At 65.5% G+C, this 56,799-nt stretch carries 55 protein-coding genes and 1 pseudogene (2 of these 56 running past the window's edge); 27 read left to right on the plus strand and 29 right to left on the minus strand.

Annotation, left to right across the window (positions count from 1 at the left end; genetic code table 11):
* Positions 1–531 carry the start of a nickel/cobalt efflux transporter gene (locus ACVMB0_RS04160; RefSeq protein WP_461345392.1) on the minus strand. Its footprint begins 555 nt before the window's first position, so 531 of the gene's 1,086 nt are visible here — the first part of the coding sequence; the start codon lies at positions 529–531; its stop codon lies off the left edge, out of view.
* Between the two features lie 22 nt (positions 532–553).
* Positions 554–832: a metal/formaldehyde-sensitive transcriptional repressor gene (locus ACVMB0_RS04165; RefSeq protein ID WP_461345393.1), complete on the minus strand. Its 279-nt coding sequence runs from the start codon at positions 830–832 to the stop codon at positions 554–556.
* 254 nt (positions 833–1,086) lie between these two features.
* On the opposite strand from ACVMB0_RS04165, the gene ACVMB0_RS04170 reads away from it, so the two are divergent.
* From ACVMB0_RS04170 to ACVMB0_RS04200, 7 genes are all read left to right on the plus strand, one after another.
* On the plus strand, positions 1,087–1,905 hold the full coding sequence (locus ACVMB0_RS04170) for a chromate resistance protein ChrB domain-containing protein (RefSeq protein ID WP_461345394.1): 819 nt from the start codon (positions 1,087–1,089) through the stop codon (positions 1,903–1,905).
* The gene (gene chrA, locus ACVMB0_RS04175; RefSeq protein ID WP_461345395.1) at positions 1,902–3,293 is read left to right on the plus strand and encodes a chromate efflux transporter; all 1,392 of its coding nucleotides are present in this window, start codon (positions 1,902–1,904) and stop codon (positions 3,291–3,293) included. The genes ACVMB0_RS04170 and chrA overlap by 4 nt, the downstream gene beginning before the upstream one ends.
* 57 nt (positions 3,294–3,350) lie before the next feature.
* Positions 3,351–3,584, plus strand: a complete 234-nt coding sequence (locus ACVMB0_RS04180; protein ID WP_461345396.1) for a hypothetical protein — start codon at positions 3,351–3,353, stop codon at positions 3,582–3,584.
* 50 nt (positions 3,585–3,634) lie between these two features.
* On the plus strand, positions 3,635–3,967 hold the full coding sequence (locus ACVMB0_RS04185) for a hypothetical protein (protein ID WP_456797143.1): 333 nt from the start codon (positions 3,635–3,637) through the stop codon (positions 3,965–3,967).
* A 45-nt stretch (positions 3,968–4,012) separates the two neighbouring features.
* Positions 4,013–4,957, plus strand: a complete 945-nt coding sequence (locus tag ACVMB0_RS04190; protein WP_461345397.1) for a DUF1259 domain-containing protein — start codon at positions 4,013–4,015, stop codon at positions 4,955–4,957.
* Between the two features lie 88 nt (positions 4,958–5,045).
* Complete coding sequence (locus ACVMB0_RS04195; RefSeq protein ID WP_461345398.1) at positions 5,046–6,020, plus strand: magnesium transporter CorA family protein; 975 nt, start codon at positions 5,046–5,048, stop codon at positions 6,018–6,020.
* A 123-nt stretch (positions 6,021–6,143) separates the two neighbouring features.
* Positions 6,144–6,860 carry a dihydrofolate reductase family protein gene (locus ACVMB0_RS04200; protein ID WP_461345399.1) on the plus strand — a complete coding sequence of 239 codons (717 nt, stop codon included), beginning with the start codon at positions 6,144–6,146 and terminating at the stop codon, positions 6,858–6,860.
* Positions 6,861–6,959: 99 nt separating this feature from the next.
* Here the strand turns inward: ACVMB0_RS04200 and ACVMB0_RS04205 are convergent, their stop codons facing one another.
* A complete protein-coding gene (locus tag ACVMB0_RS04205) occupies positions 6,960–7,856 on the minus strand; it encodes an outer membrane protein (RefSeq protein WP_461345400.1) in 897 nt (298 codons plus the stop codon).
* A 96-nt stretch (positions 7,857–7,952) separates the two neighbouring features.
* Positions 7,953–8,687 carry a TetR/AcrR family transcriptional regulator gene (locus tag ACVMB0_RS04210; protein WP_461345401.1) on the minus strand — a complete coding sequence of 245 codons (735 nt, stop codon included), beginning with the start codon at positions 8,685–8,687 and terminating at the stop codon, positions 7,953–7,955.
* 222 nt (positions 8,688–8,909) lie between these two features.
* Between ACVMB0_RS04210 and ACVMB0_RS04215 the strand changes: the two genes are divergently transcribed.
* The 3 genes from ACVMB0_RS04215 to ACVMB0_RS04225 are packed head-to-tail and all read left to right on the plus strand — an operon-like array spanning position 8,910 to position 12,032.
* A complete protein-coding gene (locus tag ACVMB0_RS04215) occupies positions 8,910–10,130 on the plus strand; it encodes an HlyD family secretion protein (protein ID WP_461349587.1) in 1,221 nt (406 codons plus the stop codon).
* Positions 10,131–10,145: 15 nt separating this feature from the next.
* Positions 10,146–11,759, plus strand: a complete 1,614-nt coding sequence (locus ACVMB0_RS04220) for a DHA2 family efflux MFS transporter permease subunit (RefSeq protein ID WP_461345402.1) — start codon at positions 10,146–10,148, stop codon at positions 11,757–11,759.
* A 9-nt stretch (positions 11,760–11,768) separates the two neighbouring features.
* Positions 11,769–12,032 carry a hypothetical protein gene (locus ACVMB0_RS04225; protein ID WP_461345403.1) on the plus strand — a complete coding sequence of 88 codons (264 nt, stop codon included), beginning with the start codon at positions 11,769–11,771 and terminating at the stop codon, positions 12,030–12,032.
* 166 nt (positions 12,033–12,198) lie between these two features.
* Here the strand turns inward: ACVMB0_RS04225 and ACVMB0_RS04230 are convergent, their stop codons facing one another.
* The 9 genes from ACVMB0_RS04230 to coxB all read right to left on the minus strand — a co-directional run bounded on the left by ACVMB0_RS04230 (position 12,199) and on the right by coxB (position 19,194).
* Positions 12,199–12,450, minus strand: a complete 252-nt coding sequence (locus tag ACVMB0_RS04230; RefSeq protein ID WP_461349588.1) for a type II toxin-antitoxin system Phd/YefM family antitoxin — start codon at positions 12,448–12,450, stop codon at positions 12,199–12,201.
* 70 nt (positions 12,451–12,520) lie between these two features.
* Complete coding sequence (locus tag ACVMB0_RS04235) at positions 12,521–13,342, minus strand: SURF1 family protein (RefSeq protein ID WP_461345404.1); 822 nt, start codon at positions 13,340–13,342, stop codon at positions 12,521–12,523.
* The gene (locus tag ACVMB0_RS04240; RefSeq protein ID WP_461345405.1) at positions 13,339–13,725 is read right to left on the minus strand and encodes a DUF983 domain-containing protein; all 387 of its coding nucleotides are present in this window, start codon (positions 13,723–13,725) and stop codon (positions 13,339–13,341) included. The genes ACVMB0_RS04235 and ACVMB0_RS04240 overlap by 4 nt, the downstream gene beginning before the upstream one ends.
* Positions 13,726–13,788: 63 nt before the next feature.
* Positions 13,789–14,685 carry a cytochrome c oxidase subunit 3 gene (locus tag ACVMB0_RS04245; protein WP_456752022.1) on the minus strand — a complete coding sequence of 299 codons (897 nt, stop codon included), beginning with the start codon at positions 14,683–14,685 and terminating at the stop codon, positions 13,789–13,791.
* Positions 14,686–14,792: 107 nt separating this feature from the next.
* Entirely contained in the window at positions 14,793–15,422 is a 630-nt protein-coding gene (locus ACVMB0_RS04250) for a cytochrome c oxidase assembly protein (protein WP_461345406.1), read from the minus strand.
* A 5-nt stretch (positions 15,423–15,427) separates the two neighbouring features.
* Positions 15,428–15,592 (minus strand): CoxF protein, encoded by a 165-nt coding sequence (locus tag ACVMB0_RS04255; RefSeq protein WP_212012421.1) that lies wholly within the window; start codon positions 15,590–15,592, stop codon positions 15,428–15,430.
* 38 nt (positions 15,593–15,630) lie between these two features.
* Positions 15,631–16,569, minus strand: a complete 939-nt coding sequence (locus ACVMB0_RS04260) for a heme o synthase (protein WP_461345407.1) — start codon at positions 16,567–16,569, stop codon at positions 15,631–15,633.
* Between the two features lie 65 nt (positions 16,570–16,634).
* Complete coding sequence (gene ctaD / locus ACVMB0_RS04265) at positions 16,635–18,263, minus strand: cytochrome c oxidase subunit I (RefSeq protein ID WP_456752020.1); 1,629 nt, start codon at positions 18,261–18,263, stop codon at positions 16,635–16,637.
* 91 nt (positions 18,264–18,354) lie between these two features.
* The gene (coxB, locus tag ACVMB0_RS04270; RefSeq protein ID WP_456752019.1) at positions 18,355–19,194 is read right to left on the minus strand and encodes a cytochrome c oxidase subunit II; all 840 of its coding nucleotides are present in this window, start codon (positions 19,192–19,194) and stop codon (positions 18,355–18,357) included.
* A gap of 624 nt (positions 19,195–19,818) precedes the next feature.
* Here coxB and ACVMB0_RS04275 point away from each other — a divergent pair.
* Positions 19,819–20,328 (plus strand): invasion associated locus B family protein, encoded by a 510-nt coding sequence (locus tag ACVMB0_RS04275; protein ID WP_461349589.1) that lies wholly within the window; start codon positions 19,819–19,821, stop codon positions 20,326–20,328.
* Positions 20,329–20,468: 140 nt separating this feature from the next.
* On the opposite strand, the gene ACVMB0_RS04280 is transcribed toward ACVMB0_RS04275, so the two are convergent.
* Genes ACVMB0_RS04280 through ACVMB0_RS04290 form a run of 3 tightly spaced genes read right to left on the minus strand, consistent with a single transcriptional unit; the run spans position 20,469 to position 21,986 of the window.
* A complete protein-coding gene (locus tag ACVMB0_RS04280) occupies positions 20,469–21,056 on the minus strand; it encodes a TlpA family protein disulfide reductase (protein ID WP_461345408.1) in 588 nt (195 codons plus the stop codon).
* A gap of 32 nt (positions 21,057–21,088) precedes the next feature.
* Positions 21,089–21,583: a DsrE family protein gene (locus ACVMB0_RS04285; protein ID WP_461345409.1), complete on the minus strand. Its 495-nt coding sequence runs from the start codon at positions 21,581–21,583 to the stop codon at positions 21,089–21,091.
* Positions 21,584–21,593: 10 nt separating this feature from the next.
* Complete coding sequence (locus ACVMB0_RS04290) at positions 21,594–21,986, minus strand: DoxX family protein (protein ID WP_461345410.1); 393 nt, start codon at positions 21,984–21,986, stop codon at positions 21,594–21,596.
* Positions 21,987–22,112: 126 nt separating this feature from the next.
* On the opposite strand from ACVMB0_RS04290, the gene ACVMB0_RS04295 reads away from it, so the two are divergent.
* From ACVMB0_RS04295 to ACVMB0_RS04315, 5 genes and pseudogenes are all read left to right on the plus strand, one after another.
* The gene (locus ACVMB0_RS04295) at positions 22,113–22,568 is read left to right on the plus strand and encodes a winged helix-turn-helix transcriptional regulator (protein ID WP_461345411.1); all 456 of its coding nucleotides are present in this window, start codon (positions 22,113–22,115) and stop codon (positions 22,566–22,568) included.
* 270 nt (positions 22,569–22,838) lie between these two features.
* A pseudogene (tldD, locus tag ACVMB0_RS04300) lies at positions 22,839–24,268 on the plus strand (metalloprotease TldD).
* A complete protein-coding gene (gene lepB / locus ACVMB0_RS04305; protein ID WP_461345412.1) occupies positions 24,268–25,038 on the plus strand; it encodes a signal peptidase I in 771 nt (256 codons plus the stop codon). The pseudogene tldD and the gene lepB overlap by 1 nt, the downstream one beginning before the upstream one ends.
* Positions 25,039–25,153: 115 nt before the next feature.
* On the plus strand, positions 25,154–25,495 hold the full coding sequence (locus ACVMB0_RS04310) for an MmcQ/YjbR family DNA-binding protein (RefSeq protein ID WP_456752012.1): 342 nt from the start codon (positions 25,154–25,156) through the stop codon (positions 25,493–25,495).
* A gap of 90 nt (positions 25,496–25,585) precedes the next feature.
* Complete coding sequence (locus ACVMB0_RS04315) at positions 25,586–26,152, plus strand: nucleotidyltransferase family protein (protein ID WP_461345413.1); 567 nt, start codon at positions 25,586–25,588, stop codon at positions 26,150–26,152.
* A gap of 108 nt (positions 26,153–26,260) precedes the next feature.
* Here the strand turns inward: ACVMB0_RS04315 and ACVMB0_RS04320 are convergent, their stop codons facing one another.
* The 3 genes from ACVMB0_RS04320 to ACVMB0_RS04330 all read right to left on the minus strand — a co-directional run bounded on the left by ACVMB0_RS04320 (position 26,261) and on the right by ACVMB0_RS04330 (position 28,934).
* On the minus strand, positions 26,261–26,815 hold the full coding sequence (locus ACVMB0_RS04320; RefSeq protein WP_461345414.1) for a PAN domain-containing protein: 555 nt from the start codon (positions 26,813–26,815) through the stop codon (positions 26,261–26,263).
* Positions 26,816–26,957: 142 nt separating this feature from the next.
* Complete coding sequence (locus ACVMB0_RS04325; RefSeq protein ID WP_456752009.1) at positions 26,958–28,328, minus strand: glutamate--cysteine ligase; 1,371 nt, start codon at positions 28,326–28,328, stop codon at positions 26,958–26,960.
* 93 nt (positions 28,329–28,421) lie between these two features.
* Positions 28,422–28,934 carry a MarR family winged helix-turn-helix transcriptional regulator gene (locus ACVMB0_RS04330; RefSeq protein WP_456752008.1) on the minus strand — a complete coding sequence of 171 codons (513 nt, stop codon included), beginning with the start codon at positions 28,932–28,934 and terminating at the stop codon, positions 28,422–28,424.
* Between the two features lie 130 nt (positions 28,935–29,064).
* Here ACVMB0_RS04330 and gstA point away from each other — a divergent pair, with 130 nt between their 5' ends.
* Positions 29,065–29,682 carry a glutathione transferase GstA gene (gene gstA / locus ACVMB0_RS04335; protein ID WP_461345415.1) on the plus strand — a complete coding sequence of 206 codons (618 nt, stop codon included), beginning with the start codon at positions 29,065–29,067 and terminating at the stop codon, positions 29,680–29,682.
* A gap of 485 nt (positions 29,683–30,167) precedes the next feature.
* Here gstA and ACVMB0_RS04340 read toward each other — a convergent pair whose 3' ends face one another.
* Positions 30,168–30,383, minus strand: a complete 216-nt coding sequence (locus ACVMB0_RS04340; RefSeq protein WP_461345416.1) for a hypothetical protein — start codon at positions 30,381–30,383, stop codon at positions 30,168–30,170.
* A 34-nt stretch (positions 30,384–30,417) separates the two neighbouring features.
* Between ACVMB0_RS04340 and ACVMB0_RS04345 the strand changes: the two genes are divergently transcribed.
* The 4 genes from ACVMB0_RS04345 (at position 30,418) to ACVMB0_RS04360 (ending at position 35,095) form a co-directional block, all read left to right on the plus strand.
* Entirely contained in the window at positions 30,418–31,446 is a 1,029-nt protein-coding gene (locus ACVMB0_RS04345; RefSeq protein ID WP_461345417.1) for a hypothetical protein, read from the plus strand.
* 99 nt (positions 31,447–31,545) lie between these two features.
* Entirely contained in the window at positions 31,546–33,330 is a 1,785-nt protein-coding gene (locus tag ACVMB0_RS04350; protein ID WP_461345418.1) for a type I secretion system permease/ATPase, read from the plus strand.
* A complete protein-coding gene (locus ACVMB0_RS04355; protein ID WP_461345419.1) occupies positions 33,323–34,615 on the plus strand; it encodes an HlyD family type I secretion periplasmic adaptor subunit in 1,293 nt (430 codons plus the stop codon). Before ACVMB0_RS04350 ends, ACVMB0_RS04355 begins: the two co-directional genes overlap by 8 nt.
* 171 nt (positions 34,616–34,786) lie before the next feature.
* Entirely contained in the window at positions 34,787–35,095 is a 309-nt protein-coding gene (locus ACVMB0_RS04360) for a hypothetical protein (RefSeq protein WP_461345420.1), read from the plus strand.
* A 514-nt stretch (positions 35,096–35,609) separates the two neighbouring features.
* Here ACVMB0_RS04360 and ACVMB0_RS04365 read toward each other — a convergent pair.
* The 4 genes from ACVMB0_RS04365 to ACVMB0_RS04380 all read right to left on the minus strand — a co-directional run bounded on the left by ACVMB0_RS04365 (position 35,610) and on the right by ACVMB0_RS04380 (position 41,602).
* Complete coding sequence (locus ACVMB0_RS04365; protein WP_461345421.1) at positions 35,610–37,823, minus strand: FAD-dependent oxidoreductase; 2,214 nt, start codon at positions 37,821–37,823, stop codon at positions 35,610–35,612.
* Between the two features lie 19 nt (positions 37,824–37,842).
* Positions 37,843–39,051, minus strand: a complete 1,209-nt coding sequence (locus tag ACVMB0_RS04370; protein WP_461345422.1) for an acetyl-CoA C-acetyltransferase — start codon at positions 39,049–39,051, stop codon at positions 37,843–37,845.
* A 137-nt stretch (positions 39,052–39,188) separates the two neighbouring features.
* Positions 39,189–40,976, minus strand: a complete 1,788-nt coding sequence (locus tag ACVMB0_RS04375) for an acyl-CoA dehydrogenase C-terminal domain-containing protein (protein ID WP_461345423.1) — start codon at positions 40,974–40,976, stop codon at positions 39,189–39,191.
* Between the two features lie 218 nt (positions 40,977–41,194).
* On the minus strand, positions 41,195–41,602 hold the full coding sequence (locus ACVMB0_RS04380; RefSeq protein WP_461345424.1) for a nuclear transport factor 2 family protein: 408 nt from the start codon (positions 41,600–41,602) through the stop codon (positions 41,195–41,197).
* 160 nt (positions 41,603–41,762) lie between these two features.
* Between ACVMB0_RS04380 and ACVMB0_RS04385 the strand changes: the two genes are divergently transcribed.
* The 5 genes from ACVMB0_RS04385 to ACVMB0_RS04405 all read left to right on the plus strand — a co-directional run bounded on the left by ACVMB0_RS04385 (position 41,763) and on the right by ACVMB0_RS04405 (position 49,317).
* Positions 41,763–42,353, plus strand: a complete 591-nt coding sequence (locus ACVMB0_RS04385) for a PadR family transcriptional regulator (protein ID WP_456751998.1) — start codon at positions 41,763–41,765, stop codon at positions 42,351–42,353.
* A gap of 276 nt (positions 42,354–42,629) precedes the next feature.
* Positions 42,630–46,175 (plus strand): hypothetical protein, encoded by a 3,546-nt coding sequence (locus ACVMB0_RS04390; RefSeq protein WP_461345425.1) that lies wholly within the window; start codon positions 42,630–42,632, stop codon positions 46,173–46,175.
* 314 nt (positions 46,176–46,489) lie between these two features.
* Positions 46,490–47,341, plus strand: coding sequence for a COG3904 family protein (locus ACVMB0_RS04395; protein WP_461345426.1), 852 nt, complete (start codon positions 46,490–46,492; stop codon positions 47,339–47,341).
* A gap of 267 nt (positions 47,342–47,608) precedes the next feature.
* The gene (locus ACVMB0_RS04400) at positions 47,609–48,538 is read left to right on the plus strand and encodes a sulfite exporter TauE/SafE family protein (protein WP_456751995.1); all 930 of its coding nucleotides are present in this window, start codon (positions 47,609–47,611) and stop codon (positions 48,536–48,538) included.
* On the plus strand, positions 48,535–49,317 hold the full coding sequence (locus ACVMB0_RS04405; protein WP_461345427.1) for a TIGR02186 family protein: 783 nt from the start codon (positions 48,535–48,537) through the stop codon (positions 49,315–49,317). Before ACVMB0_RS04400 ends, ACVMB0_RS04405 begins: the two co-directional genes overlap by 4 nt.
* 89 nt (positions 49,318–49,406) lie before the next feature.
* On the opposite strand, the gene ACVMB0_RS04410 is transcribed toward ACVMB0_RS04405, so the two are convergent.
* Positions 49,407–50,735, minus strand: coding sequence for an NRAMP family divalent metal transporter (locus tag ACVMB0_RS04410; RefSeq protein WP_461345428.1), 1,329 nt, complete (start codon positions 50,733–50,735; stop codon positions 49,407–49,409).
* An 89-nt stretch (positions 50,736–50,824) separates the two neighbouring features.
* Complete coding sequence (locus ACVMB0_RS04415) at positions 50,825–51,748, minus strand: DMT family transporter (protein WP_456751992.1); 924 nt, start codon at positions 51,746–51,748, stop codon at positions 50,825–50,827.
* Positions 51,749–51,844: 96 nt separating this feature from the next.
* Between ACVMB0_RS04415 and ACVMB0_RS04420 the strand changes: the two genes are divergently transcribed.
* Complete coding sequence (locus tag ACVMB0_RS04420; RefSeq protein WP_456751991.1) at positions 51,845–52,708, plus strand: LysR family transcriptional regulator; 864 nt, start codon at positions 51,845–51,847, stop codon at positions 52,706–52,708.
* A 119-nt stretch (positions 52,709–52,827) separates the two neighbouring features.
* On the opposite strand, the gene pdeM is transcribed toward ACVMB0_RS04420, so the two are convergent.
* The 3 genes from pdeM to ACVMB0_RS04435 form a co-directional block, all read right to left on the minus strand.
* Positions 52,828–53,499 carry a ligase-associated DNA damage response endonuclease PdeM gene (gene pdeM, locus ACVMB0_RS04425; protein WP_461345429.1) on the minus strand — a complete coding sequence of 224 codons (672 nt, stop codon included), beginning with the start codon at positions 53,497–53,499 and terminating at the stop codon, positions 52,828–52,830.
* A gap of 63 nt (positions 53,500–53,562) precedes the next feature.
* Entirely contained in the window at positions 53,563–56,331 is a 2,769-nt protein-coding gene (locus ACVMB0_RS04430; RefSeq protein WP_461345430.1) for a ligase-associated DNA damage response DEXH box helicase, read from the minus strand.
* Between the two features lie 194 nt (positions 56,332–56,525).
* A protein-coding gene (locus ACVMB0_RS04435; protein ID WP_456751988.1) for an ABC transporter substrate-binding protein crosses the window boundary here: on the minus strand, positions 56,526–56,799 show its end. Its footprint extends 953 nt past the window's final position; the window shows 274 of its 1,227 coding nt (coding positions 954–1,227); its start codon lies off the right edge, out of view; its stop codon occupies positions 56,526–56,528.

Below are 56,799 nucleotides of genomic sequence, written 5' to 3' on the forward strand. Positions count from 1 at the left end.
GATCGTCATGACACTGACCTCGCCGGCCGCCGGCAGCGTGCCGGCCTTGCTGCGCAGCCGCCAGCGCGGCGGCACGCCGTCCTCGAAGACCTCGAGCGACAGCGACTGTCCGGCCAGGGTCAATTGACGGGTTTCGTCGTGATGGTGGTGATGATCGTGTTCATGGTCATGATCGTGTTCGGCAGTCTGCTCGCGCCAGGTGCGCCAGGCCATCCAGGCGGCGATCGCGATGATGATCGCAGCCGACACCAGTTGCAGCCAGGCTTCGCTGCGCTCGCCGGACCATTGCTGGCCGAAATGCAACCCGGCGAGCGCGACGATCCAGACGATCGCCGTATGCGAGATCGTCGCCGCCAGGCCGAGCAGCACCGCCTGCACCACCGTGCCGCGGATCGCGATGATGAAGGCCGCCATCATCGTCTTGGAGTGGCCGGGCTCAAGCCCGTGCAGCGCGCCGAGCAGGATCGCGCTGGGGATGAACAGCCATGCATGCGCGCTGCTTTGCTGCAGCAGCTGGGACAGATCGGCCATTTGCTTCACTTCAGGCTGGGCGTCACTTCAGATAGGTACGAACCACGTCGATCAGGTCGGCAGCGCCCTGCGCCTTCTCGGGATCCTTTTCCAGGGCAGGGTCCACCACGTGATGGCGGATGTGATCTTCGAGCAATTCCGCGGTGAGCCCGTTGATGGCGCCGCGTACCGAGGCCACCAGCATCAATACGTCGGCACAGCCGATCTCGGACTCCAGCGCCCGCTCGATGGCCTCGAGCTGCCCCTTGATGCGGCGAACCCGGCCGACGAGCTTGGACTTGTGCTTGATCGTGTGCGACATCAAAATAATATAGGGGGGTACCCTATATTAGTCAACATTGTTGTCGACCGACGCGGCGGCATGCGTGACGCAGCAGCAGATATTTGAGCGCCGACATGTTCCTGTCGCAAACGGTGAAATCTTGGTGATGCGTTGATCCAGCAGAGCTGGTTGACAGCAACCGGCATTGGTCTTCTATTGATGGCACGGGGATGTGCGATCTCCCCGCGAGGCGACATGCCCAAGAATCGCGTCCTGTTCACCAAGGGCGCAGCATGTCATCTTACACATCAATCTCATCCGAAAAATTGTCTCGTCTCATCGGCACCACCAGGGCACCGGTGCTCGTCGACGTTCGCCTCGATGAGGATTTCGCCGCCGACCCGCGCCTGATCCCGGGCGCCATTCGGCGCTCCCATCTCGACGTCCAGGATTGGGCGTCCGGCCTCAGTGGCCAATCCGTTGTCGTCGTCTGCCAGAAGGGGCAGAAGCTTGCCGAAGGCACCGCTGCCTGGCTCCGCTGCGGCAACATTGCTGCCGAGATTCTCGAGGGCGGCCATCTCGGCTGGCGACAGGCGGAACTCCCAACCGTTCCCGCCAACAGGATTCCGAAACGCGACGGGCGCGGCCGTACCGTCTGGGTGACGCGGTCGCGGCCGAAGATCGATCGCATCGCCTGTCCATGGCTGATCCGCCGCTTTGTCGATCCGGCGGCCGTGTTCCTGTTCGTCACATCAGCGGAAGTCGAGGCCGTCGCCGAACGATTCGAGGCCACGCCGTTCGACATCGAGAACGTGTTCTGGAGCCATCGCGGCGAGCGTTGCACCTTCGACGTGATGGTCGAGGAGTTCGGCCTGTCGACGCCGGCGCTGGAGCGGCTCGCGACAATGGTGCGGGCCGCCGACACTGCGCGGCTTGATCTCTCGCCGGAGGCGCCCGGCCTGCTCGCGGCCTCGCTCGGCTTGTCGCGCATGTTCGACGACGACCTCGAACAGTTGAGCGCCGGCATGCTGCTCTACGACGCGTTCTATCGCTGGTGCCGCGACGCGACCAGGGAGACGCACAATTGGCCGACCAGCAAGGTGAAGCCATGACGGACGTCGCAACGACACCGAAGGCGCACGGACAAGAGCACGCGCACGGCATCTCGTTCAACGACGCGCTGCTGGTCTGGATGCGGGTCGCTATCCTGAGCTTTGGCGGACCGGCAGGCCAGATCGCGGTGATGCATCGCATCTTGGTCGAGGAGAAGAACTGGATATCGGAGGGGCGTTTCCTGCACGCCCTCAACTACTGCATGCTGCTGCCGGGGCCGGAGGCGCAGCAGCTGGCGACCTATATCGGCTGGCTGCTGCATCGGACGCTCGGCGGCATCGTTTCCGGCGGGCTGTTCATCCTGCCCGGCATCTTCGCCATCATGGGCCTCAGCTATATCTATGCGGCCTATGGCAATGTCGGGTTTGTCGAGGCGCTGTTCTTCGGCCTGAAGGCCGCCGTGCTTGCCATCGTCATCCAGGCGGTGGTGCGGGTCGGCAAACGCGCGCTGCGCAACCGGGTGATGATCGCGCTCGCGGCGATCGCCTTTGTCGCGATCTTTTTCTTCGCCGTGCCGTTTCCGCTGATCATCGGCACCGCGGCCCTCACCGGGCTAATCGGCGCACGGCTGGGCCGGCCGGAATTTGCGGCCATCGAACATGGCGGCAAGAGCTCGGCTGCCATCGACAGCATGCTCGGCGAGGCGGTGCCGGATCATGTCCGACCCAACGCATCGCGCACGCTGCGGGTCGGCGCCGTCTGGCTCGCGCTCTGGCTGGTTCCGGTGTTCGCCCTGCTGATCGTCCTGGGACCGGGCGACGTGTTCACGCAGATCGCGATCTTCTTCAGCAAGATGGCGATGGTGACGTTCGGCGGCGCCTATGCCGTGCTCGCCTATGTCGCGCAACAGGCCGCGGAATACTATCACTGGGTCAGCCCGCGCGAGATGCTTGATGGCCTCGGCATGGCCGAGACCACGCCCGGCCCGCTGATCATGGTGGTCCAGTTCGTGGGCTTCATGGCCGCGTTCCGCGAGGCAAGCGGGCTGTCGCCGATGCTGGCTGCCACGCTTGGCGGACTGCTCGCGACGTGGGTGACGTTCACGCCGTGCTTCCTGTGGATATTCGTCGGCGCGCCCTACATCGAGGCGCTGCGCGGCAACAAGGCGCTCGCGGGCGCGTTGTCGGCGATCACCGCCGCCGTGGTCGGCGTGATCCTCAATCTGTCGATCTGGTTCGCGCTGCATACGCTGTTTCGGCAAACCGTCCCGGTGCACGAATTCGGCCTATCGTTCGACGCGCCGGTGCCGGCGAGCATCGACTGGCCGGCGCTTGCGCTGGCGGCGGCGGCGGCGATCGCGATCTTCCGCTTCAATGTGGGGATGCTCAGCGTCCTTGCCGCGTCCTGCGTCACGGGCGTGCTGCTGCGGCTGGCAGACATCATCTGAGCCGGGCAGCGCGCGTCACAAGCACCTGGGGAGTACAACACAACCAGGAGACCAGACATGCAGAAGCAGAAGCTCTCTCACCTGATCCTTGCGCTCGCGATCGCGGGCACCGTCATGCCCGCACACGCCCTGACCCAGGACGAGCTGGTCGCGAAACTCCAGGCCGCCGGCTACGCCAATGTCAGCGACGTCAGGTCGACGGCCGAAGGCATGACGGCGAAAGCGATGAAGAACGGCAAGCCCGTGCGGCTGGTGATCGACAGCAGCGGCCAGGTCAAAGAGCAGAACTAGACCCCACCTCCGCGCGGCACACATCAAGACCCAAGCAATGGAGTGAAATCATGAGGACAACAACTGCGGTCCTGTGCCTCGCCGTCCTCTGGACAGGTGCAGCGCTTGCGGCACCAGCCGACGACAGTGAGCAACAGCAAGCGGCCGTCGCATTGCAGTCGGCGATGATGCTTCCGTCGGCAACCGAGACGCTGCGAGGCATCGTCGACAGCGTCGACGAACGCAACGACACGCTGCTGATTCGCGTGTCTACGGACAAGACCGAAACGTTCAAGGTTCAGGACGGCCTGATCTTCAATGCCGTCCGCTTCGGCGATCCCGTCGAGATCTCGGTGCAGACCATCGCGGGATTCCGAACCATCGTCGGGCTCTCGAAAGAATAGAGCCGCAGCCTGAAGCATCAAATGCAAATTCAAGGGAGTAATCCAATGCGAAGCACAATCTCGGCGCTGCTCGGCGTCAGCGCCTGCGTCTTTGCCTCCAGCGGAAGCGCGCAAAAGATTGACTGGCAGATATTCACCGAGCCGTTCGTCTCCTCGGCGCATGCCCAAAGCATCGACTGGCAGAAGGTCGATGACACCCTGGGCAGGAAGCCGGCCGTCTCGGGCGACGTTCATCGCTACGGTTTTCCGCGAACCGACCTCACGGTGACGCTCAACGGTGTCACCATCAAGCCGGCTCTGGCGCTCGGCGGATGGGTCGCGTTCAAGCCCATGCATGACGGCGTCATGGCGATGGGTGATTTGGTGCTGCTCGAATCCGAGATCAATCCAGTGATGCTGAAGATGATCGGCAACGGCCTGCAGATCACGGCCGTGCACAATCATCTGCTCGGCGCGAGCCCCGCCACCTTCTACATGCATGTCGCCGGCCACGGCGATCCGGTGAAAATCGCCGGCGCGATCCGGGATGCGCTCGCCGAAAGCAAGACGCCGCTCACGGCCGCGGCGCCGGCAACACCGCCACCGGCCATCGATCTCGATACCGCGCAGCTCGACCAGATCATCGGCGCCAAGGGCCAGGCCAATGGCGGCGTCTATCAGTTCAACGTGGCCCGGCGCGATCCGGTCACCGAAGGAGGCATGCCGTTGGCGCCGGTCGGCCCGATGGGCGTTGCGATCGCCATCAACTTCCAGCCGACCGGCGGCAGCAAGGCGGCGATCACCGGCGATTTCGTGCTGACCAACGACGAGGTGAACCCGGTGATCACAGCGCTGCGAACCCACGGCATCGAGGTCACCGCACTGCACAGCCACATGCTGGATGAACAGCCGCGCCTGTTCTTTATGCATTTCTGGGCCAATGACGACGCCATCAAGCTTGCCAAGGGCCTGCGCGCCGCGCTCGACAAGACGGCAAGCACCAGGAGCTGAAGGCAGGCAGGTCCCGGCTCATGCATGGAACCGGCTTGCGACCCTCGTTATTGTCGTGGCCGCAAGTCCCCATGCATGGAGCCGGTAAGTGCTGAAACTGTACAGGTCGGTGAGCTCTGATTGGCAGGGCATCGGCGCCGAATTGCCGCCCGACATCATCTGGATCGATCTGCTCGATCCCACCGCGGATGAAAAGCAGTTCGTCGAGCGCATGCTCGACATTCGCGTCCCCACCGAGGAATCATTGGGCCAGATCGAGGCGTCCAGCCGTCTTGTGACCGATCATGACCGGCTCTATCTGAGCTCGCCGGCGGTGCGGCTCGACCAGAACAACGAGGCCGAGATCACCAATATCGGCTTCGTGATCGGCCCCAAGGTGCTGGTCACGGTTCGCTTTGCGCCGCTCGCCACCTTCGACGAGGTGATAAAGCGGATCGACACCGACAAAAGCCTGCAGAACGGCATGTGCGTGTTCACCGCGCTGCTCGAGGCCATGATCGATCGCGGCGCCGACGTGCTGGAGCAGCTTGGCGCGAAGACCGACCGACTGTCGCGCGCCGTGTTCAAGGGCGGACTGGTGCGGAGCAAGCGGCCGGTGCGCTCCAGCCACCGGCTGCGCGAGGCATTGGAAAATATCGGCGCGCTGGCCGATCGCCTGGCCAAGGCGCGCGACGTGCTGCTCGGGGTCGGCCGGATCGCGAGTTTCGCCGACGATGTCGGCAACGAATGGATCACCGCGGCATCGAAGCGGCGGCTCGAGGCGGTCTCCAAGGATGTGGCGTCGCTGGGTGACTACGAGACCAGGCTGTCGGACAAGATCCAGCTGTTGCTGGACGCTGTGCTCGGCTTCATCAACATCCAGCAGAACGACCTGTTCAAGATCCTGACCATCGTCTCCGTGGTCGGCGTTCCCCCGACCATCCTGGTCGGGGTCTGGGGCATGAATTTCAAGGTGATGCCGGAGCTCGGCTGGACCTTCGGTTATCCGCTGGCCTGCGCCGCGATCATCGCCAGCGGCATCCTGCCGGTGCTCTGGTTCAAGCGGCGCGGCTGGTTCGACTAGTGGACAAGCGAAGTTGAAACACCGCTGCACTATCGGCGTTGAGAAGGCGCCTGCGGCGCTCTAGATCAGGACGTCCTCTGCCCGCGCCCGCGGCGCTGTCATCCCCAACGAAGAGTTCTGCCTATGCGACCCCACATCATCTGCCACATGGGCACGTCGATCGACGGGCGGCTTCATCCCAGCCGCTTCACCAAGGCCGCCGCCGGCGTCCCGGCCGACGTGCTGCGCTCGCACTACGAGCGGGTCCATGACGGCTTCAATGCCGACGGCTGGATCATCGGCCGCGTCACCATGAACGAGATGGCCAAGGGATCGGAGCGGCACATCGCCAACCCGCCGAAGCTGCCGCGCGGGCCACATCTTGCCAACCGCGCCGGCCGCAAGCTTGCCATCGGCATCGATCCGTCGGGCCGGGTGCATTTCGGCAAGGACAATGTCGGCGGCGACCATGCGGTCGCGGTGCTCGGCGAGCAGGTTTCCGACGCGCATCTGGCCGAGCTGCGCGAGGACGGCGCGTCCTACATCTTTGCCGGCCCGAGGGGCGACGACCTGCCGGGCGCGATGGCGCAATGTGCCGCGCTGTTCGGCGCCAAGACGCTGCTGCTCGAAGGCGGCGGCGGCATCAATGGCGCCTTCCTGAAGCACGGGCTGATCGACGAATTCAGCACGCTGATTCATCCGGCGGTCGACGGCGTCGCCGGATCGCAATGCATCGTCGACTATCACGGCCCAGACGGCGACCGGCCGGGCGCCGGGCAGTCACTGCGGCTGACGCATTGCGAGACGCTGGAAGGCGGCATGGTCTGGCTGCGTCACGCCGTGGAGCGCGCGCCGGGCTGAACGCTGCTCGGAGAGCGATGTGAAGCGCGCGACCAACCAGGTCTGTCATGCGCGGCTTGATGCCGGGCATGACGGGACGGCGCTTCACTTAAGTCGGTGTCAGAACTTGTAGCTCAACGCCGCGCGGGCGACGCTGAACTTGTTCTCGCGGCTGGCGTTGTAGCGGATCTGGCTCTGCACCGGATCGGTGCCCTGGAACGTCGCCGTGGTACCGCTTGTGCCGAGATCGACGTATAGATATTCGCCGCGCAGCGTCCAGTTGTTGGTGAAGGCATATTCGGCGCCGCCGCCGGCGGTCCAGCCAACGCGAACGTCGGAATTGTCACCGAGCCAAAGCCGCGAGAGGCCGTTGGAAAATGCCTCCGAATTAGCGATGTTGGTCTTCACCTCACCGAAGGCAAGACCGCCCGTCGCGTAGATCAACAGGCGCTCGGTCGGCACAAAACCGATGCGGCCCCGCACGGTGCCGAACCAGTCGACCTTGCTGGTGTTTTGAAAATTGAAGCTTCCCGTCACGCCGTTAGCGAAAGTGGCGGTGGTGCTGCCATTCCGGGAAGACTTCAGGTCGACATAGTTGAAATCGGCTTCGACGCCGAGGACGACCCTGTCGATCTGATAATTGTATCCAACCAGTCCACCAGCGGTCACGCCCGCCTGGTTGCCGTTCGTAACAGGAATACGGACGATGTTCGCCGGTGGGATGATCGACGCGACATTGCTGCTCGTCGTGATATTCCCGTCGTTGTACCAGGCGCCGCCGGCGTTGACGCCGGCGTAGAGGCCGGACCAGTTGAACGCGGGAGCCACCAAAGGCGGTGCCTTAGTCCAGCCGCGCTCCGACAGGTCAGCGGCGGATGCCGCACTTGCAAACCCCACAAATGAAATCAGGCCAGCCCCGACAATTGCAAAACCACGCATTCCCATTCCCATTTCCTTGCACCAGGCGAACTCGCCTAACTTAAGGTTGTGGCACGGACCTGAGGCGTGCGACAGCATGTCTCATTCGAATTAGGTTCTTTTCTGGGCTCTGTGGCCAGGTTGCAACAACCCTTGCGCGCAACCCAATGCGCAAACTTGCCTAAAGCAATTGGATCAATCGGTCCCGAACCGGTATCCGCTTCTGCATCCGGCAACGAAGAACGCGACGCCGCGCGCGACATGCTCGTCGATTTCGGGGTCGAGTGCTTTCAGGTCGACTTCGTACAGAGCCCGCATCAGCATCGGCACCGCGATGATGTCGAGGAACAGGCGCGCCGTGGTCGGCAGCTGCTCCGGCGCGAAGGCCGGCAACTTGCCGAGCTCGTCGGATTGCGTCAGGTCGCGCAGCAGGTGAATTCCGAGCTCGGTGGCGAGCGCGCGCGCCCTGCGATTGACGGTGGCGGCGAGATCCGGGAAGCGATGCGCCTCGGCGATAGCAAGCCGCATCAGGCCGATCCGGTCGGCGTCGAGCCCCCAATGCAGCAGGGTCGAGGCGACGCTGGTGAGGCGCTCCTCCACCGTCACGCCAAGCGGCGCGTCCGCCTTGAACTCCGCGATACGTGACAGGATGTCCCGCGTCACCACCTCGGTGAACAGCGCCCGCTTGTCCTGGAAGCGCGCATAGATCGTGCGCTTGCCGGAGCGCGCGACGTCCGCGATCTCATCGATGCTGGCGCCTTCGAAGCCACGCTGCAGGAAGACCCTGCGCGCCGCATCGAGGATACGCGCATCGACCTCGCCGGCGAGCTCCTTCGGCGGCCGGCCAGCACGGACCTCGACCGGCCTCGCCTTCCTCGCCGCCACTTTCGTGTTGGGCGCCCGCGGCATCTTCAGTGTGCTGGTGGTCATCGCCTTGACCCGGGTTCCATGAGCCGGTTCGGCCGGCAACATCAGGCAATATAGGCCCATCACATCTAGTTGTAAATAGAACGGCACAGTTCCGTTTCCATTGACGTTGCACTGCAGCGGGACTAAATGCCGCACAGAACGGAACGGTATCGTTCCCTTTTGCGAAGGCCGTGCAGACCTCGCTCAACTGCAGGAGCAGCCATCATGTTCGAAGACACTGTGTTGGAGCGCGACCAACAGGGGCACCAAGGTATCGAGGGCGCACCCTCCCGCGATCCCGACAGTTCAGAGTTGACCGCGCGGGCTCCCGCGCAGGAGCGGCCGGTGGCGAAGGAGCCCGCCCCGCCGGCAACGATCCCGCCGGAGGCCGCGCCGAAGAAGCGCGGCTTGCTGCGCCGCCGTCCGGTCGTCTCCGCAATCGGCGCCGTGCTGCTCGCCGCCACGTTCGGCGGCGGCTATCTCTACATGGACTACACCGAGCATTTCGAATCCACCGATGATGCTTTCATCGCGGCGCGGCAGTCCGCGCTGGCGCCGAAGATCTCCGGCTACATCACCGCGGTTCCAGTCACCGACAACCAGCACGTCGCGGCCAGCGACGTGATCGCCCGGCTCGACGACCGTGACTATCGCGTGGCGCTGGCGCAGGCCGAGGCGCAGGTCGCCGCCGCGCAGGCCAGCATCGAGAATGTCGATGCGCAGCTCGACGTGCAGCAGGCGCAGATCGCGGCCAACCAGGCCCAGGTGGATCAGGCGCAGGCGGCGCTGACCTTCGCGCAGCAGCAGGCGACGCGCTATCAGCATCTGGAGCAGACCGGCTACGGCACGGTGCAGAATTCCGAGCAGTACACCTCGCAACTGCATCAGCAGCAGGCGTCCCTCTTGAGCGCGCAGGCGACACTCAACCTCGCGCAGCGCCAGGTGGAATCGCTGAAGGCGCAGCGCAAGAGCGCGGTCGCCAACCTCACCCAGGCCGAGGCGCAGCGCGACCAGGCCAAGCTCAATCTGTCCTACACCACGGTGACCGCGGCGCAGCCGGGCCGCGTCGTCAATTTATCGGCGGCCGTTGGCCAGTTCGCGCAGGCCGGCACAAACCTGACGATGTTCGTGCCCGACCGGACCTGGGTCACCGCGAACTTCAAGGAGATCCAGCTCGACAAGATGCGCCCGGGCGAGAACGTGACGCTGAAGATCGACGCCTATCCCGGCCGCACCATCCAGGGCCATGTCGAGAGCGTGCAGCCGGGCTCCGGTACCGCGTTCTCGCTGCTGCCGGCGCAGAACGCCACCGGCAATTACGTCAAGATCGTGCAGCGCGTGCCGGTCAAGATCGTGATGGACAACCCGCCGACCGATGTCGCGCTTGGCCCCGGCATGTCCGTGGTGCCGACCGTGCGGATCAATTCATCGCCGTCGCTGCTCGAGCGGCTTGGCAAGCTCTGATTCCAGGAGGCTGTCATGAGTGCAGCAGCAATCGATGCCAAAAGCCTCCCTGTTCCGAACGTCACGGTCAATCCCTGGCTGATCGCCATCGTGGTCGCGCTCGCGAGCTTCATGGAGGTGCTCGACACCACCATCGCCAACGTCGCGCTGCCCTATATCGCCGGCGGCATGGGCGTCAGCGAGGACGAAGCCTCCTGGGTGGTCACCTCCTATCTGGTGTCCAATGCCATCATCCTGACCGCCTCCAGCTTTCTCGCCAAGATGCTGGGGCGGAAGACGTTCTTCCTGATCTGCCTCGGCATCTTCACGGTCAGTTCGATCCTGTGCGGCTTCGCGCCCAATCTGAACGCGCTGCTGCTGTTCCGGATCCTGCAAGGTCTCGGCGGCGGCGGCATGGTGCCGGTGGCGCAGTCGATCCTGGCGGACGCGTTCCCGCCGGCCAAGCGCGGACAGGCGTTTGCGGTGTTTGGCATCGCCGTGGTGGTGGCGCCGGTGGTCGGCCCGACGCTCGGCGGCTGGCTCTCCGACAATCTGTCCTGGCACTGGTGCTTTCTGATCAACGCACCGGTCGGCCTATTCGCGACTGTCGCGATCGCCATGGTGCTGCAGGAGCCGGCGACCGCGAAAGCCAACACTGCGAAGGCCGACAGCGAGCCGCAGCGGGACAACGGCTTCGACGTCATCGGCTTCGCGCTGGTGGCGACCTTCCTCGGCGCACTCGAGGTGACGCTTGACCGCGGCCTGGAGGACGACTGGTTCGGATCGTCCTTCATCATCACGTCGGCGGCGATCTGCGCCACCGCTTTCGTGCTGATGATCCCGTGGGAGATGACCCGCCGCAATCCGATGATCGATTTGCGGATGGTCGCCAGCCGGCAGTTCGGTGCCTGCTTCCTGGTGATGCTGGCGACCGGCGCCATCCTGCTCGCGACCACCCAGTTCCTGCCGCAGCTGGTGCAGCAGGATTTCGGCTATACCGCGACCTGGGCCGGCCTCGTGCTCTCGCCCGGCGGCGTGGTCACCATGCTGATGATGTTCGCGGTCGGCCGGCTCGCCTCCAGGGTGCAGCCGAAATATCTGATCATCGCCGGCGCGCTGGTGATCGCGGCCTCGATGTACAGCATGACCAATGTGTACGGCGATCTCGGATTCTGGTTCATGGCGCGCTCGCGCATGCTGATCGGCGTCGGCCTGCCGCTGATCTTCATTCCGATCATGACGGCGTCCTATGACGGCATTCCCGCCGGAAAGACCGACCAGGCCTCCGCCCTGATCAACGCGGCGCGCAACACCGGCGGTTCGATCGGCGTCTCGCTCGTCTCCAACGTGCTGACGCACCGCGAGCAATTCCACCAGAGCCGGCTGGTCGAGCAGGTGATGCCGTCGAGCCCGCAATACCAGGACACGCTGCAGCAGGTCACCGACTACTTCGTCGCCCAGGGCAATGCGCTGGCGCAGGCACATCAACAGGCGATCCAGTGGATCGGCCAACAGGTGCAGACCCAAGCCTCGTTCCTGTCCTACATGGACGCGTTCTGGGTGCTGATGCTGATCGCGCTGTCGGCGATCCCGCTGGCGCTGACCCTGCGCAAGGTCAAGCTTGGCGGCCCGGTCCACACCGGCCACTGAGCCGCGCCCGTGATCAGCGCGCGTTGCAAGGCGCGCGCTTCAGAGCTGGCGATTGACGCCCCGGATGCCGACGCGACGTGCAATGAACTGCTTCATCAACGGCAGAAAGAACGCCTTGCTGAATCGACCCAACGGCGGCGCTCGTTCGAGATAGAACGATTAATCGACAATATCCTGATTGTACTCATCAAGGATAATCCAGAGACGCAGCGTCGCGTCGAGCCCTGCACGACGCTTCTCGATCTCGGGTATCTCCACCGCGAAGCGATCTGACTGGTGATTGGAAACAGCACCAGCACGTCGCCGCCCTTTGCGCGGGCGATCCTCGCGCCGACTGCCGTTGGGCGAGATTTGCGGCCCTCGGTCTCGCCACGTTCAGCCTCGCGGACCCACAAATAGGGAAATCGAATCATGCTGCCGGTGCGAAGATCGTCGACACTCACGTCTCGTCGCCGTCTTGCTCATAGGCACGGACCGCTTCCTTGAGGCCGTCAAACACGTCATCCGGCATGGTCTCGAGCCGACCGGCTTGCCGCGTGTCGGCGCGGGTAAGGAGGCGGCGGTAGTCCTCAAGGCTGAGCAGGACCAGGCGCGGCTTGTTCCGTTGAGTAATGGTCGCCGGCCGCCGCAGAGCTTCAGCGATAATGTCCCCTGATTTCCGCGAGAGATCGCTGGTTGAATACTCTGTCAGGGCTAGGCTCCGTAATTGCTGTAAAATACAGCAATTACGAAATTTCTGCGAGAAGGCGATCGAGCCCGTTCTAAGCGGCCCTGCGCCGCTGGCCGCGCCACCACAGGCCGAAGGCGACCGTGACCGCCGCGGCCAGCGAGAACCATGTGATGGCGTATTGCATATGGTCGTCCTTGAGCCGCACCTTGAGCGGCCCGGGCTTCGGCGTGCCGCTGTCCGGCACCGGCGCCTCGAGGTCGATATAGAACGGCGCAACCTCCCCCCAACCGAGCGCTTGCGCCATCGCGCGATGATCGCGCACGAACCACAGCCGCTTCGCCGGATCTTCCTTCGGCGTCAGCCGGCCCGGCGGCTCGGGAAAGCGGATGTCGCCGGTGAGCTCGACAGGCATGCCCGTGACGAGGCGCCCGGTGACGCGATCCTCGAAGGCGCGGTCCTGCATCGTGTTCTGGACGAAGCCGGCGTTGACCACGACGGTCTCGCCGCTGGCGAGCTTGGCCGGCAGGAATGCCCAGGTGCCGGGGCCACTGACATCGTCGCGCACTGCGGAGCCGGAGCTGAACACCATCGCGTCGGGCAGCTTCGCATAGGTCGCGGTCAGGGTGACGCGGCGGAATTCGTCCCTTGCCGAGGTCAGCGTGGGCCATGCCGAGGGCGGTGGCAACGCGTCGGTCGGCGCGGCCAGCCGTGCATCGAGTGCGGCGATCAGCGCATGCTTCTCGACCCGGCGCTGCAATTGCCAAACGCCGAGGGCAATAAATACTGCGATCAGGATCAGCGTGAAAATGCCGAAGCCTGCCGCGCTCGGCCGAGGTGAACCTTTTGACGCGTTGTCCTGGCGCGAACCGGTGCCTGCTTCGCCGGGAAACGCCTTGTTCGTGGTCTCGTTCATTTCGGGTCGCGCTCGATCAACTGGCCCTCCGCGGCCTTGTGGTGGAATTGCAGCGCGATCAGCAGCGCCTTCATCGAGCGCAGCGGCAGGATCGTGGTCATCACGATCAACGGCAGCCACAGCGCCGCATGCACCCAGAACGGCGGCTGGTACTTCACCTCGACGATCAGCGCCGCCGCGACCACGATGGCGCCCGCCAGCATGATGATGAAGACCGCCGGTCCGTCACCGGCATCGATGAAGGCGAAGTCGAGGCCGCAGGCCTGGCAGCGCGGCGCCAGCGTCAGGAAGCCGGAATAGAGCTTGCCCTTGCCGCAGCGCGGGCAGCGGCAGGCAATGCCGCGTATCGCGCTCTCGGTCACAGTGGGTGGGGTGTCGGTCATCGGCTCTCTTCAAAAGCAGAGGGGGCGGCCCATCGGCCGCCCCCTCTTAGCACGTCAGAGAGATTAGTGAGCGCCGTGTGCCATCGTCTCGGCGCCGTGGCCCCAGACGTAGATGCAGATGAACAGGAACAGCCAGACCACGTCGACGAAGTGCCAGTACCAGGCGGCGAACTCGAAACCGAGGTGCTGCTTCGGCGTGAAATGGCCGGCATAGGCGCGGATCAGGCAGACCAGCAGGAAGATGGTGCCGACCAGCACGTGGAAGCCGTGGAACCCGGTCGCCATGAAGAAGGTCGCGCCATAGACGTTGCCGCCGAACGAGAAGGTCGCATGGGCGTACTCATAGGCCTGCACGCAGGTGAAGCAGGCGCCGAGAATCACGGTCAGGATCAAGCCCTGCTTGAGGCCCTGGCGATCGTTCTCGAGCAGCGCATGGTGCGCCCAAGTGACCGTGGTGCCCGAGGTCAGGAGCAGCAGCGTGTTGAGTAGCGGCAAATGCCAGGGATCGAAGGTCTCGATGCCCTTCGGCGGCCAGGTGCCGGGCACCGAGCATGCACCCATCGCCGTGCCGGGGCCGCAGCCGAACACCGCGTCGCGCGTGGCGTGCACCGCGTCGGCCGGGAACAGCGCCGAGTTGAAGAAGGCCCAGAACCAGGCGACGAAGAACATCACTTCGGAGGCAATGAACAGGATCATGCCGTAGCGGTGGCTGATTTGCACCACGCGGGTATGGTCGCCCTTGTACTGGGCTTCCTTGATCACGTCGCTCCACCAGCTCGCCATGGTGTAGAGCACGCCGATGGTGCCGATGCCGAACACGATCGGCGCGGCGGAGTACATGTGATGCATCCAGCCGATCGCGCCGAACGCCATGATGAAGGCCGAGATCGAGCCGACCACGGGCCACGGGCTCGGGTCGACGAGATGATAGTCGTGATGCTTGACTTGCGCCTCAGCCATTGCCGTCTCTCCATTCGCGTGCCGCTAGGCACGTCTTAATCTTAAAATTCCAATCTCATCAGCACGATCTTTTCGGAAAACCGGTCCCCACTTTTCCGGATCATGCTCTAGCCGCCCTTGCGCTGCTCCGCCTCGCCGGCTGCCACGGGCTTCGGCGTGGCGTCGCGCACGGGGAAGAAGGTGTAGGACAAAGTGATCGTCTTCAGCGTGTCGTTCTCGCTGTCCTTGGCCAGCGCCGGATCGACATAGAACACCACGGCCATCTCGCGCTTCTCGCCCGGGGCCATGGTCTGTTCAGTGAAGCAGAAGCAGTTGATCTTCTGGAAATAGGCGCCGACCGTCAGCGGCGCGACGTTGTAGGCGGCCTGGCCGGTGGTGGTGCGTGCCGACTGGTTGGTCACCGTGTAATAGACCGTGACCACCTGGCCGATCTTGACGTCGATCGTGGTCTGCTCGGCCTCGAACTTCCAGGGCAGGCCCGGCGCGACGTTGGAATCGAAGCTGACCGCGATGGTGCGCTCGAGCGGCGCATCCGAAGGCAGCGAGGTCGCCACCTGGGTGGTGCCGTTGAAGCCGGTGGTGCGGCAGAACCAGTTGTAGAACGGCACGGCGGCATAGGACGCGCCGACCATCAGCACCACGACGAAGCCGCAGATCGAGGCGACCAGCGCATCGCGCGTCAGCATGCGGCGCGTGACCTGGGCGCCCTCGCTTTGCTGCGGTCCCTGGTTCGCCATCTCGCTCACAGCGGCCGCACCAGCACGGCTGGCCCCTTGACGAGGGTGACGGCAAAGAACAGCACGACCATGACGCCGAGCGCGAGCGCAATGGCGATCGAACGCTGGCGGCGGCTCTTGAGCTGCGCCTCTGTGAGGACGATGCCTTCTGGTTCGTTCTTGTCGTCCATTGCTATCCCGTGCGCCCCCATCTCGCCCCCCGGCGTCCCTACCCGATGATCACGGGCAGGATCGCGCGGACCACGACCTCGACGAGGAGGACGGCGAACAGCGCGAACAGATAAAGGATCGAGAAGGCAAACAGCCGGCGCGTGGCGCGGTTGGCCGCAACGCCTTCACGGCGGCGATAGACCTCGATGGCGAGCCACAGCATGCCGGCGCCGAGCACCAGCGAGGTGACGCCGTAGATCGCGTCGAAATACCCCAGCGGCCACGGCGCCAGCGCGATCGCGACCAGCACGATGGTGTAGAGCAGGATCTGCAGCCGGGTCGCGTCGGGACCGGCGACCACCGGCAGCATCGGAATGCCGGCGCGCGCATAATCGTCGCTGCGGAACAGCGCCAGCGCCCAGAAATGCGGCGGGGTCCAGAAGAAGATGATCAGGAACAGCAGGATCGGTTCGACCGAGAGCGAGCCGGTCGCGGCGGCCCACGCCACCACCGGCGGCAGCGCGCCGGCGGCGCCGCCAATCACGATGTTCTGCGCGGTCCAGCGCTTCAGCAGCATCGTGTAGATCACGGCGTAGAAGAAGATGGTGAATGCGAGCAGCGCGCCGGCCACCCAGTTGACCAGGATGCCGAGCGTCATCACCGAGAAGAAGGCGAGCGTCAGGCCGAAGGCGGCCGCCTCTGCCTGGGTGATCCGGCCGCGCGGGATCGGCCGGTTGGCGGTGCGCGACATCAGCGCGTCGACGTCGCCCTCATAGGCCATGTTGAGCGCGCCGGAGGCGCCGGCGCCGACCGCGATGCACAGGATCGAGGTGAACGCCAGCACCGGATGCACATGCACCGGGGCGATCATCAGGCCGACCAATGCGGTGAAGATCACCAGCGACATCACGCGCGGCTTCAGCAGTGCGATGTAGTCGCCCACTTCGGCCTCGGAGATCCGGGGCAGCTCGATGGCGTTGTGATCGACAACCGACAAGATCAGGTCTCACTTCTCTCAAAAGGCGCGGCGCACCCTTAAAGGTGCGCCGCGTTGTCTTGGACTTACTGCACGCGGGGCAGCACTTCGAACTGGTGGAACGGCGGCGGCGAGGTCAGCGTCCACTCCAGGGTGGTCGCACCCGCGCCCCACGGATTGTTCGCGGCCTGCTCCTTGCGGACGAAGGCATCGATCACGCCGTAGATGAAGATCAGGACGCCGACGCCGGAGATGTAGGAGCCCCAGGAGGAGATCAGGTTCCAGCCGGCGAATGCGTCCGGATAGTCGACATAGCGACGCGGCATGCCCGACAGGCCGAGGAAGTGCTGCGGGAAGAACACCAGGTTGACGCCGATGAAGGTGAACCAGAAGTGCGCCTTGGCGATCTTCTCCGAGTACATGTAGCCGAACATCTTCGGGAACCAGTAGTACCAGCCGGCGAAGATGCCGAACACGGCGCCGAGCGACAGCACATAGTGGAAGTGCGCCACCACGTAATAGGTGTCCTGCAGCACGCGGTCGACGCCGGCATTGGCCAGCACGACGCCGGTGACGCCGCCGACGGTGAACAGGAAGATGAAGCCGATCGCCCAGATCATCGGCGCCTTGAACTCGATCGAGCCGCCCCACATCGTGGCGATCCACGAGAAGATCTTCACGCCGGTCGGCACCGCGATCACCATCGTGGCGGCGACGAAATAGGCCTGTGTCGCCGACGACATGCCGACGGTGTACATGTGGTGCGCCCACACCACGAAGCCGATGCCGCCGATCGCGACCATGGCGTAGGCCATGCCGAGATAGCCGAACACCGGCTTGCGCGAGAAGGTGGAGACGATCTGGCTGATCATGCCGAAGGCGGGCAGGATCAGGATGTACACTTCGGGGTGACCGAAGAACCAGAACAGATGCTGGAACAGCACCGGGTCGCCGCCGCCGTCAGCCGCAAAGAAAGTGGTGCCGAAATTGCGGTCGGTCAGCAGCATGGTGATCGCACCGGCGAGCACCGGCAGCGACAACAGCAGCAGGAACACGGTGACCAGGATCGACCACACGAACAGCGGCATCTTGTGCAGGGTCATGCCCGGCGCGCGCATGTTGAAGATCGTGGTGATAAAGTTGATGGCGCCGAGGATCGACGACGCACCGGCGAGATGCAGCGACAGGATCGCGAAGTCGACCGCCGGGCCAGGATGGCCCGAAGTCGACAGCGGTGCGTACATGGTCCAGCCGGCGCCGACGCCGTTGGCACCCGGCTCACCCTCGACGAAGGTCGACATCAGGAGCAGCGCGAACGAGGCCGGCAGCAGCCAGAACGAGATATTGTTCATGCGCGGGAACGCCATGTCGGGCGCGCCGATCATCAGCGGCACCATCCAGTTGCCGAAGCCGCCGATCATCGCCGGCATGACCATGAAGAAGATCATGATCAGACCGTGCGAGGTCACGAACACGTTATAGGTGTGCGTCTCGTGGAATATCTGGACGCCCGGATACATCAACTCGGCACGGATCGCGATCGACATCGCCGCGCCGATGATGCCCGCGATCACCGCAAAGACCAGGTACATCGTACCGATGTCCTTGTGGTTCGTGGAGTAGAGATAACGCCGCCATCCGGTCGGATGGTGGGCGTGATCGTCATGTCCGTGATTTTGGGCGTGATCGTCGTGTGTCGCTGCGCCTGTCGCCATGTTCAAAATCCTGCCTTGCAGTCCCTCTCGGACCTTGCGGTCCCGTCGCCCTTATTCCATCCGCGCCGTAAACCCAGGCCTAAAGCCCGGCTTACTGCGCCGCCTGACCAGCCGAGGCGTAGGAATTCGCCGGGTTGGTCGCAAACTTCTTCTTCGCCCCTTCAACCCAGGTCGCGAATTCCTGGTCGCTGACGACCCGGACCGCGATCGGCATGAAGGCGTGGTCCTTGCCGCACAGTTCCGAGCACTGGCCGTAGAACACGCCGGTCTTGGTGGCCTTGAACCAGCTCTCGTTGAGGCGGCCCGGGATCGAGTCGATCTTGACGCCGAACGCCGGCACCGCGAACGAGTGGATCACGTCGGCGCCGGTGGTCTGGATCCGGACCACCTTGTTGACCGGGACCACCATCTCGTTGTCGACGCCGAGCAGCCGCGGCTGCTTGTCCTTGTCGAGCAGCGAATCGAACTCGAACTTGCCGTTATCAGGGTAGGCATAGGACCAATACCACTGCTTGCCGGTGACCTTCACGGTGAGGTCCGGCTTCGGCACGTCGAGCTCCAGGAACAGCAGGCGGAACGACGGCACCGCGATGCCGACCAGGATCAGGACCGGGATCAGCGTCCAGGCCACCTCGATCAGGGTGTTGTGGGTGGTCTTGGAGGGGACCGGGTTGGCCCGAGCGTTGAACTTCACCACCACGATGATGAGCAGCGCCAGCACGAACAGGGTGATCAGGGTGATCAGCACCAGTAGGAAATTGTGAAACCAGATGATGTTTTCCATCACCGGGGTCGCGCCTTCCTGCAGCGTGTGCTCCCAGGGGGCCGGCTGCCCCATCTCGGCGAAGGCCGATCCCGCGGCGACCGACGCCACACCCGCTACCGCCAACCCCAGCAATTGCCTGCCCAACCGGCCAATCGACATCTTCATGCCGCTCGCGCTCCCTTGCATTATTCCCCAAAGCACCTCCGGCATGTGGCCGGCAATGCAGCACGATCCGCCCTGACAAACGGCCTTCCGGACATACCCGTCTCTGAGTCAAGGTGGGTACGGGAGCCAGATCGCTAGAACGCGTCGAAATCCAGCCTCTCAAACCATAATTCTCAGGCGCTCGCAATGCAGTAGTGGGACCGAAAGCCATGCGCCTGCGATGAACCTGCCGGTTGCGATTTTTCCCGCAAAATCAAGCGAAAGCCCTTGGACCAATTGTCCACCCTGCTTGACAGGGAGATTGCCGGATGTACCCACAGGCGGGTGCTCCACAGGAACCTGATTCGCTGCGGGTTGCCGCAATCCGGCGCGGGAATGGCTTCAAGATCGCCTTCAAGGCGCCGTCATTGCGGTATCAGTCGGCTCACGAGCACGATCCGGAACTGGGACAGCCGGTTTTGCGAAAAGATCATGCTCAAACAAAGAGATGAGATCACGATGCGATTTTTGAGGGCGCATCATGGTCGCGCGTGTGACCGGCGGCCGAACGGACGGCCGGACCGATCGAACATCAAAGGATCGACCCGGATGGGCGCTTCGAACATTCAGGCAAAAGGTTTGGCGATGAGCGGCTGGCTCGGTCGCCTCGTGATTGCAGCCTTCTGTCTCGGGATTTCCCTTGGGCTGCCCCAGCACGCGAACGCGCAGGGCGCGGTGCGTTCCGTCCATGGCGACTGGCAGATCCGCTGCGACACCCCGCCGGGCGCCCAATCCGAGCAATGCGCGCTGATCCAGAGCGTGGTCGCCGAAGACCGCTCCAATGCCGGCCTGACCGTGATCGTGCTGAAGACCGCCGACCAGAAGAGCCGCCTGATGCGCGTCGTCGCCCCGCTCGGCGTGCTCCTGCCCTCCGGTCTCGGCCTCAAGCTCGACAATCAGGACGTCGGCCGCGCCGGTTTTGTCAGATGCCTGCCCAATGGCTGCGTCGCCGAGGTCGTGATGGACGACAAGCTGCTCGGGCAGCTGAAGAACGCCAAGACGGCGACGTTCATTATCTTTGAGACCCCGGAAGAAGGTATCGGCTTTCCGCTCAGCCTGAACGGGCTGGCGGAGGGCTATGACAAGTTGCCCTAGGCAACTCACTTTGCTGCGTCTCAAGACGCACAAGCTCGTAGCCCGGATGGAGGCAGCGCAATCCGGGGCCGGCTCTGATCGCGGATCAACCAGTCCCGGATTGCGCTGCGCTTCGTCCGGGCATCCGGGCTACGCCAATCTCAGCGGACACCTGCATAATAATCGAACAGCCCGCCAGCCTCCGCGGACAGCCAGTCCGCTTCGCCCGTCATGTAGCCCTCGACCTGTCCGGTGATGCCAATCAGGAATGAGATCGGCATGCCGTAGAGCGCGAATGGTGTGTCGACCTCGGCGGCATCGACGCGCGAGACGAGACCGCCGGGATCGTAGCCGATCGCAAGGCGGCGGAGCTTGAGCTGCTTGACGTAGGGCGGCACCAGCGCGCGGTTGCGATCGGTGCTGATCGAGACGACGGCGAGATCGCTGCGGCCGCTGGCGGCGAGCCGGTCCAGCATCGGCAGTTCGGTGCGGCACGCCGCGCACCAGGTGGCCCAGAAGTTCACCAGCACGAGCTTTCCCTTGAACGCGGTGAGATCGAGCGCGCCGCCGGCGAGCAAGGGGATGGCAGCCGGCGGCACCGGGCGGGCGCCTTGCACGAGCGTGAACTGATGCCGGACGGTGCCGAATTGCGGCGGTCCCGACGTTGCACGCGCCGGCATCGCGAGCGAGGCGCCGCCGATCAGACCGGCGACGACGGCGCGGCGCGTGGGCATGCGAACAGAAGTCATGACGGGTTCTCCCCTTGCGCTATCCGCATCGCTCACGAGCGGATGTAGGACCAGCCGGCTTCCTGCAACTCGATGATGTGACCGGGCCCGTTCGGCACCAGATCGACATTGTCGAGCAGCACCAGCGGATGCCCCTCGGCGCGCTCCATGCCGAGCTTGGTGGCCTCGCAGACCACGAAGCGGATGTCGGGCGTCAGCCCGCGCACCACCCGCAACATGTCCTTCACCGGCGAGGTATCGACGCGCAGCATGTGGACGCCGGCATTGTAGGCGACGACCTCGATCTCGAACGGCTCGTTGCGCTCCCGATAATATTTCGGGAGGTTGAGCGCGGTCGAGATCAGCGCCCGCATCACGGTCGGATCGTCCGAGTTGATCGGCAGTACCACGTGATGCACCCGCGGCTCGGGCTTCTTTGGCTCAGGCTTGGAGACTGCAGCGACCGAGCCGGTGAGCAGCAAGGTCACCGCGAACGGGCCCGCGAAGGCCAGCACCAGCCCCGCGGTCAGCGTCAGGATGCGGCGCATCGCGGCCACCTCACGGCGCGCTCGCGAGCAGAGCGAACTGGCTGCGCTTGGCGTAGGCGACGATCGCGCTCAAGGTCAGCAGCACCAGCGCCGGCACCGGCGAGCCGCCGATCACGAACAGATGGCTGATGGTGGCGCCGACCATGATGCAGCTCAGCAGCACGCCGCCGAAGGCTGCGACCGGAGGCAGCAGGATCAGGATGGCGCCGATGATCTCCAGCGATCCGGTGAAATAGCGGAACCACTGGCCGAGTCCGATATGCTCGAATTCCTCGACCAGCATCGGCACGCCATAGAACTTGGCGGCGCCCGCGGCGGCAAAGGCCAGAGCGACCAATCCCCTGACGACCCAGAGGCTGACGGATTTCCAGCGCGACGGCGCCGCGGCAACAGCAACTGACATTAATAACTCCCAATCGTTCGAATCGCTGCGGCGATCCGCCCCTTCGGCGGCTGGCCCGCGGCTTCCGGTGCACTAAATTCGGGAGTAAGATGAAAAGAACAAGTAGGATGCTTTTTGTGGGGTAGTATGAAAAAACTGACTAATGGGCCAGCCGAGCCTCCGGCGGCGTCCGAGCCCTGCAACGGCGACCTGTCGGCGCAATTTCATCGCGCACTGTCGGTGCTGGCCGGGAAATGGAAGGGCGACATCCTCTGGCAATTGGTCGACCGCAAGCGCCGGTTTGGCGAGCTGCGTCAGTCGATCCCGGGCGTGACCCAGCACATGCTGACCACCCAGCTCCGCGATCTCGAAGCCAATGGCCTGGTCAAGCGCACCGTCTATCCCGAGGTGCCGCCGCGGGTGGAATATGAGATGACGCCGTCGGCCAAGGCGCTGAGGCCGGTGTTCGACGAGCTCTACCGGTGGGCGCAAGAGCATGGCTTCCCGACCTCGACGGGCAGCACGGCGCAGCCGGCGGCATCGAACGATCAAGGCGAGCCAGAGGACCCGCCGCAGAAGGCGGGGCGGCGCTCACGGCGATGACGACAAGGTGAGGATGGCGTGGGGCTGCCGTGATCGCCGTCACGATCGCAGGCCCTCCCGGTTTGCCACCCAAAACACTATCTTGAGCAGTCGCCGTCCGGGCCTGAACCGGGGCCGGCGCAGGTTTCCGGGTTGTAAGATGAGTTTTGCGCTCGTCTCTGCTTCAATCGGCCCGAAATCCCTGTGTCCGGGTTCCCCACTGGCAATCAGTTGCGCTTCAGGCAAGGATGACACGGAACGCCCACGGAATCGCACTGCGTCGGAGTGACCATGACCAATCCCGCCACGACCTCCCCTCCCTGCTCGACCGCGCCAATCTGGACCGCGATGCCGTCCGCCGCGAGGTGTCGCGCGGCCTTGAAGGCGCCGACGACGGCGAACTGTTCCTGGAGTTCGGGCAGACCGAGGCGCTGGTGTTCGACAATGGAAGGCTGAAGCAGGCGACCTACGACACCTCGCAGGGCTTTGGCCTGCGCGCCGTCAAGGACGACGCTGTCGGCTACGCGCATTCCTCCGACGTCTCGATTCCGGCGCTGATCCGCGCGGCCGACGCTGTCGCCGCCGTGCGCGGCGGTTATGCCGGCACGTTCGCCGCGGCGCCGGCCCACACCAACATCAAGCTCTACGGCGACGAGAACCCGCTGGACGGCCCGGCGTTCGAGGCAAAGGTCAAGCTGCTCGGCGAGATCGATGCCTATGTCCGGGACAAGGACCCGCGGGTGCGGCAGGTCTCGGCCAGCCTCACCGCGACCTGGCAGGTGGTGGAGATCCTGCGGCCCGACGGCGAGAGCTATCGCGACATCCGCCCGCTGGTGCGCGTCAACATCTCCGTGGTCGCCGGCCAGGGTGACCGCCAGGAGAGCGGCAGCAAGGGTTATGGCGGCCGTGAGGGCTATGCCCGCTTCATCGAGACCAAGGCCTGGCGCGACGCCGCCGACGGCGCGTTGCGCGAGGCGCTGGTCAATCTCGAATCGGTGCCGGCGCCCGCCGGCGAGATGGACGTGGTGTTAGGGGCCGGATGGCCCGGTGTGATGCTGCATGAAGCGGTCGGCCACGGGCTCGAGGGCGATTTCAACCGCAAGCAGACGTCAGCCTTCGCCGGCCTGATGGGCCAGCAGGTCGCGGCCAAGGGCGTCACCGTGGTCGACGACGGCACCATGGCCTCGCGCCGCGGCTCGCTGTCGATCGACGACGAGGGCACGCCGACCAACCGCACCGTGCTGATCGAGGACGGCATCCTGGTCGGCTACATGCAGGATCGCCAGAACGCCCGGCTGATGGGCATGAAACCGACCGGCAACGGCAGGCGACAAAGCTATGCCCATGTGCCGATGCCGCGCATGACCAACACCTACATGCTGTCGGGCGACCGCGACCCGGCCGAGATCATCGCCTCGGTGAAGAACGGCATGTATGCCGCCAATTTCGGTGGCGGCCAGGTCGACATCACCTCGGGCAAATACGTGTTCCAGTGCACCGAGGCCTACAAGATCGAGAACGGCAAGCTCGGCGCGCCGCTGAAGGGCGCCATGCTGATCGGCAATGGACCGACCGATCTCCACAGGATCACCATGATCGGCAACGATCTTGCGCTGGATACGGGAATCGGCACTTGCGGCAAGAACGGCCAGGGTGTGCCGGTCGGCGTCGGCCAGCCGACGCTCAGGATGGAACGGATTACGGTCGGAGGAACGGGCTAGTGAGCAGCGGAAACGAAGTCGTGGCAGCCAAGCAAACCAGCTGGCGCGGGCAGGCCGTGCAACTGGCTGCGATCGTGGCCGTCGTATTCCTCGCCAAGGGCGCGATCGCCGAGCCGTTCTACGTGCCGTCGGGCTCGATGGAGCCGACGCTGTTGATCGGCGACGCGCTGGTCGCCTCGAAATTCCCCTATGGCTACGGCGCGGCGTCGCTACCGATCCAGATCACGCTGCCGGAAACCGGCCGGGTGTTCGGCGAGACGCCGAAGCGCGGCGACGTCGTCGTGTTCCGCTGGCCGGGCGACCGCTCGCAGGCCTGGGTCAAGCGCGTGGTCGGACTGCCCGGCGATCGCATCCAGATGCGGCAGGGCCAGCTCTTCATCAACGATCATCCGGCCGCGCTGAAGCCCGATGGCACCGGCTTTGCCGAAGATGATCGCGGCGGCGGCGAGGACGCCTACCGTTACATCGAGACGCTGCCGAACGGCGTCAGCCACGCGATCTTCAAGATCCGCGACAACGGCCGGCTCGACAACACCGCCGAGGTGACGGTGCCGGAAGGCAAGCTGTTCGTGCTCGGCGACAACCGGGATAATTCCGCTGACAGTCGCGTGCCGGTGCGCGACGGCGGCGTCGGCCTGTTGCCGATCGACAATCTGATCGGCCGCGCCGATGCAGTGGTCGGCTCCTGGGACATGGGCATCCGCAGCCAGCCGGTCTGGACCTGGCTGTCCGGCTTCCGCCTCGCCCGCTTCTTCACCTCGGTGCGGTAGACGGACCCGTAGCCCGGATGGAGCGAAGCGCAATCCGGGGCAAGTCCCTCATCCTGCGAGAAACCCCGGATTGCGCTGCGCTCCATCCGGGCTACGTGCTTCACGGGCACCGGCCGTGACCTTCGAGGACATCAGGCACATCGCACTGGCGTGGCCGGAGGTCGAGGACGGCTCGTCCTACGGCACGCCGGCACTGAAGGTGCGCAAGAAGATGCTGGTGCGGCTCAAGGAGGACGGCGACAGCCTGGTGATCCCCGGCGTGCCGCCCGACGAGCGCGACATGCTGGTCGAGAGCCAGCCCAAGATCTTCTATTTCACCGATCACTACCGCGATTATCCGATCGTGCTGATCCGCCTGTCGAAGGCCAAGCGCGCCACCATCGAGCCGCTGCTGCGCCGGCACTGGCGCACGCTGGCATCGAAGAAGGCGGTCAGGGATTTCGACGCAAATGGCTAGCATCGTAAGGCGAGTTAGCCGTAGGCGTAACCCGCCGCGTTCGCGGCGCAAGAGATGGTGGGGTACGCTAACCCACCCTGCGGCATCTCGATGACCTCAGACCAATTCCTCGCTGCTGCGCTGCGCAACCCCGTCAATCCAGCGATCATCGACGAGCTGCATCGTCTCGCCTTGCCCGATGCCTGGCTGGTCGCCGGCTGCCTGGTGCAGAGCGTGTGGAATGTGCTGACGAAGCGGCCGCTCGGTCACGGCATCAACGACTACGACGTGTTCTATTTCGACCCGGATACGTCGTGGGAGGCCGAGGACGCTATCATCCGCGACCTCACGGCGCGGCTCGGCCACCTCGGCGCCGCGATCGAGCTCCGCAACCAGGCCCGTGTCCATCTCTGGTATCCCGGCAAGCACGGCGTGCCCTACCCCGCGCTGTCGCGTTCGACCGACGGCATCGATCGCTTCCTCAGCGCGAACGTACAGGTCGGCATCCGCCGCAGCGCGGACGGCTACGAGGTCTATGCGCCGAAAGGCTTTAGCGATATCGCCGGCCTGATCGTACGACCGAACCGCACCGCGAATTTTTCGCCGGCGAACTACGCGGCGAAGGCCGCGCGGTGGAAGGCGCTGTGGCCGGAGGTCACGGTGCTCGAGGCGGAGTGAACTTGCCGTAGCCCGGATGGAGCGAAGCGAAATCCGGGGCAGGTCCATCCGCGGCGAGAGCAATCCCGGATGCGCTTCGCTCCATCCGGGCTACGGAATCTTTGCGCGTCACCGCACCACGCCCGACGTGAACCCGGCCTTCCGCCGCGGCGGCTTGATCTCTTTCTTCAGGAAGCAATGCGCGTCGCGGCCGGCATAGCCGGGCCGGGCGTAGGTCCATGCACGGCACTTGTTGTCGGCGGTGCAGGCGGCCTGGCAGGCCTCGTCGCCGTCGCTGCTCTTCAACTCGAAATTCTTGTAGTCGCCGCCGAGGCGGTCGATCGAGGTCTCGATGGCGCCGTTGCGCGGTTCGACCACGCCCGCGCCGCGCACCCCGGAGACGCAGCAGACGTCCTGCACCCGCGGCGGCACGGTGTTCTTCAGCCAGCACACCGCGCCATTGTTGGTGTCGGTCGGATAGTTGAAACTCCAGGCCCGGCAGCGGCGGTCGCGCTCGCAGGTCAGCGCGCAATCGGCCGGATCGCCGGTCGAGACCGGCGCGTTCAGATAGTCGCCGCCGGGACGGTCGAAATTGGTCTGCGCCGATGCCGGGCACGCGACGACTGCGGCCACGAAAACCGCGAACAACACCACACACGCCCTAAAGAGGCGGCCTATCCCCATGAGATTGCTTTCAAATTCGTGCAGCCCCGCGCATCCGCGGGGCGTCATTTGAACGCCATGAACCTGTACGGCTGATGAACGGCGGGTGCGACACCCAAGCCGTCGGCCCGCATGTCAGGCCTCGATCCAGCCCAGGTGGGGATTAGAAGGCGTACTCCTGATAGGCCGGTTCCACCGAGCCTTTCCAGGCGCCGTTGAACTTCTCCAGCATCTCCTCGGCCGGCGAACGGCCGCTCTCGATAATGCGCTCGAGCGGTTCGAGGAAGCGGCTCTCGTCGCGTCCGAGATGGTCGATCCGGCCGCGCCGCCGCAATCCGGCATGCGACAGGATCAGGCACTCCTTGGCGATCTCGAACAGATAGCGGTCCTTGATCCGCGCCTTGAAACCGAAACGCGGCACGTCGTCGCGCAGCGCCTGCCGCTCGGGCGCGGTCCAGTGCCGGACGATGTCCCAGGCGGCATCGAGGCTGTCATTGTCGTAGAGCAGCCCGACCCAGAACGCCGGCAGCGCCGGCAACCGGCCCCACGGCACGCCGTCGGCACCACGCATCTCGAGGTAACGTTTCAGCCGCACCTCGGGGAAGATCGTCGAGAGATGATTGGCCCAGTCCGACAAAGTCGGCCGCTCGCCGGGGAAAGCGGCATTCTTGCCGGCGAAGAAATCGCGGAACGAGGAGCCCGCGACGTCGATATATTCGTCGCCACGCTTGACGAAATACATCGGCACGTCGAGCGCATAGTCGACATAGCGCTCGTAGCCCATGCCGTCCTCGAAGGCGAACGGGATCATGCCCGAGCGCGCATTGTCGGTGTCGCGCCAGATCTCGGAGCGGAACGACAGGAAGCCGTTCGGCTTGCCTTCGGTGAACGGCGAGTTGGCGAACAACGCGGTCGCGATCGGCTGCAATGCCAGCGACACCCGCAGCTTCTTCACCATGTCGGCTTCGGACGAGAAGTCGAGGTTGGTCTGCACCGTGCAGGTCCGGAACATCATGTCGAGGCCGTATTTGCCGACCTTCGGCATGTAGTTTCGCATGATCTTGTAGCGCCCCTTCGGCATCACGGGGATCTGCGCCCGCGACCAGGACGGCGTCATGCCGAGACCGAGGAAGCCAATCCCGAGTGGGGTTGCGATCTCGCGCACCTGCGCCAGATGCGCCATTAATTCCGACTGGGTCTGATGCACGCTCTCGACTGGCGCGCCCGACAATTCGAACTGCCCGCCCGGCTCGAGCGAAATCGCCCCGCCGCCGGTGACATCATAGAGCCCGATGATGTTGCCGCGCTCCATGATCGGCTCCCAACCGAGCAGCAGCTTCATGCCCTCGAGCAACGCGCCGATGCCCTTGGCGCCTTCATAGGGCACGGGCTGGTGGCCCTCGAGGGTGAACGGGGTCTTCTCGTGCTCGGTGCCGATCCGGAATTCGGACTCCGGCTTCACGCCGGCTTCAATCCACGCCACGAGTTCGTCGCGCGACTGCAGCGGCGTCATGTCGATCTGGTCACGCGCCATAGAAAATCCAACTCAAGGGCGCTTCGATCGAAGACGCGTGGTGGCAGGGACATCCACGGGCCACAACGGCCGCGGATGATGGGATCAGGACTATCATCGGGCGGGCACGCCGTCTCGTGCGGACGCTGCCTTGGTATCGTTCTTGACGTCGTCTTTGCCGTCGCCGCAGGAGCAGCCGAGACGGTCGAGCAGACCACACAGCCGCGCCGCATCGGCATCGGACAGTTTCGAGCCGACATGCTTGTCGATCGCGGCGGAATAGGCGTTCCACATCTTCTTCTGCAGCTCGCGGCCGGCCTCGGTGATCTCGACGAACTGACCGCGCTTGTCGATCTTGCATTCGCGCCGGGCGGCAAGCCCCTCGTCGACCAGCTTGTCGATCAGCCGCGAGGTCGAATATTGCGGGATCAGCATCTGCCGCTCGAGCTCGACCGGGCGCAGCTCGCCGGACGGCGCGCGCGACAGCTCGAGCAGGGCGTCATACCAGGCGAGCGGCGGAAAGCCGGCCTTCTTCAGATCCTGCTCGACGCAGTCGAGCACCCGGCTCGGCACCCGCATCAGCCGGATCCAGGCGGCCGTCGCCTCGCTCGATAGCTTGCGTTTCATCGTCTAGCCCATAAGGTCCCGGCACCGACTGTACCGCACTGAATGCATCTGCATCAATCTTGACTATTTCATGCAGGTGCATGTAGGCAATCCCTCTCCGGACGCCAAGAACAAGGGAAGGAATACCCCCATGAAGCTTTATTACTCCCCCGGCGCATGCTCCCTCTCCCCCCACATCGCCCTGCTCGAGGCCGGCCTGCCCTACGACCTGGTCAAGGTCGATCTGCGCGCCAAGAAGCTCGAAAACGGCGACGATTTCCTGCAAGTGAACCCCAAGGGCCAGGTGCCGGCGCTGGCGCTGGATACCGGCGAGATGGTCACCGAAGGACCGATCATCATCCAGATGATCGCCGACCGGGTCGCCGACCGGAAGCTGGCACCGGCGCGGGATTCCAACGAGCGCTACAAGCTGCTCGAATGGCTGAACTACATCACGACCGAGCTGCACAAGAACCTCGGCCCGATGTTCTCGCCCGTGCTGTCAGACGACGCCAAGGCGTTCTTCAAGGATCGCGCCATGGGCAAGTTCAAATATGTCGAGAGCCAGCTCGCCGGACGCGAATATTTGATGGGCAACCAGTTCACGGTCGCCGACGGCTACCTCTTCACCATGATCATGTGGGCGCAGGACCGGCTCGGCTTCGACTTCTCCGGCCTGCCGAATGTGACGGCCTACAAGGCTCGCATCGCGGCGCGCCCGAAGGTGCAGGAAGCGCTGAAGAAGGAAGGCCTGCTGAAGGCAGCGTAAGCTTGCAACGGACCGACGTCCGGCCTTGCATAATCGCGAGGCCGGCGCTTATTTCCCGACAATTTTCGACAGATTTCCGCGTTCCACGTTACGCGATGTTCTCCACGACCGCGCAGGCCACGAAACCCTAAGCGCGATCAGCCAGTTGAGTGCCACTCGATCAACCTGGCGTGGAGAAGCGTATGACTACCTCTGATCGCGACGCCTATCGTGACCAATACATCGCCATGGGCGGCATGGTCGGCGACAGCGCCGCCACAACGTCCGACTCCGGTGCAACGGGTCAGCCCACGGGATCGGACACCACTTCGTCGCAAGGCGACACGACACCGCCTCAACAAGGTGGCTCGGGCACCGGTACACCCTCGACGGGATCGCAGGCTTCCGGCGGCGACGGCGGCTCGGATACCGGGAGTGGTGGGGGCAGTTCGGATACTGGCGGTGGCGGCACCACGACGCCGCCTGGCCAAACCGGAAACCCCGGACTACCGGGATCGGGCGGCATAGTCGGCGGTGACGGCAGCCTCAACCTTGCCGGCAATGGCGGCATCCTGCAGCCGGTGCTCACGGCTGTGAACGGCGCGGTCAACGACACCAACACTGGTGTCCTCGATCCAGTCGGCCAGGCGACCGGAGTGGGCGATCTCGTGCACGACGTGACCGGCCCTCGCCGCAACGATCGGCCTGGGCGAGATCGGCATTCCCACGCCCGCAGCCGACGGCCATACCAACCTATTGACCGATCTCCTCAACGCGCCTGGAACGCTGCTTGATGGCGGCGGGCTCGGCACCGTGCTGACCGAGGTCGGCAGCGATCTCAATGACATCGTCCACTCGGTCGACGGTGTCGTCGGATCGCTGACCGAAGACAATGGCCTCGTCGGCTCGCTGCTCGGAAATACCGGGCTTGTCGGCTCCCTGCTCGGCGAAACCGGCCTCGGGTCGCTGCTCGGCGGCACCGACGCGACCACCCCGGTGACGGGCGTCGTTCAGACGGTGGACGGCGTGATCGGCTCCTTGCTTGGCGAGACGGGTGTCGGATCCGTGCTCGGCGGCACCACTGGCGTACTCGCGCCGGTGACAGAAGCCATCCATGCAGTGGATGGCATCGTCGGCTCTGTGCTCGGAGATGCAGGCGCAGGATCGCTGCTCGGCGGCACCGGCATAGTCGGGTCAGTGCTCGGCGACAACGGCGTCGGCTCTGTGCTCGGCGGCACTGGCCCGCTAAGTCCGGTGACGGGCCTGCTCGGCCATGTGCTGCACGACGTGGAGACGCTGCCGCTGCTCAGTATCAATGGCGGCAACAACGCTAGTGATGGCGGGCTGCTGGGCGGATTGCTCGGCAACCTTTCCGGCTCCAGCACCGGTCACCTCGCCGAGGTCGACGTGGGCCCGGAGCAGACGAACGGAAACGCGATCAACGTCCTGGCCGCGCCGACATCGGGCGACCATCACACGATCGAGGTCAACGCCGTCGACGTGGGCCAGCACGGTCCGCAGCTGCTCGACCTCGGCGCGTTGACCGGCGCGAGCGGTATCAACGTCCCGAGCCTGGGCGGCACCGGTGCCGATGGACTGACCGGCAATGTGCTTGGCGGCCTGAATCTCGGCCATCTGCTCGGCGGCAATATCGCATCCGGGAACACCGCAAACGCGCCGGTGTCCATTCCGGTCGACATCGATTCGGACGTGCATGACCTGATCCCGGCGCCGCTGGCCGGCGATCACGGCATCCTCAATAGCCACGGCACGCATATACTCTGACGCCGCAAGGCCTCGCGGAAGCGCGGATCCCGCCGCGCTTCCGCAAGCTTCCTCACCAATCGATTTGGGCATCACGGCTCGAACATCCGCGAGGGCGAGATGATCGGTCAGGGCAAAAGGTTTTCATCGCTGCCGGCGGAGATCCGCAATGCCGTGCTGGCGCTGCGCGGCGCGCTGATTGCGACCGCGATGGCGAGCGGGCTGGTCAATCTCCTGATGCTGGTCGGGCCGATCTTCATGCTGCAGACCTACGACCGCGTGCTGCCGAGCCGCAGCATCGCAACCCTGGTTGGGCTGCTGCTGATCGCGCTGACCCTGCTGCTGGTCCAGGCCGGCGTCGACATGCTCCGCAGCAGGCTGCTGGCGCGCATTGCCGAGATCTTCGATGAGAGCATGCGCGCCGCCGTCTTCGACAGCGTCCAGTACACCGCCCTCAGCCGTCCAAACAGCGACGGCCTGCAAACCATGCGCGATCTCGACACGATCAGGGGTTTCATCGCCGGCAGCGGACTGATCGCGATCTGCGACCTGCCATGGGCTCCGCTCTACATCATCGTCTGCACGCTGTTTCATCCGCTGATGGGACTGGCGGTGGCCGGCGGCGCCATTGCACTGGCGCTGATCACGGTCGGCGCCGAGCTGTTCACGCGCACGCCGGCGCGGTCGCTGGTCGCGCTCGCATCTTCGCGGTGGCAAATGGCCGAGACCGCATACCACCATGCTGCGGTCGTGCATGCGCTCGGCATGCGGCGGCGGATGGCCGAATTGTGGTCGGACCGCACCAAGGCCTATCTCGACGCGCAGCGCGTAACCTCCGACCTGACCGGCACGTTCGGCAGCACCTCGCGCTTGCTGCGCACGATCCTGCAATCCGGCGTGCTGGCACTCGGCGCCTGGCTCGTGATCAACCAGCAGGCGACCGCCGGCGTCATGCTGGCCGCCACGATCCTGTCGATCCGTGCGCTGGCGCCGATCGAGCTCGCGATCGCCAATTGGCGCAGCTTCATTTCGGTGCGCGCCAGCCTTGCCCGGCTTGCCGACGCCCTGGCCGCGGTGCCCGCACCACTGCCGCCGACCCCATTGCCTGCGCCGAAGCATGACATCCGCGTCACCTCGCTCAGCCTGACGGCGCCGGGAACCAGCACGGTGGTGCTGCACGAGGTGAGCTTCGGGTTGCGCGCCGGCAGTGCGGTCGCGGTGGTCGGACCGAGCGGCTCCGGCAAATCCACCCTGGCGCGCGCCCTGGTCGGCGTCAGCGCTCCGGCGCGCGGCGTGATCCGGATCGACGGCGCCACGCTCGCGCAATGGGACGCGCTCGCGCTGGGCCCATCGATCGGCTATCTGCCGCAAGACGTCGCACTGCTTCGCGGCACGGTGGCGCAGAACATTTCGCGCTTCGCGGCGGTGCCCGACTCGGGCCGGTTGATCGCCGCCGCACGCGAGGCCGATGTGCATGAGCTGATCCTTCGGCTGCCTGACGGCTACGAGACCGAAGTAGGCGATGGCGGCCTGATGCTGTCGGGCGGCCAGCGGCAGCGCATCGCACTGGCGCGGGCGCTGTACGGCGATCCGTTCCTGATCGTGCTCGACGAACCGAACTCGAACCTCGACACCGAGGGCGAGCGCGCGCTGATCCGCGCCATCGCCCGGGTCCGCGCCCGCGGCGGGATCGTGGTCGTGATCGCGCATCGGCCGGCGGTGCTGCAAGCGGTCGACCACATGCTGGTGCTGAACGAAGGGCGCATGCACGCGTTCGGCACCACGGCAGCGGTGCTGCCGCTGCTGACGGCGAAGGCGCAACAGCCGTCACCGCCTTCTGCCCCGGCTGCAACGCCGGTGCGCCGCCGGCGCAAGAAGCAGGTGGAGCCCCGGCAAGATGCCTAGCGCCCGGCAATCGGTTCATCACCATATTCTGGCGGTTGCGATTGCCGCGATCTTCCTCGTTGCCAGCATCGGCATCATGGGCGCCGCCACCAAGATGTCGGGCGCGATCATCGCGCAGGGATCGCTTGTCGTCGAATCCAGTGTCAAGAAGGTGCAGCATCCCTCCGGGGGCGTCGCCAAGAAGCTCCTGGTCGAAGACGGCGCCCATGTCGCGCGGGACGATCTCTTGATCTTGATGGACGAAACCGTCGCGCAGGCCAATCTGACCGCGGTCACCAAGAGCCTGTGGGAGCTCGAGGCCCGGCGGGCCCGGCTACAGGCCGAGCGCGACGGCGATGCCGAGATCGCCTTCCCTGACAGCGTGGCGTCGAGCCGCGATCCGGCCGCACAATCGGTCATCTCGGGCGAGCGCCGCTTCTTCCAGCTGCGCCGGGACGCCAATGACGGACAGAAGCGGCAATTGCAGGAGCAGATCGCGCAGCTCAGGGAGCAGATCAGCGGCATGCAGGATCAACTGATCGCCAAGAAGCAGGAAGCCGACCTGATCGCCAACGAATTGACCGGCGTGCAGCAGCTCTGGGAGCAGCGCCTGGTCTCGCTGTCCCGCCTTTCTGCGCTTCAACGCGACTCGGCGCGGCTGCTCGGCGAACGCGGTCAGCTCACCGCATCGATCGCGCAGGCCAAGGGCAAGATCTCGGAAACCGAGTTGAAGATCCTGCAGGTCGATCAGGACTTCCGCTCTGGCGTCGCCAAGGAGCTCGCCGATATCCGCGCCAAATATGCCGACATGATCGAAAAGCAGGTCACGGCGAAAGACCAGACCGAAAAGCTCGAGATCCGCGCGCCGCAGGCCGGCGTGGTGCACGACCTGACCATCCACACCCAGGGCGGCGTCATTGCCGCGGGTGAGACCATCATGACCATCGTGCCCGACCAGGACAATCTGATCGTGGAAACTCATGTTGCGCCGCAGGATATCGATCAGGTCAAGCTGGGCGCACCGACCGTGCTGCGGTTCACCAATTTCAATCAGCGCACCACGCCGGAGATCGAGGGCGAGGTCAGCCGGATCGGCGCCGACGTCTCGCGAGACGACAAGACGGCTCCGACCTACTTCCTTGTGCGCATTGCGATTCCGCGACCCGGGCTGAACAAGCTCGCGACCACGCATTTGCTGCCGGGCATGCCGATCGAGGTGTTCATCCCGACCACCGAGCGGACGGTGCTGTCCTATCTGATGAAGCCGCTGGCGGACCAGGTGCACCGCGCCTTCAGGGAGAAATGAGCAGTGCAAACATTTCAGCACGCGCTGGAACAAATCGAATTTAGTCCGCATTCTACCGGTTAAGACTAAGTCGGTGCACTTCCGGCTGAGGGCGTAGCTGTCCTTGTTCGTGCGATCCAACCGACCGACTATGACCTGCGGCGCGCCCTCCGCTCCAACTGGTCTGAAACTGTGACGATCGCCTTGATGCTTTTATCGGCCAGCACGCTCGTTGGGTTGGCCACCAGTTTTTACTTTCGGGTTTGGACATTGATGCTGGTATCGCCGCTGATCGCGGTGCTCGCGGCCATCGTGCTCCAATCCGACGGCTACGCCTTTGCCACCGGAGGCCCGATCGTCGTCGCCTGCCTCGCCTTCAACCAGATCGCCTATCTCGCCGGCGCTTTGCTGTCGCCCGAGAATGACGGCTCAATTGTGCAAGAAGTCGACGGCATTCCAGGCCGCCGCGGCAAGCACAAGGTCCACGGCCAGAACGAATAGGATCAGGCCGATCCATGACGGGCCCTTGCGCCGCAACCGCAGCGGAACAAGCCGTGACGGCGGCGAGAGCGAGAAGAAACGCTTGCCCGCGGCCTCAGCGGCACTGTCCTTGAGCACGGAACGCATTGCAGGACACCCCAGCCCGATCGTCGTCTTGCTGATCGTCTTCGATCGACCAGCAAGAGTGATGCCAGCAGCGTGGTGCCAGTGGGGAGCAAGCGTGGCGGGACTTTGACCGCCGTGACCGTCGCGCAACAGGATCAAGTCGGATCGATGACCGGCTTGATCGTGTCGCACGCTGGAGTTCGATGACTTTGCTTTAGGTCGAGCAGCGGAACGCGGCATCACCTCGCCCCGCGTGCGGGGAGAGGTTGGAACGCATCGTCAGATGCGTTCCGGGTGAGGGGGAGCCTCGGCGAACGCAGCTCTGACCCGATATGCGGAGACGGCCCGTCACCTCAACCCTCTCCCCGTGAGAACGACGTGAGAACGGGGAGAGGGAGTGAAGAGGCGCTTACGCCGCCTGCTTCTTCGGCGGGAAGCGGCCGTAGAAGGTCTCGCCCTTGGCCGCCATCTCCTCGAGCAGCTTCGGCGGCGTGAAGCGCGAACCGTACTTCTTCTCGAAGGCGTGGCACAGCGCGACGAAGTTCTTGGTGCCCATGAAGTCGATATAGGACAGCGCTCCGCCGGTGAACGGCGCAAAGCCGAAGCCGAGGATCGAGCCGACATCCGCCTCGCGCACGTCGGTGATGACGTGATCCTCGACGGTGCGCGCGGCTTCCACCGCCTGCACCACCAGGAATCGCTGCTTCAACTCCTCGACGCTGAGCGTGTCGGGATCGAGCTGCCTGGGCTGCAGATTGGCCAGCCCCGGCCACAGGCTCTTCTGACCCTTGCCCTTCTCGGGATAGTCGTAGAAGCCCTTGCCGTTCTTGCGGCCGAAGCGGCCCTGCTTCTCGACCATCTCGACCATCAGCTTCTTCTGCGCCTGGTCGATCGCGTTGGGGCCGAGATCGGCCTCGGTCGCCTTGGTGATCTTCAGCCCGAGATCGAGCGCGACCTCGTCCTGCAGCGACAGCGGCCCGACCGGCATGCCGGCCATCTTGGCGGTGTTCTCGATCATCGCCGGCGGCACGCCTTCGAGCAGCATCTCATTGCCCTCGGAGATGTAGCGCATCACGCAGCGGTTGGCGAAGAAGCCGCGGCTATCGTTCACCACGATCGGCGTCTTGCCGATCGCGCGGACATAGTCGAGCGCGGTCGCCAGCGCGACGTCGCCGGTGTTCTTGCCCAGGATGATCTCGACCAGCATCATCTTCTCGACCGGCGAGAAGAAGTGGATGCCGATGAACTTGCCCTGGTCCTTGAACTCCTCGGCCAGCGAATTGATCGGGAGGGTCGAGGTGTTGGAGGCGAAGATCGCGTCCGGCTTCAGCAGCGGCTGCGCCTTGGCATAGGTGTCGGCCTTGACCTTGCGATCCTCGAACACCGCCTCGATAACGAGGTCGCAGTCCGAGATCACGTTATAGTCTGCTGTCGCAGAGATCCGCGCCAGGATGGCGTCGGCGGCCTCCTGCTTCATGCGGCCCTTGGCGATCAGGCCGTCGACCACGGTCTTGGCGTGGCCCTTGCCCTTTTCGGCGCTTTCCTGGTCGCGGTCGACCAGCACGACGTCGATGCCGGCCTGCGCCGAGACATAGCCGACGCTGGCGCCCATGAAGCCGGCGCCGATCACGGCGAGCTTCTTCACCTTGGTCGGTGGCACATTGGCCGGACGGCGCGCGCCCTTGTTCAGCTCCTGCATCGACAGGAACAGCGAGCGGATCATCGCCGCCGCTTCCTTCGATCGCAGCACCTTGGTGAAGTAGCGCGACTCGACCCGCAGCGCGGCGTCGATCGGCAACTGCAGGCCTTCATAGACGCAGCTCATGATGGCGCGCGCGGCCGGATAATTGTCGTAGGTCTCGCGGCGATAGATCGCGTTGCCAGCCGGGAACATCTGCATGCCGGCCTTCGAGAACACCAGGCCGCCGGGCAGCTTGAAGCCCTTCTCGTCCCACGGCGCGACCGCCTTGCCGCCGCCCTTGATCCAGTCCTTGGCGGCCTTGATCAGATCGGCCGCGGGCACCACGGCGTGGATCAGATTGAGCGCCTTGGCACGCGCCAGATCGACGGCCTCGCCCTTGAGCAGCAACTGCATCGCATCCGCCGGCTGCACGAGACGCGGCACGCGCTGGGTGCCGCCGGCGCCGGGGAACAGGCCGACCTTGATCTCGGGCAGGCCGAGCCGGGTCTTCGGGTTCTCGGCTGCGACGCGGTAGTGACAGGCCAGGGTGATCTCGAAGCCGCCGCCGAGCGCAAGCCCGTTGATCGCGGCGACCCAAGGCTTGCCCGAGGTCTCGATCGCGCGGAACGACAGCGACATCTGGCGGCTCTGCTCGAACAGCATCTGGTTCGCGGCTTCCTCGCCCTTCTCCTTGAAGAGCTGCGCGTAGGCGCGGTTCATGCCCTCGAGCATCGAGAGGTCGGCACCGGCGCAGAACGCCTCCTTGGCCGAGGTGATGACGACGCCCTTGATCGCGGAATCGCTGGTCGTCCGCTTGATGATCTCGCCGATCTCCTGCGTGGAGACCTCGTCGAACACGTTCATCGAACGCCCGGGGATATCCCAGGTGACCAGCGCAATGCCGTCGGCATCGACGTCGAACTTGAAATTCTTGTAAGCCATGTTGCTCGCTCCCCTCGCCTCAGACGCGCTCGATGATGGTGGCGGTGCCCATGCCACCGCCGATGCACAGCGTCACCAGCGCGGTTTCCTTGTTGGTGCGCTCGAGCTCGTCGAGCACGGTGCCGAGGATCATCGCGCCGGTCGCCCCGAGCGGATGACCGAGCGCGATCGCGCCGCCATTGACGTTGATCTTGGCATTGTCGATGTCGAACGCCTGGATGTAGCGCAGCACCACCGAGGCGAAGGCTTCGTTGAGCTCGAACAGGTCGATGTCCGACTTCTTCATGCCGGAGCGCGCGAACAGCTTCTCGGTGACGTCGACCGGGCCGGTCAGCATCATCGCCGGCTCCGAGCCGATATTGGCGAAGGCGCGGATCTTCGCCCGCGGCTTCAGGCCGTGCTTGGCGCCCGCCTCCCTGCTGCCGAGCAACACCGCGCCGGCGCCATCGACGATGCCGGAGGAGTTGCCGGCGTGGTGCACGTAATTGACCTTCTCGACCTCGGGATGCGACTGGATCGCCACCGCGTCGAAGCCGGCCATCGCCGCCATCGCCGCGAAGGACGGCTGCAGCTGCGCCAGCGACTGCATCGTCGTGGTCGGGCGCATGTGCTCGTCCTTGGCGAGGATGGTCAGGCCGTTGACGTCCTTGACCGGCACCACCGATTTGTTGAAGCGGCCTTCATCCCAGGACTTCGCCGCGCGCTGCTGGCTCTGCACCGCATAGGCGTCGACATCATCGCGCGAAAAACCATATTTGGTCGCGATCAGGTCGGCCGAGATGCCCTGCGGCATGAAATAGGCCGGCACCGCCATCGAGGGATCCATCGGCCAGGCGCCGCCGGAGGCGCCGATGCCGACGCGGCTCATCGATTCCGCGCCGCCGCCGATCACGAGCTCATGCTGGCCGCTCATGATCTGGGCCGCGGCGAAGTTCACCGCGTCGAGGCCGGAGGCGCAGAAGCGGCTGATCTGCACGCCCGGCACCTTCTGGCCGAGGCCGGCGTTCAGCGCCGCGAAGCGGGCGATGTCGGAGCCGGCCTCGCCGACCGGATCGACCACGCCGAGCACGACGTCGTCGACGGAATCCTCGGGCAGATTGTTGCGCTCCTTGAGCGACTGCAGCGGCACGGTGGCGAGCGCCAGTGCGGTGACCTCGTGCAGCGCGCCATCGGCCTTGCCGCGGCCGCGCGGGGTACGAACGTGATCGTAGATGTATGCCTCAGGCATGACGCCCTCCTTGATATGAGGATCATAATATATACGGAAGGAAGCGCCGCCGCAGCAATGCGGCGGCAATTTTCAAGGCTTTCTTGTTTGGCGCGTTTTCTTCATGCGAACCGGTGTCCACTTCGCCAGAAAACGCTTCAGAACGCTTCCGCGGCCAGTTCCATCGTGGTGGCGCTGCCGCTCTGGATCCGGGCCAGATGCACGGCGGTTTCCGGCAGCAGCCTCTCCATGAAGAAGCGGCCGGTCACGAGCTTGGTGGTGAGGTAGGGCGTGGCGCCGGCGGCGGCCTTGTCCAGCGCCACCTTGGCCATCTTCGCCCACATGTAGCCGAGCGCGACGAGACCGAACAATTTCATGTAATCGGTCGCGGCAGCGCCGGCATTGTCGGGCTTGGTCAGCGCGTTCTGCATCAGCCAGCCGGTGGCCTGCTGCAAATGGCCGAGCGCGGTGGAAAGCGGGGCGATGAACGGCTTCATCGCCTCGTCGGCGCCGTGCTCCTTGGCGAAGGCCGTGACCTCGCCGAAGAACGCCATCGTCGCGCGGCCGCCGTCGCGCGGCAGCTTGCGGCCGACCAGGTCGAGCGCCTGGATGCCGTTGGCGCCTTCATAGATCATTGCGATGCGGGCATCGCGCACGAACTGCTCCATGCCGTGCTCGGCGATATAGCCGTGGCCGCCGAACATCTGCTGCGCCGACACCGTGTTGGCGAACCCGGTATCGGTCAGCACGCCCTTCAGCACCGGCGTCATCAGGCCCATATGATCGTCCGCCGCCTGACGATCCCCGGGATCGTTGGAGCGGTGCGCGACGTCGCTTTTCAGCGCGGTCCACACCACCATGGCGCGCGCCGCCTCGTTGAAGGCGCGGATGGTGAGCAGCGTACGGCGCACGTCGGGATGCACGATGATCGGATCGGCTGGCTTCTCGGGCTCCTTCGCTCCGGTCAGCGAGCGGCCCTGCAGGCGCTCACGCGCATAGGCAACTGCGTTCTGGTAGGCGACCTCTGACTGTGCGAGGCCCTGCACGGCGACGCCGAGGCGGGCCTCGTTCATCATCACGAACATGCCCTGCATGCCCTTGTTCTCTTCGCCGATCAGCCAGCCGGTGGCGTTGTCGTAGTTCATCACACAGGTCGAGTTGCCGTGGATGCCCATCTTGTGCTCGATCGAGCCGCAGCTGACGCCGTTGCGCGCACCCAGCGAGCCGTCGGCGTTGACCAGCACCTTCGGCACGACAAACAGCGAGACGCCCTTGATGCCGGCCGGGGCGCCTTCGATCCGCGCCAGCACCAGATGGATGATGTTCTCAGTGAGGTCGTGCTCGCCGGCGGAGATGAAGATCTTGGTGCCCGTGATCTTGAAGCTGCCGTCGGCCTGGCGCACCGCCTTGGTGCGGAGCAGGCCGAGATCGGTGCCGCAATGCGGCTCGGTCAGGTTCATGGTGCCGGTCCACTCGCCGGCGACCATCTTCGGCACATAGGTCTTCTTCTGTTCGGGGGAGCCGTGCACCAAGAGCGCCGCGGTCGCGCCCATGGTGAGCCCGCCATACATCGCGAACGCCATGTTGGCGGAGATCTGGAATTCGTTGACCGCCTGCGACAGCGTCACCGGCAGGCCCTGGCCGCCGAACTCCGCCGGCGCCGACAGGCCGAGCCAGCCGCCTTCGGCAACCTGTTTGAAAGCGTCCTTGAAGCCCTTCGGCGTCGTGACGCTGCCGTCGTCATTGCGCTTGCAGCCCTCGAGATCGCCGACGCGATTGAGCGGCTGCAGCACCTCTTCGCTGAGCTTGGCGGCTTCGCCGAGGATCGCCTCGCGCACATCGGCCGACGCATCGGTAAAGCCGGGAAGATTGCCGTAGCGATCGATCTGGAAAACGTCGTTCAACAGGAAGCTGACGTCTTCGACGGGGGCTTTGTAGGTTGGCATGCTGATCTCCCGGCTGGCTCGTGGCCGCATCTGCGGCCGACGCTCTGCAGCTTGTTCTTGGGTTTGTTGCAGCGGACCTTATCCGGTTCGGCAGGTCCGCGGCAGGTGCTAACGCGACTAAAGCGCGATGCGATTGGGTTGAACCGTCATCGCGCGTTAGCTCCTTGTTTGAGCATGATCTTTTCGGAAAACCGCTGCGCACTTTTCCGGATCATGCTTTACGATTGCGACGTTGCGCCGCTCTGCTTCATCAACTCTTCGCCCATCATCCGATGCAGCAGGTTGATCGCCTTGAGCGGACGCACCATCACCTTGAAATGCGTGATCCGGCCGTCACCGTCGAATGTGATGATGTCGACGCCGTTGAGCTTGATGCCGTCGATCTCGTTCTCGAATTCGAGCACCGCGCCGGTATCGTTGCGCCACTCGCCGAGATATCTGAAGGTCGGGCCGCCGAGCACCTTGGCGGCGCTGGTGAGATATTTGAAGGTGATGTCGCGGCCGCGTTGCGGCGTGTGCACGACCGGACTTTCGAACACCGCGTCGGGATGCAGCAGATCCCACAGCACTGACGTGTCGTGGGACTTCATATAGGCGTACCACTTGTCGAGGCCCGGCTTGCTCATTCGGACGTCTCCTGCGGCGGGGTTGGAAGCCTGAACATCGGTCGCGCGCGACAAGGCGGTGCACCGATCACCATATGCATATTGACGCATATGCACAGTAACGCATAAAGTCAAGCGAACTCGGGAATGGCCGATTTGGGAACTGAGATGGAGGTGGGCGTTGGCACTCGGTGACGCAATCCTCGCCTGCCTGACGGAACGTCCGATGACGGGCTATGAGCTCGCCAAGACGTTCGACGCCTCGATCGGCTTCTTCTGGAAGGCCGACCATCAGCAGATCTACCGGGAGCTCTCGCGGCTGCGCGACAAGGGCCATGTCCAGGGCCGCGAGGTGGTGCAATCCGGCAAGCCCAACAAGCTGGTCTACACGCTGACGGCCGAGGGCCGCGCGGCGCTGAAGCACTGGGCGGCACGGCCGAGCGTTCCGCCCTCGATCAAGGACGATTTGCTGGTTCGGCTCTATGCGCTCGACTGCGTCGACATCGAACCGCTGCGCACCGATCTAATGGCGCGGCTGGAACATCACCGCGACCGCTATGAGCGCTATGAGCGCCTGCTCAACAAGCGCTTCCCCGATGGCACCGCGCCGCCGGCCGATGTCGGCAAGATGCTCAGCCTGCGCCTTGGGATGCGCCATGAGCGCATGGTGGTGGAATGGTGCGAAGAGGCGCTCGACGCGCTGTCGGCGATGTCCGGCCGCAGCAACAATGTGCTGCCGCTCGACGACGGCAAGCGCGAAAGCAACGGCTAGAAACAATCGCAAGTTTGGCTTTTGCGCGCGCCGGCGCACCCCCGGAATCCGCTTGCCCGGAAACGAAAGGCCTGTCCTGATCCGGCGCAACAGGTTCCGCAATTCCCTAACTTTAAGGCCCGTCGGCTGCATTCCTTAACCCGTTATTTACCGTGACGGGAAAAAGTCAGCAGCTGAAGCAGACGACCAGCGCAGAATTCGATTGTCTCTTAACGGGAATGCGCGGGGAGGCTGCGGGCGCAGAGTATGGCGCCGGAGTCGGGACCGGACGGAATCATGAATTCGCGCGTATCGTGGAGTGTTGACGGCATCGATCCCTCCGTCCGCGAAAGGGCCGAGGCGGCTGCGCGCCGTGCGGGCATGCCGCTCAACGACTGGCTCAATTCCACCGTCGGCGAACCGAGCCCGCCGGATTGGCGCACCGCCTCCGAGCAACGGCAACCGATGCCGAGCCGGGAAAGCCGCGAAGTCGCCGATATCCACCAGCGGCTCGACGCAATCACCCGCCAGATCGAACAGATCGCAAAGCCGCTGACGCGCGCCGAAACCGTGCGCGCCGAAGTGCCGCGGGGCCAGCCCGCCGTCGCACGACAGTTGAACGATGCGATTTCGCGCCTCGATGCGCGGCTGTCGCAAATCTCGCGGCCGCAGCCGCCGCGCGAACAGCAGCCCCAGCCGGTGCGTGAAGCGCAGATGCAGCGGGAGCCGCAGATGCCGGATCGCCAGCAGCAGGAATGGCAGCGCCAGACCGAGGCGGTGGAGCGCGCTGCCGCGCAGGTCTATCGCCCTTCGCCGCCGCTGAGCCCGGCGTCGTTCGATTCCGCGATCGCGGAAATCGCCGCACGCCAGAACGAGCTCGATGGCCCGGCCCCGCGGCAGATGCCGCCGCCCAGCGCGCCGCCGATGGCCGCCTACGCGCCGCCGCCTGCGTCGGCCGGCCCCGACTTCTCTTCGCTCGAGCGTTATTTGCTCAAGATCACGAGCCAGATTGAGGCGTTGCAGCGACCCGACCATATCGAGCAATCGATCGCGGCCTTCCGTGGCGAGCTTGCGGAAATCCGCCAGGCCATCACCGAGGCGATGCCGCGCCGGGCGATCGAATCGATCGAGAACGAAGTCCGCTCGCTGCATCACCGGATCGACGAGATCCGCCGGGAGGGCAGCAACGGCCAGGGCCAGGCGATCGCCGGCGTCGAACGCGCATTGTCGGAAATCCGCGAGGCGCTGCGCACGCTGACGCCCGCCGAGCAGCTCACCGGCTACGACGAGGCGATCCGCAATCTCGGTGCCAAGCTCGACATGATCCTGCGCGCCAACGACGATCCGTCGACGGTGCGTCAGCTCGAGAGCGCGATCGCGGCACTGCGCGCCATCGTCTCCAACGTCGCCTCCAACGACGCGCTGTTGCAGCTTTCCGGGGACGTGCATGCGCTGTCGGCGAAGGTCGACCAGCTGTCGCAGATGTCGCGCGCCGAAACTCACGGCGATGCTTTCGCCGCGATCGAGCAGCGCATTGCCGCGCTGGCCTCCTCGCTCGAAGGCCGCGAGCGGCCGGCCGGCGCCGACAATACCGACGCGATCGAAAGCGCGATGCGCACCCTGTCGGAGCGGATCGACCGCTTGCAGGTCGGCAACGACAGCTCATCGGCGTTCACCCATCTCGAGCAGCGCGTCTCGTATCTGCTCGAGCGCCTGGAGTCCGCCGACCAGCGCTCCGGCAATCTCGGCCGGGTCGAGGAAGGGCTGCATGACATCATGCGGCACCTCGAGGCGCAGCACGCCCACATCGCCTCACTCGCCGACGCCGCCCGCGGCAACATCAACGCCTCCTCGCCGCAGCCGATGATGGACAGCGGCATCGTCGATCTGGTGAAGCGCGAACTGTCCGACATCCGCTTCAGCCAGTCGGAGACCGATCGCCGCACCCAGGATTCGCTGGAGACTGTGCACAGCACGCTCGGCCATGTCGTCGATCGGCTGGCGATGATCGAGAATGACCTGCGCACGGTGCGTACCGCGCCGCCGCCGACTCCCCCCGCGCCTGCCTATGCAGAACCGCGGATCGAAGCGCCGCGCGCGGCGATGCCGCAGCCGACCGCGCAGCCAAGGGCTGAAGCGTACCAGCCCGAATCCCACCAGCCTGATTCGTACCGGCCCGAACTGCCCAATCCTGCGCTGGCGCAGGAGCATTTCATGTCCGCGCCGCGCGAATTCCATGCCGCGCAGCCGGTCGAGACCGCCCCCCCGCCGCTGCCGCCGCGCGCGATCAGCGAGATCCTCGAACCGCATGCGGCGTCCGCACGCACCGCGATCGCGCCGGAACTGCCGCCGGATCATCCGCTCGAGCCAGGCACGCGCCCCTCGGGCCGCATGTCATCGCCGTCGGAGCGGATCGCGGATTCCGAGCGCGCGATCTCTGATCTCCCCGCCGGCAAGAAAGAGCCGGTCTCGACGTCGAGCTTCATCGCCGCCGCGCGCCGCGCCGCGCAGGCCGCCGCCGCGCAACCCGTCAACGAGAAGGCGGCGCGCGCAGCGAACAAGGCCGCCGCCAAGGCCAAGGATAAGGCCGACAAGGCTGCGAAGGCTGCTGCCGCCAAGGCCGGCGCCCCCGCGACCGGCGCTTCGGCGACTGGCGCGCCGGAAGCACAGCCTTCGAGCATCACCTCCAAGATCCGCTCGCTGCTGGTCGGCGCGAGCGTGGTGGTGATCCTGCTCTCGACCGTCAAGATGGCGATGAACCTGCTCGACACCAGTTCGGCGCCGCAGGTGCCGGCGATCGAGCACAGCGAGCCGGCCGCGCCCTCCGCGCAGCCGCCTGCCGAGAACTCGATCGCACCCGCCCCCGCACCGGCTATGCCGTCCGGCACGCCCGGACCGTCGATGACCTCGCCGACCCCGCTTGGCCGCCAGTCCAACAACACGGCGGCGCCGAACACGCTCGATAGCGCGCAGGTGACGATCCCTCAGGCGCCCGCACCTTCCGCGGCACCGGAGCCGGCCGCGGCGCCACCGGTCGCCGCCAGTAGCGACATCACCGGCTCGATTCCGACCGCGCCGCCGCTCGGCGGCAAGCTTGCCTTGGTCCAGATTCCGGCCGGCGAGAAGCTGCCCGACGCGATCGGCGGTCCGGCGCTGCGCAGCGCCGCGATCAAGGGCGATGCCGCCGCGGCTTATGAGGTCGGCGTCCGCTTTGCCGAGGGCAAGGGCGTGGCCGCGAATGTCGACGAGGCCGCCAAATGGTATGGCCGCGCGGCGCAGGCCGGCGTGGTGCCGGCGATGTTCCGGCTCGGCACGTTCTACGAGAAGGGCCTCAGCGTGAAGCGCGACTTCGACGTGGCGCGGCGCTACTACGTGCAGGCGGCCGAGCGCGGCAACGCCAAGGCGATGCATAACCTCGCCGTGCTCGACGCCGACGGCGGCGGCAAGGGCGCCGACTACAAGAGCGCCGCGCAATGGTTCCGCAAGGCGGCCGATCGCGGCGTCGCCGACAGTCAGGTCAACCTCGGCATCCTCTATGCGCGCGGCATCGGCGTCGAACAGAACCTCGCCGAGTCCTTCAAATGGTTCAGCCTCGCCGCCGCGCAGGGCGATGCCGACGCCGGTCACAAGCGCGACGATATCGCCAAGCGGCTCGACCCGCAGTCGCTGGCCGCCGCGAAGCTTGCGATCCAGACCTTCACCCCCGAGCCGCAGCCGAGCGATGCGGTCAACGTGCCGGCCCCGGCCGGCGGCTGGGACGGCGCCCCCGCGCAGCCCGCGGCGGCAAAGCCCGTCAGGCAACCGTCGAAGCGAACCGCGGCGCTCGCCGCTCCCGCCCACTAAAGCGCGATGAGATTTAGCTGAATCGTCATCGCGCTCTAGCCCTTTGTTTGAGCACGATCTTTTCGGAAAACCGCTTCGCACTTTTCCGGATCATGCCGAGCGTTTTCGAGCGAAGTGGATACCGGTTCGCGTGAAGAAAACGCGTCAATACAAGAGTCTTGAGCCCCGTTCCGATCTATCGGAACGGGAAAGGCTCTAGGACGACAAGAGTGGCAGTGCCTTGACGGCGCCGCTGCATTGTCCGTCCCCCCTTCCGCCGTGTAGACAGGCGCGCAGTCCCGCGCCGATTGCGCACGCGTTCCGGAGGGTCAGGCTTGTCTGTCGACGATCGTCAGGAGGATGGAACGGGGCACCGTTCATCGCCGACCGGTCCCCGCGTCGCGCCGCCGCGCCAGACCCCGTCCCCGTTTGCCGCGCGCCCGAAGGATCCGCCGCCCTCGCCGTCTCGGTCTCCGCAAGGGAACACGGCAGCGCCGCGCGGCGGCTTCCGGTTCTCGTTTCCGTCCATCATCATCTTCGTGCTGCTGCTGTCGAGCGTCGCGATCCAGGCCTATCGCGACCTGTCGCGTCCGGGCGCCTGGGACTTCTGGCGCGAGACCTATATCGCAGCGAGCATGACGTCAGCTGTCATCCCCGACGCCGACATTGACGGGTCGGGCCGTGGCCGGCGGGCGCTGGCGATCAGCGGCAAGATCGGCTCGGCCAGCGCGAGCTGGCTCCGCGACCGGCTCAGCGAGGCGCGGCTCGCGCCGGGCGACGCGGTGCTGCTGTCGTCGCCGGGCGGTGCGCTGAACCAGGCCGCAATCATGGGCGAGGTGATCCGCTCGCACGGGCTTGTCACTGCGGTGGCGACTGCCGATGCCACGGGCAGGCTCCGTCCCGCCGCCTGCGCCAGCGCCTGCGTCCTGGTCTATGCCGGCGGTGTGACCCGCTATGGCATCGCAGGCTCGCGACTCGGCGTGCATCGCTTCACGACCAGCGCACCGGTCAGCGATCCGCTCGCCGAGGCGCAGCGCATCCAGGGCATGGTGCTGGGCTACATGACCAAGATGGGCGTCGCCTCCGGGATCGTCGAGGCGATGTCGCAGACCTCGGATATCCGCTGGCTGAGCTCGAAGGAAGCGCTCGCGCTCAACTTGATCACCAAGCCGGTCGACCGGCCCTGAGCCAACGCCACGTCATTAATCTGAATTATCAACCACGTGCGCAGCCCAACGAGCAGGTGCGGCGAAAAATGCCGTCCGAGACGGAATCTTTAGTCCCTCCCTCCGCCGATATCGGTTATGCAGGACTGCGGCAATCGACCCGCGTTCGCCTGCGTCTTGCGCGCCGACCGGATTCGTTCAGCCGGAGAATGCCCGACCCGAACGACATCACGCCGTGATGCGGCCTTGCGCCCCCAGCATGCGGCGAACCGACAAGAAGCGACGCGCGTGCAGCTCTACCTCCCGATCGCCGACATCCCGGTCAATGTCTTCCTCATCCTGGCGATGGGCGCGGCGGTCGGATTCGTCTCCGGCATGTTCGGGATCGGCGGCGGCTTCCTGATGACGCCGCTTTTGATCTTCGTCGGCATCGCGCCCGCGGTCGCGGTGGCTTCCGTCGCCAGCCATATCGCGGCCTCCTCGTTCTCCGGCGCGATCTCCTATTGGCGCCGGCGGGCGATCGACCCGCTGCTGGCCGCCGTGCTGCTGGTCGGCGGCACGATCGGCACCGCGCTCGGGGTCTGGACCTTCACCTTCCTGCGCTCGCTCGGCCAACTCGACCTGATGATCGCGCTGTCCTACGTCATCCTGCTGACGACGGTCGGCGGGCTGATGTTCTGGGAAGGCCTGCGCGCGATGCTGCGTGCCCGCGGCGGCCGCCCGGTCGCGCTGCGCAAGCCCGGCAGCCACGGCTGGATCCACGGCCTGCCGCTGAAGCTGCGCTTCAAGCGCTCCAAGATCTACCTCTCGGTCATCCCGGTGGTCGTGGTCGGGCTCGTGATCGGCTTCATCGGCGCGGTCATGGGCATCGGCGGCGGCTTCATCCTGGTGCCGCTGATGATCTATGTGCTGCGGGTGCCGACCTCGACGGTGATCGGCACCTCGATGGTGCTCACCCTCGTCACCATGGTGTTCGCCACGCTGCTGCACGCGGTGACCAACCATCTGGTCGACGCCGTGCTGGCCCTGATCCTGATGATCGGCGGCGTCACCGGCGCGCAGTTCGGCGCCCGCGCCGGCCAGAAGATCCGCGGCGAGCACCTGCGCCTGCTGCTCGGCCTCCTGGTGCTCGCGGTCGGCATCCGCTTTGCCGTCGAGCTGGTGATCCGGCCGCAGGACCCCTACAGCATCCGCGAAACCGGCGGAGCCCCGCCATGAGGCTCTGCGCGCCGCTTGCGACCATCGGCCTCATCGTCGCCACCCTGGCGGCGGCGCCCGCTCATGCCGAGCGGCTGATCGTGTCGGTCTCCAACCACCGCGTCACGGTGACGCCGAATTATTCCGGCGGCGAGCTCGTGCTGTTCGGCTCGGTGGAGAAGGACGACAAGACGCCGTCCAATCGCACGAACTACGATCTCGTGGTCACGGTGTCCGGCCCGCGCGCCGACATGGTGACGCGGCGCAAGGAGCGTAGATTCGGGATCTGGATCAACACCGACTCGCGCCAGTTCCTGCAAGTCCCCGGGTACCTTGCGCTGTTCTCCAATCGCCCGTTCGACCAGATCGCCTCACCGGATGTGCAGCGGCGGCAGCAGCTCGGGCTCAACAACGTGCTGCTGATGCAGCGGGTCGGGCCCGACTTTGCCGACGTGGTGCCGAACGATCCGTTCCGCAGCGCGTTCGTCCGGCTACGCTCCGAGCACGGCTTGTATCGCGAGGCGACCTCGGCGGTGACGTTCCTGACGCCGACTTTGTTCCGCACCGGCATTCCGCTGCCGGCCGAGGTGCCGATCGGCACCTACAATGTCGAGATCAAGCTGTTCTCCGACGGCGCGCTGGTGACCAAGACCGAGAGCGCGTTCGAGATCGTCAAGATCGGCTTCGAACAGTTCGTCGCCACCACCGCGCGGCAGAACGGTCTGGTTTACGGCCTCGTCACCGCGTTCATGGCGCTGATGACCGGCTGGATGGCCTCGATCGTGTTCAGGAAAGATTAGACGCGCAGGTTGGGTGGACCGGCATAGCGTGCTGCCGCAGAATTGATGGGTAATCGCTTCGCTCCACAACCTACAGACCAGAGGCAAGATTAGAGAAGGAATCCGATCCCCATTGCGATCACGCTGAGCGCCATCGCGCCGGTCGAGAGCCAGCCGAGCCAGTAGAGCCACGCGCCGATCACGAAGCGGCCCATCACCTCCTTGTGGCGGGCCATGAACATCAGCAGCACCATCACCGGCACCGCGAGCACGCCGTTGACGACCGCGCTCCAGTACAGTGCCGAGATCGGATCGATTGGCGTGAAATTGAGCGCGATGCCGATGCCGCCCGACAGCGCCAGCACCGAATAGAACGCGATCGCCTCCTTCGGCTTGCGCGCCAGTCCGACCGGCCATCGACGTCCCTCGCTGACCGCATAGGCCGTCGCGCCGGCAAGCACCGGGATCGCCAGCAGGCCGGTGCCGACGATGCCGAGCGCAAAGATCACCTCGGCAAACGGTCCGGCGATCGGGCGCAACGCCTCGGCGGCCTGCGCCGAGGTCTGGATGTCGGTCTTGCCGGCCGCATGCAGCGTGGCCGCGGCAGTGACGATGATCGACAGCGCGATCAGGTTGGAGAAAGCCATGCCGGTGATGGTGTCGGCGCGGATGCGCGAGAATTCGCGCTGTGCGCCGTAGTGCCGCCTGATCAGCGGATGCTTGTTGGGATCGACCCGCTGCTCTTCGGCCTCCTGCGAGGCCTGCCAGAAAAACAGATAGGGCGAAATCGTGGTGCCGAGGATCGCGACGATGGTCGTGAAATAGTCCGCGCTCCAGGTGACGCGCGGCAGCAGCACACCGGCCAGCACCTCTGTCCACGACACCTTGGCAAAGGCGAGCGCCGCAACATAGGCGAACAGGCTGAGCGTCAGCCATTTCAGCACCGCGACGTAGCGTCGGTAATTCATGAAGATCTGTGCTGCCACCGAGGTCACGCCGAACAGCACGACATAGACGATAGCCGGACCGCCGATCAGCAGCCTGGTCGCGTCCGCCATCGCCGACAGATCGGCGGCGATGTTGATGGTGTTGGCGATGAACAGCAGCAACACCACCAGAGCAAGGAGCCAGCCGGGATAGTGCCTGCAGACGTTGCCGGCGATGCCATGGCCGGTGACGCGGCCGACCCGCGCGGAAATCTCCTGGATCGCGGTCATCAGCGGGAAGGTCAGCAGCATGGTCCAGCCGATGCCGTAGCCGAGTTGCGCGCCGGCCTGGCTGTAGGTGCCGATCCCCGAGGGATCGTCGTCGGAGGCCCCGGTGATCAGGCCGGGGCCGAGCGTCTTCAGGACGTTGCGGACGCTGAACGGCTGGCGCTGCGCCGCCTTGTCGGCGGATTTGCCATTCTGCCTTCGCGAGGTCTTTCTGTGCTGCGTCATGCCCGGTTCCGGCCGTCGCGACAACGAGCCGGATACCGCCAAGGTTCCTATGATGAAACCGGGGACCTGTTGGCCGCCGCACGCGCGGGTCAGGCGAACTTGGGCGCTGCGGCGGCCGCGGGGCGGGTCACCAGATAGATGCCGAGCGCGACCGGAACGATCCCGAGCAGGTCGCGCAATTCGACATGCTCGCCGAGCACGAGATAGGCGAACAGCATGCCGAGCGGCGGCATCAGGAAGTGATAGGCGCTGGCGGCGGTCGCGCCACACACTTTCAGGAGATGAAACCAGAGCAGATAAGCGAGGATCGAGCCGCCGAGCACGAGGAAGGCGAAGGCGCCGGCAAGGCGCATGCTCGGTACGATGTCGCTGACGCTGGACAGCGTGAAGGCGAACGGCATCACCGCGAGGCCGCCGGCAATGTTCTGGATGCCATTGCCGATCCACAGGCTGCCCTTCGGCGCCAGCAGCTTGAACAGGATCGTACCGGCGACGATCGAGGCGAGCGAAGCCAGCGTGAACAGGATGCCGTGCGGGCTGTCGCTGCCGACCTTGATCCGATGCCAGACGATGAAGGCAACGCCGACGATGCCGAGCACGAGGCCAACCACCTTGCGCAAGGTCATGCTCTCGCCGAGCAACAGCGCCGCCAGCATCGCGGTGAACACCGGGTTAGCCGAGACGATCAGCGCGCCGAGCCCGGCGGAAACGGTCTTGAGGCCGGTGTAGCCGAGGCCGAGATAGAGTGCGTTGTTGGCGACGCCGATCACGGCGAACACCGCCGCGTCACGCCAGCTGAGATCCCATTTGTCGCTGCGCAGCCAGGAGATCGCGAGGATCAGGACGCCGGCGAGCGAGAACCGCGCCGCCAGCAGGATCAGCGGCGGACAATCGGTGACGCCGATCTTGCCGGCGACGAACGCGTAGCTCCAGAGCAGGCAGAACAGCGCGATCAAGAGCGGCAGGGTGTTAAAGCGGGCGCGTGGGGCGGCAATCGAGGATGCGGCGGACATGGAATTTCTCCTTCGTCCATGATCTAGGCCGCCGCCTTGATATTTGGAAATTAAATGATAGACTAGCATCCAGTGGATTTATGAATGGAGGCTGCGATGCTCGACCTGGAGCTGTTGCGCAGTTTCGTCTCGGTGGTCGATGCCGGCGGCTTCACCCGCGCCGGCGAGCGCGTCCACCGCACGCAATCGACGGTCAGCCAGCAGATCAAGCGCCTGGAGGAGGATGTCGGCCAGCCGCTGTTGATCCGCAGCGGCAAGGATGTCACCCCGACGGAGGCCGGCGATCAGCTGCTGACCTATGCGCGGCGGCTGCTGGCGCTCGCCGAGGAGGCGCGGGATGTGGTGTCGCGCCCCGGCAGCGAAGGCGCGATCCGGATCGGCATCACCGAGGATTTTGCCGCATACCGGTTGACCAGGTTGCTCGCGACCTTCTCGCGCAGCCATCCGAATTTGCGCCTCGACGTGCGCTCCGGCCAGAGCCTGTATTTGTACCGCGATCTCGAGCGCGGCGACCTCGACCTCGCGCTGATCAAGCGTGCGGCCAGCGAGAGAGGCGGCATCGCGGTGTGGCCGGAACGCGTGCATTGGGTGACGAGCAAGAGCCACCCGCGCGACACGACGATCGGCTCGGTGCCGCTGATCGGCTTCGGCTCGGGCTGCCTCTATCGCGCCCACGCCATCCATGCGCTGGAGAGCGCAGGTCGCAACTGGCACATGGCCTACACCTCCTCCAGCCTCGCCGGCATCCAGGCCGCGGTCGCCGCGGGCCTCGGGCTCAGCATTCTGTCGGAGATGTCGATCCAGGCCGAGCACCGCGTCTTGACGGCGAAGGACGGCTTTGCCCCGATCGAGCGGACCGAAGTCGCCCTCGTCGCTGCCCCCGAAGCCCGCCCCGCGACCTTGCGGCTGGCGGATCGGCTCGCGGAATATTGCGAGACGGTGCAGGCGAAGGCGGCGTAGGATTTACTCACCGTCATTCCGGGGCTCGCGAAGCGAGAGCCCGGAATCCATCATGCCGCATCACCCGGATAAATGGATTCCGGCTCGTGCTTCGCGCGCCCCCGAATGACGAAGTGAGCTCAATAACACCGCGACGCCACGAACGCATGCACGCGGTTGTCGCCGAGCACATGGGCCATGAAGCCCGACGATCCGAAGATCCGCGCGAATGCCGCGTCGCGGACACTGAGGCCGCCGGTGTAGGCGCCAAACGCCGGCATCACCGCGCGCTCGCCGTCACTGGCAAAACAGCGCCGCTCGATCGAGCGACCGCGGGTCGGCACCCGCGCCTTGGGGTGCAGGTGGCCGGCAATCTCGCCGGGTGCGCCGGTCGGCTCATGACGGAACACAATCGGGCCAATCGCAACTTCGGTCGCAACCATGCCGCCGAGACTGGACGGCAGCGCCGGATCGTGATTGCCCGCGATCCAGATCCAGTTTCGCCGCATCTGGAGTGCCGCGAGCGCTTCGCGATCCGGCTCCGACAGGCGCGCATGCGCATCGCGATCATGAAAGCTGTCGCCGAGCGCCATCACCTGCCGCGGATCGTGCCTTGCGATCACGGCGGCGAGCCGGCTCAGCGTCGCCGCCGTGTCGTAGGGCGGCAGCAGCACGCCGCGGGCCGCGAAGCTCGAGCCCTTTTCCAGATGCAGGTCGGAGACCACGAGCAGCCGCTGCTCTTCCCAGAACAGCGCGCCGGAGCAATCCGCCACGAAGCCGACATCCGCCACCGTGACCCTCGCAACGCGCATGTCGTCACCGTCTCGCAAAGCCAGCGCGCTTGCCGTCACGTCCCGCTCCCCAGAATGCCAGCGTCAGGATGTCGCCTCCCGCACGAGTTCCTCGGCCGCCTCGGCCAGAAGCTCGTCGGATGCTTCGCCATAAACTGACTCGCGGCCGATTTCCAGCAGCGCGGGGACGGCAAGCGGAGAAACGTGGTCGAGATCCTTGTGGGTGATTCGGCCGTGGATGCGCGACAGCATGTCGCCGAGGCGGCGGAGATCGAGCAATCCCGTGGCGGCATCGCCGCGCGCGGCGCGCAGCAGCACGTGGTCCGCCTGGTGCTTGCGCAGCACGTCGTAGATCAAATCGGTCGAGAACAGCACCTGGCGGCGCGACTTCTCCTCGTCGGTGAAGCGGCGTGCGATCAGGCCCGAGATGATCGCGCAGTTACGGAAGGTGCGCTTCATCAGCGCGGATTCGGCAAGCCATGCCTCGAGGTCGTCGCCCAGCATGTCGGGATCGAACAGCGCGTTGAGATCGAGCTTGCCGTGCCGGATCATGAAGGAGAGATCGCCGACGCCCCAGACCGCGAGCGCGTATTCATTGGCGACGAAGCCGAGCGGACGGGCGCGGGCGCGCTCCAGCCGGCGCGTCAAGAGCATGCCGAGCGTCTGGTGCGCCAGCCGCCCCTCGAAGGGATAACAGACCAGATAGTGGCTGCCGCCACGCGGAAAGGTTTCGACCAGCAGCTCATGCACCGCAGGCACCCGCGAGAATTTTCGTTGCAATGACAGCCAGTCGTGCACCTGATCCGGCAGCGCCTTCCAGGCCCGGCTGTTGTCGAGCAGCTTGCGGACGCGTTCGGCGAGGTAGGTCGACAGCGGGAACTTGCCGCCCATGTAGGACGGCACCTTTGCATCCTTATCATTGGCGCGGGAGACATAGACCTGGTCCTCGACCAGGGCCTCGTAGCGCACCACCTCGCCGCCGAACACGAAGGTGTCGCCGGGCACCAGGCCCTCGATGAAGACCTCCTCGATCTCGCCGAGCATCCGGCCGCCGCGGGCGATCGCCCCGGTCGATCCGGAACCGCCGGCGCGCGAGCGCACCAGCCGCACCTTCAGCATGGTGTCCTCGACGATGGTGCCGACGTTGAGGCGGTAGCTCTGCCGCACCTTCGGATTGGTGACGCGCCAGCGGCCCTGCTTGTCCTGCTTGATCCGCGCAAAACGCTCATAGGTCTTCAGCGCGTAGCCGCCGGTCGCGACGAAGTCGACCACATCGTCGAAATCAGTGCGCGACAGCGCTGCATAAGGCGCCGCGGTCCTCACCTCATCATGGAGTTCGTCCGACAGGAACGGCTTGCCGCAGGCGCAACCGAGCACGTGCTGGGCCAGCACGTCGAGCGCGCCGGTGCGCAGCGGCGGCGTGTCCTGCGCATTCTCGGCGATGGCATTGATCGCGACGGCGCATTCCAGCACCTCGAAGCGGTTGGCCGGCACCAGCACGGCGCGCGAGGCCTCGTCGAAGCGGTGGTTGGCGCGGCCGATCCGCTGCATCAGCCGCGACGATCCCTTGGGCGCGCCGATATTGATGACGAGGTCGACATCGCCCCAGTCGACGCCGAGATCGAGCGAGGAGGTGCAGACCACGCCGCGCAGCCGGCCCGCGGCCATGGCGTCCTCGACCTTGCGGCGCTGTGCGACGTCGAGCGAGCCGTGGTGCAGCGCGATCGCGAGCCCGTCGTCGTTCATGCGCCAGAGATCCTGGAACAGCATCTCGGCCTGGCTGCGGGTGTTGACGAACACCAGTGTGGTCTTGTTGCGCTTGATCAGCTCATAGACCTCGGGCAGCGCGTGGCGCGCGCCGTGGCCGGACCACGGCAGCCGCTCCCGCGTGTCGAGCATCTCGACCACCGGCGGCGCGGCGCCGCCGGCGGTGACGACGTCGGCGGATGCGTTCTCGCCGCCCGGCTGCGGCACCAGGAAGCGCGCGAGCTGCTCGGGTTCGGCCACCGTCGCCGAGAGGCCGATGGCACGGGCCTGCGGCGCGATGGTCCAGAGCCGCGCGAGACCGAGCGAGAGCAGATCACCGCGCTTGGAGGTGACGAGCGCATGCAGCTCGTCGAGCACGATGCGCTTCAGCGACGAGAACAGGAACGGCGCGTCGTCGGAGGCGAGCAGCAGCGCCAGTTGCTCCGGCGTGGTGAGCAGGATATCCGGCGGATAGCGCCGTTGCCGCTGCCGCCGCGACACCGGCGTGTCGCCGGTGCGAGTCTCGATTTTGATCGGCAAGCTCATCTCCGCAACCGGCATCTCGAGGTTGCGCGCGATGTCGACCGCGAGCGCCTTCAACGGCGAGATGTAAAGCGTGTGCAGCCCGCTGGAGCGGCGGAGACCGCGGCCGGTGGAGATGAGCGTCTTTCTTGGCTCCGCAGCGCTCGCTGGCGGGGCTCCCTCCCCCCTTGCGAGGGAGGGTTGGGGAGAGGGGTAGGCCGTATCGTTCGGAGCAAGCGGCGTACCCCTCTCCCGCCGCCCTATGACGCGCGATTGCGCGTCGACGGGCGTCGACCTCCCCGGCAAGGGGGGAGGTGGCGATCGAGTATCCGGCAAAAACTTTCCGTCTCTCTCTCCGCCCTCCCCGCTCAACTCCACCAGCGTCGGCAGGAACCCCGCCAGCGTCTTGCCTGCGCCCGTGGGCGCGATCAGCAGCGCGGAACGCTGCTCACGCGCTTTCGCCAGCAGCGCGAGCTGGTGCTCGCGCGGCGACCAGCCGCGTGAGGCGAACCAGTCGCGAAACCTGCGCGGCAAGAGGTCGGCCGTTTCCGACGGCGGGACGGAAAAGAGATCAAGCGTCGACACGCCCAACAGGTAGGCGGTTCAGGTGGCTTCGTCGAGGGCCGGCGGAAATGGCGGCAGGTGGCAGGAGGATATCCCTACTCCTCGCCGCCGTCATTGCGAGGAGCGAAGCGACGAAGCAATCCATCTCTCCCCGAGGGGACCGATGGATTGCTTCGCTCCGCTCGCAATGACGGGGATAGAGCGTGTACCTACCCCTACTCCGTCATCGGCTCGCCGGAGAGGTCCCAATCCTTGCCGTTGAAGATCGAGACGTACAGCGTCTTCATCGGCGTGTAGTCGTCGGGCGTATAGCTGTAGTTGATGCCGTCGAGGAAATAGGGCGAGTGGAAACCGGCCAGCGTGGTGGCGTGCTTCAGCACGTTGGCGCGGGTCAGGTCGTCGCCGCAGCGGCGCAGGATTTCGCCCATCGTCGCCGCCTGGCCATAGCCGGCGAAGGCGATGGTGTTGTCGGGGTCGATGTTCGGCAAG

The organism is Bradyrhizobium sp. USDA 4451 (assembly GCF_054822585.1).

Bases quoted from the DNA above. Each gene is read 5' to 3' on its own strand.
- ACVMB0_RS04165 (WP_461345393.1), bottom strand. From the start codon at position 832: ATGTCGCACACGATCAAGCACAAGTCCAAGCTCGTCGGCCGGGTTCGC.
- ACVMB0_RS04170 (WP_461345394.1), top strand. From the start codon at position 1,087: ATGTCATCTTACACATCAATCTCATCCGAAAAATTGTCTCGTCTCATC.
- chrA (WP_461345395.1), top strand. From the start codon at position 1,902: ATGACGGACGTCGCAACGACACCGAAGGCGCACGGACAAGAGCACGCG.
- ACVMB0_RS04180 (WP_461345396.1), top strand. From the start codon at position 3,351: ATGCAGAAGCAGAAGCTCTCTCACCTGATCCTTGCGCTCGCGATCGCG.
- ACVMB0_RS04185 (WP_456797143.1), top strand. From the start codon at position 3,635: ATGAGGACAACAACTGCGGTCCTGTGCCTCGCCGTCCTCTGGACAGGT.
- ACVMB0_RS04190 (WP_461345397.1), top strand. From the start codon at position 4,013: ATGCGAAGCACAATCTCGGCGCTGCTCGGCGTCAGCGCCTGCGTCTTT.
- ACVMB0_RS04200 (WP_461345399.1), top strand. From the start codon at position 6,144: ATGCGACCCCACATCATCTGCCACATGGGCACGTCGATCGACGGGCGG.
- ACVMB0_RS04205 (WP_461345400.1), bottom strand. From the start codon at position 7,856: ATGCTGTCGCACGCCTCAGGTCCGTGCCACAACCTTAAGTTAGGCGAG.
- ACVMB0_RS04210 (WP_461345401.1), bottom strand. From the start codon at position 8,687: ATGACCACCAGCACACTGAAGATGCCGCGGGCGCCCAACACGAAAGTG.
- ACVMB0_RS04220 (WP_461345402.1), top strand. From the start codon at position 10,146: ATGAGTGCAGCAGCAATCGATGCCAAAAGCCTCCCTGTTCCGAACGTC.
- ACVMB0_RS04235 (WP_461345404.1), bottom strand. From the start codon at position 13,342: ATGAACGAGACCACGAACAAGGCGTTTCCCGGCGAAGCAGGCACCGGT.
- ACVMB0_RS04240 (WP_461345405.1), bottom strand. From the start codon at position 13,725: ATGACCGACACCCCACCCACTGTGACCGAGAGCGCGATACGCGGCATT.
- ACVMB0_RS04245 (WP_456752022.1), bottom strand. From the start codon at position 14,685: ATGGCTGAGGCGCAAGTCAAGCATCACGACTATCATCTCGTCGACCCG.
- ACVMB0_RS04250 (WP_461345406.1), bottom strand. From the start codon at position 15,422: ATGGCGAACCAGGGACCGCAGCAAAGCGAGGGCGCCCAGGTCACGCGC.
- ACVMB0_RS04255 (WP_212012421.1), bottom strand. From the start codon at position 15,592: ATGGACGACAAGAACGAACCAGAAGGCATCGTCCTCACAGAGGCGCAG.
- ctaD (WP_456752020.1), bottom strand. From the start codon at position 18,263: ATGGCGACAGGCGCAGCGACACACGACGATCACGCCCAAAATCACGGA.
- coxB (WP_456752019.1), bottom strand. From the start codon at position 19,194: ATGAAGATGTCGATTGGCCGGTTGGGCAGGCAATTGCTGGGGTTGGCG.
- ACVMB0_RS04275 (WP_461349589.1), top strand. From the start codon at position 19,819: ATGAGCGGCTGGCTCGGTCGCCTCGTGATTGCAGCCTTCTGTCTCGGG.
- ACVMB0_RS04280 (WP_461345408.1), bottom strand. From the start codon at position 21,056: ATGACTTCTGTTCGCATGCCCACGCGCCGCGCCGTCGTCGCCGGTCTG.
- ACVMB0_RS04285 (WP_461345409.1), bottom strand. From the start codon at position 21,583: ATGCGCCGCATCCTGACGCTGACCGCGGGGCTGGTGCTGGCCTTCGCG.
- ACVMB0_RS04290 (WP_461345410.1), bottom strand. From the start codon at position 21,986: ATGTCAGTTGCTGTTGCCGCGGCGCCGTCGCGCTGGAAATCCGTCAGC.
- ACVMB0_RS04295 (WP_461345411.1), top strand. From the start codon at position 22,113: ATGAAAAAACTGACTAATGGGCCAGCCGAGCCTCCGGCGGCGTCCGAG.
- ACVMB0_RS04315 (WP_461345413.1), top strand. From the start codon at position 25,586: ATGACCTCAGACCAATTCCTCGCTGCTGCGCTGCGCAACCCCGTCAAT.
- ACVMB0_RS04320 (WP_461345414.1), bottom strand. From the start codon at position 26,815: ATGGGGATAGGCCGCCTCTTTAGGGCGTGTGTGGTGTTGTTCGCGGTT.
- ACVMB0_RS04325 (WP_456752009.1), bottom strand. From the start codon at position 28,328: ATGGCGCGTGACCAGATCGACATGACGCCGCTGCAGTCGCGCGACGAA.
- ACVMB0_RS04330 (WP_456752008.1), bottom strand. From the start codon at position 28,934: ATGAAACGCAAGCTATCGAGCGAGGCGACGGCCGCCTGGATCCGGCTG.
- gstA (WP_461345415.1), top strand. From the start codon at position 29,065: ATGAAGCTTTATTACTCCCCCGGCGCATGCTCCCTCTCCCCCCACATC.
- ACVMB0_RS04340 (WP_461345416.1), bottom strand. From the start codon at position 30,383: ATGCCGATCTCGCCCAGGCCGATCGTTGCGGCGAGGGCCGGTCACGTC.
- ACVMB0_RS04350 (WP_461345418.1), top strand. From the start codon at position 31,546: ATGATCGGTCAGGGCAAAAGGTTTTCATCGCTGCCGGCGGAGATCCGC.
- ACVMB0_RS04355 (WP_461345419.1), top strand. From the start codon at position 33,323: ATGCCTAGCGCCCGGCAATCGGTTCATCACCATATTCTGGCGGTTGCG.
- ACVMB0_RS04365 (WP_461345421.1), bottom strand. From the start codon at position 37,823: ATGGCTTACAAGAATTTCAAGTTCGACGTCGATGCCGACGGCATTGCG.
- ACVMB0_RS04370 (WP_461345422.1), bottom strand. From the start codon at position 39,051: ATGCCTGAGGCATACATCTACGATCACGTTCGTACCCCGCGCGGCCGC.
- ACVMB0_RS04375 (WP_461345423.1), bottom strand. From the start codon at position 40,976: ATGCCAACCTACAAAGCCCCCGTCGAAGACGTCAGCTTCCTGTTGAAC.
- ACVMB0_RS04380 (WP_461345424.1), bottom strand. From the start codon at position 41,602: ATGAGCAAGCCGGGCCTCGACAAGTGGTACGCCTATATGAAGTCCCAC.
- ACVMB0_RS04390 (WP_461345425.1), top strand. From the start codon at position 42,630: ATGAATTCGCGCGTATCGTGGAGTGTTGACGGCATCGATCCCTCCGTC.
- ACVMB0_RS04405 (WP_461345427.1), top strand. From the start codon at position 48,535: ATGAGGCTCTGCGCGCCGCTTGCGACCATCGGCCTCATCGTCGCCACC.
- ACVMB0_RS04410 (WP_461345428.1), bottom strand. From the start codon at position 50,735: ATGACGCAGCACAGAAAGACCTCGCGAAGGCAGAATGGCAAATCCGCC.
- ACVMB0_RS04415 (WP_456751992.1), bottom strand. From the start codon at position 51,748: ATGTCCGCCGCATCCTCGATTGCCGCCCCACGCGCCCGCTTTAACACC.
- ACVMB0_RS04420 (WP_456751991.1), top strand. From the start codon at position 51,845: ATGCTCGACCTGGAGCTGTTGCGCAGTTTCGTCTCGGTGGTCGATGCC.
- pdeM (WP_461345429.1), bottom strand. From the start codon at position 53,499: ATGCGCGTTGCGAGGGTCACGGTGGCGGATGTCGGCTTCGTGGCGGAT.